At 63.8% G+C, this 45067-nt stretch carries 40 protein-coding genes; 16 read left to right on the top strand and 24 right to left on the bottom strand.

The window, feature by feature from the left end:
- Window positions 1–676, bottom strand: a 676-nt coding sequence (locus tag DY926_RS12870; RefSeq protein WP_408886065.1) for a nucleoside-diphosphate sugar epimerase/dehydratase, incomplete at its 3' end; no start/stop codon positions are given.
- A gap of 67 nt (window positions 677–743) precedes the next feature.
- Here DY926_RS12870 and DY926_RS12875 point away from each other — a divergent pair.
- Window positions 744–1781 (top strand): glycosyltransferase family 4 protein, encoded by a 1038-nt coding sequence (locus DY926_RS12875; RefSeq protein ID WP_116703734.1) that lies wholly within the window; start codon window positions 744–746, stop codon window positions 1779–1781.
- 72 nt (window positions 1782–1853) lie between these two features.
- Here the strand turns inward: DY926_RS12875 and DY926_RS12880 are convergent, their stop codons facing one another.
- The 3 genes from DY926_RS12880 to DY926_RS12890 all read right to left on the bottom strand — a co-directional run bounded on the left by DY926_RS12880 (window position 1854) and on the right by DY926_RS12890 (window position 4387).
- Window positions 1854–2309, bottom strand: a complete 456-nt coding sequence (locus DY926_RS12880; RefSeq protein ID WP_116703735.1) for a hypothetical protein — start codon at window positions 2307–2309, stop codon at window positions 1854–1856.
- A gap of 58 nt (window positions 2310–2367) precedes the next feature.
- Window positions 2368–2784, bottom strand: coding sequence for a MarR family winged helix-turn-helix transcriptional regulator (locus DY926_RS12885; protein ID WP_116703764.1), 417 nt, complete (start codon window positions 2782–2784; stop codon window positions 2368–2370).
- A 160-nt stretch (window positions 2785–2944) separates the two neighbouring features.
- Window positions 2945–4387: a leucyl aminopeptidase family protein gene (locus tag DY926_RS12890; protein ID WP_116703736.1), complete on the bottom strand. Its 1443-nt coding sequence runs from the start codon at window positions 4385–4387 to the stop codon at window positions 2945–2947.
- 114 nt (window positions 4388–4501) lie between these two features.
- Between DY926_RS12890 and DY926_RS12895 the strand changes: the two genes are divergently transcribed.
- From DY926_RS12895 to fdxA, 3 genes are all read left to right on the top strand, one after another.
- Entirely contained in the window at window positions 4502–7123 is a 2622-nt protein-coding gene (locus tag DY926_RS12895; protein ID WP_116703765.1) for a helicase-related protein, read from the top strand.
- Between the two features lie 5 nt (window positions 7124–7128).
- Window positions 7129–7428 (top strand): RNA-binding S4 domain-containing protein, encoded by a 300-nt coding sequence (locus DY926_RS12900; RefSeq protein ID WP_116703766.1) that lies wholly within the window; start codon window positions 7129–7131, stop codon window positions 7426–7428.
- Between the two features lie 191 nt (window positions 7429–7619).
- Window positions 7620–7952 carry a ferredoxin FdxA gene (fdxA, locus tag DY926_RS12905; protein WP_116703737.1) on the top strand — a complete coding sequence of 111 codons (333 nt, stop codon included), beginning with the start codon at window positions 7620–7622 and terminating at the stop codon, window positions 7950–7952.
- Window positions 7953–8069: 117 nt separating this feature from the next.
- Here fdxA and cyoD read toward each other — a convergent pair whose 3' ends face one another.
- From cyoD to DY926_RS12930, 5 genes are all read right to left on the bottom strand, one after another.
- Complete coding sequence (gene cyoD, locus DY926_RS12910) at window positions 8070–8399, bottom strand: cytochrome o ubiquinol oxidase subunit IV (protein WP_116703738.1); 330 nt, start codon at window positions 8397–8399, stop codon at window positions 8070–8072.
- On the bottom strand, window positions 8399–9004 hold the full coding sequence (cyoC, locus tag DY926_RS12915) for a cytochrome o ubiquinol oxidase subunit III (RefSeq protein ID WP_116703739.1): 606 nt from the start codon (window positions 9002–9004) through the stop codon (window positions 8399–8401). Before cyoC ends, cyoD begins: the two co-directional genes overlap by 1 nt.
- Complete coding sequence (cyoB, locus tag DY926_RS12920) at window positions 9004–10998, bottom strand: cytochrome o ubiquinol oxidase subunit I (RefSeq protein WP_116703740.1); 1995 nt, start codon at window positions 10996–10998, stop codon at window positions 9004–9006. Before cyoB ends, cyoC begins: the two co-directional genes overlap by 1 nt.
- 5 nt (window positions 10999–11003) lie before the next feature.
- Window positions 11004–11930 carry a ubiquinol oxidase subunit II gene (cyoA, locus tag DY926_RS12925; RefSeq protein ID WP_116703741.1) on the bottom strand — a complete coding sequence of 309 codons (927 nt, stop codon included), beginning with the start codon at window positions 11928–11930 and terminating at the stop codon, window positions 11004–11006.
- Window positions 11931–12581: 651 nt separating this feature from the next.
- Window positions 12582–13361, bottom strand: a complete 780-nt coding sequence (locus tag DY926_RS12930; protein ID WP_186336172.1) for a Bax inhibitor-1/YccA family protein — start codon at window positions 13359–13361, stop codon at window positions 12582–12584.
- Window positions 13362–13559: 198 nt separating this feature from the next.
- Between DY926_RS12930 and thpR the strand changes: the two genes are divergently transcribed.
- The 5 genes from thpR to DY926_RS12955 all read left to right on the top strand — a co-directional run bounded on the left by thpR (window position 13560) and on the right by DY926_RS12955 (window position 19805).
- Complete coding sequence (gene thpR, locus DY926_RS12935) at window positions 13560–14108, top strand: RNA 2',3'-cyclic phosphodiesterase (RefSeq protein WP_116703742.1); 549 nt, start codon at window positions 13560–13562, stop codon at window positions 14106–14108.
- Window positions 14109–14554: 446 nt separating this feature from the next.
- On the top strand, window positions 14555–16774 hold the full coding sequence (locus DY926_RS12940) for a PQQ-dependent dehydrogenase, methanol/ethanol family (protein ID WP_116703743.1): 2220 nt from the start codon (window positions 14555–14557) through the stop codon (window positions 16772–16774).
- Window positions 16775–16825: 51 nt separating this feature from the next.
- A complete protein-coding gene (locus DY926_RS12945) occupies window positions 16826–18232 on the top strand; it encodes a c-type cytochrome (protein WP_408886066.1) in 1407 nt (468 codons plus the stop codon).
- 238 nt (window positions 18233–18470) lie between these two features.
- Window positions 18471–19175, top strand: coding sequence for an NAD-dependent deacylase (locus DY926_RS12950; RefSeq protein WP_116703745.1), 705 nt, complete (start codon window positions 18471–18473; stop codon window positions 19173–19175).
- A 12-nt stretch (window positions 19176–19187) separates the two neighbouring features.
- Window positions 19188–19805 (top strand): uracil-DNA glycosylase family protein, encoded by a 618-nt coding sequence (locus DY926_RS12955; protein WP_116703746.1) that lies wholly within the window; start codon window positions 19188–19190, stop codon window positions 19803–19805.
- A gap of 22 nt (window positions 19806–19827) precedes the next feature.
- On the opposite strand, the gene DY926_RS12960 is transcribed toward DY926_RS12955, so the two are convergent.
- Genes DY926_RS12960 through DY926_RS12970 form a run of 3 tightly spaced genes read right to left on the bottom strand, consistent with a single transcriptional unit; the run spans window position 19828 to window position 24322 of the window.
- Window positions 19828–20571, bottom strand: coding sequence for a MarC family protein (locus tag DY926_RS12960; RefSeq protein WP_116703747.1), 744 nt, complete (start codon window positions 20569–20571; stop codon window positions 19828–19830).
- 40 nt (window positions 20572–20611) lie between these two features.
- Window positions 20612–22705: a lysylphosphatidylglycerol synthase domain-containing protein gene (locus DY926_RS12965; protein ID WP_116703748.1), complete on the bottom strand. Its 2094-nt coding sequence runs from the start codon at window positions 22703–22705 to the stop codon at window positions 20612–20614.
- A gap of 9 nt (window positions 22706–22714) precedes the next feature.
- Entirely contained in the window at window positions 22715–24322 is a 1608-nt protein-coding gene (locus DY926_RS12970) for a lysine--tRNA ligase (protein WP_116703749.1), read from the bottom strand.
- Window positions 24323–24453: 131 nt separating this feature from the next.
- On the opposite strand from DY926_RS12970, the gene DY926_RS12975 reads away from it, so the two are divergent.
- Complete coding sequence (locus DY926_RS12975) at window positions 24454–27387, top strand: ATP-dependent DNA helicase (protein WP_116703750.1); 2934 nt, start codon at window positions 24454–24456, stop codon at window positions 27385–27387.
- A gap of 38 nt (window positions 27388–27425) precedes the next feature.
- Here DY926_RS12975 and DY926_RS12980 read toward each other — a convergent pair whose 3' ends face one another.
- The 3 genes from DY926_RS12980 to DY926_RS12990 all read right to left on the bottom strand — a co-directional run bounded on the left by DY926_RS12980 (window position 27426) and on the right by DY926_RS12990 (window position 29907).
- On the bottom strand, window positions 27426–27629 hold the full coding sequence (locus tag DY926_RS12980; protein ID WP_010507660.1) for a cold-shock protein: 204 nt from the start codon (window positions 27627–27629) through the stop codon (window positions 27426–27428).
- Window positions 27630–27904: 275 nt separating this feature from the next.
- Window positions 27905–29554, bottom strand: coding sequence for a chaperonin GroEL (groL, locus tag DY926_RS12985; protein WP_116703751.1), 1650 nt, complete (start codon window positions 29552–29554; stop codon window positions 27905–27907).
- Between the two features lie 62 nt (window positions 29555–29616).
- Window positions 29617–29907, bottom strand: coding sequence for a co-chaperone GroES (locus DY926_RS12990; protein WP_110096383.1), 291 nt, complete (start codon window positions 29905–29907; stop codon window positions 29617–29619).
- Window positions 29908–30343: 436 nt separating this feature from the next.
- On the opposite strand from DY926_RS12990, the gene DY926_RS12995 reads away from it, so the two are divergent.
- Window positions 30344–31006, top strand: a complete 663-nt coding sequence (locus tag DY926_RS12995; RefSeq protein WP_116703752.1) for a dienelactone hydrolase family protein — start codon at window positions 30344–30346, stop codon at window positions 31004–31006.
- Window positions 31007–31057: 51 nt separating this feature from the next.
- On the opposite strand, the gene DY926_RS13000 is transcribed toward DY926_RS12995, so the two are convergent.
- Both DY926_RS13000 and DY926_RS13005 read right to left on the bottom strand, forming a co-directional pair.
- On the bottom strand, window positions 31058–31960 hold the full coding sequence (locus DY926_RS13000; protein ID WP_116703753.1) for an S-methyl-5'-thioadenosine phosphorylase: 903 nt from the start codon (window positions 31958–31960) through the stop codon (window positions 31058–31060).
- The gene (locus tag DY926_RS13005) at window positions 31950–32765 is read right to left on the bottom strand and encodes a cytochrome c1 (RefSeq protein ID WP_116703754.1); all 816 of its coding nucleotides are present in this window, start codon (window positions 32763–32765) and stop codon (window positions 31950–31952) included. The genes DY926_RS13000 and DY926_RS13005 overlap by 11 nt, the downstream gene beginning before the upstream one ends.
- Window positions 32766–32942: 177 nt before the next feature.
- Between DY926_RS13005 and hemF the strand changes: the two genes are divergently transcribed.
- The gene (gene hemF / locus DY926_RS13010) at window positions 32943–33851 is read left to right on the top strand and encodes an oxygen-dependent coproporphyrinogen oxidase (protein WP_116703768.1); all 909 of its coding nucleotides are present in this window, start codon (window positions 32943–32945) and stop codon (window positions 33849–33851) included.
- Window positions 33852–33966: 115 nt separating this feature from the next.
- Entirely contained in the window at window positions 33967–35049 is a 1083-nt protein-coding gene (locus DY926_RS13015) for a hypothetical protein (protein ID WP_116703755.1), read from the top strand.
- On the opposite strand, the gene DY926_RS13020 is transcribed toward DY926_RS13015, so the two are convergent.
- From DY926_RS13020 to DY926_RS13040, 5 genes are all read right to left on the bottom strand, one after another.
- Window positions 35046–35657, bottom strand: a complete 612-nt coding sequence (locus DY926_RS13020; RefSeq protein WP_116703769.1) for a Smr/MutS family protein — start codon at window positions 35655–35657, stop codon at window positions 35046–35048. The genes DY926_RS13015 and DY926_RS13020 overlap by 4 nt on opposite strands.
- 150 nt (window positions 35658–35807) lie before the next feature.
- On the bottom strand, window positions 35808–37220 hold the full coding sequence (locus DY926_RS13025) for a cytochrome-c peroxidase (protein ID WP_116703756.1): 1413 nt from the start codon (window positions 37218–37220) through the stop codon (window positions 35808–35810).
- Window positions 37221–37303: 83 nt separating this feature from the next.
- Entirely contained in the window at window positions 37304–38194 is an 891-nt protein-coding gene (locus DY926_RS13030) for a DNA-methyltransferase (protein WP_116703757.1), read from the bottom strand.
- A gap of 13 nt (window positions 38195–38207) precedes the next feature.
- A complete protein-coding gene (mltA, locus tag DY926_RS13035; RefSeq protein ID WP_116703758.1) occupies window positions 38208–39416 on the bottom strand; it encodes a murein transglycosylase A in 1209 nt (402 codons plus the stop codon).
- Between the two features lie 47 nt (window positions 39417–39463).
- Window positions 39464–40141 (bottom strand): Tim44/TimA family putative adaptor protein, encoded by a 678-nt coding sequence (locus DY926_RS13040; RefSeq protein WP_148707789.1) that lies wholly within the window; start codon window positions 40139–40141, stop codon window positions 39464–39466.
- A 203-nt stretch (window positions 40142–40344) separates the two neighbouring features.
- Between DY926_RS13040 and secB the strand changes: the two genes are divergently transcribed.
- Window positions 40345–40866: a protein-export chaperone SecB gene (gene secB, locus DY926_RS13045; RefSeq protein ID WP_116703760.1), complete on the top strand. Its 522-nt coding sequence runs from the start codon at window positions 40345–40347 to the stop codon at window positions 40864–40866.
- Window positions 40867–40935: 69 nt separating this feature from the next.
- Here the strand turns inward: secB and DY926_RS13050 are convergent, their stop codons facing one another.
- Window positions 40936–41637, bottom strand: coding sequence for a uroporphyrinogen-III synthase (locus tag DY926_RS13050; protein WP_241503209.1), 702 nt, complete (start codon window positions 41635–41637; stop codon window positions 40936–40938).
- Window positions 41638–41665: 28 nt separating this feature from the next.
- Complete coding sequence (hemC, locus tag DY926_RS13055; protein ID WP_116703761.1) at window positions 41666–42742, bottom strand: hydroxymethylbilane synthase; 1077 nt, start codon at window positions 42740–42742, stop codon at window positions 41666–41668.
- 71 nt (window positions 42743–42813) lie between these two features.
- Here hemC and tsaD point away from each other — a divergent pair, with 71 nt between their 5' ends.
- Both tsaD and DY926_RS13065 read left to right on the top strand, forming a co-directional pair.
- The gene (gene tsaD / locus DY926_RS13060; protein WP_116703762.1) at window positions 42814–43908 is read left to right on the top strand and encodes a tRNA (adenosine(37)-N6)-threonylcarbamoyltransferase complex transferase subunit TsaD; all 1095 of its coding nucleotides are present in this window, start codon (window positions 42814–42816) and stop codon (window positions 43906–43908) included.
- A 143-nt stretch (window positions 43909–44051) separates the two neighbouring features.
- On the top strand, window positions 44052–45023 hold the full coding sequence (locus DY926_RS13065) for an NAD(P)H-dependent glycerol-3-phosphate dehydrogenase (protein ID WP_116703763.1): 972 nt from the start codon (window positions 44052–44054) through the stop codon (window positions 45021–45023).
- Window positions 45024–45067 lie beyond the last annotated feature (44 nt).

Below are 45067 nucleotides of genomic sequence, written 5' to 3' on the forward strand. Positions count from 1 at the left end.
AATCCGGGTCGGCCACCACCAGCAGCCTGTCTTCACCGCCCCCCATGCCGGACAGGATACCTGCAAGGTCCCCCACCTCCCCCAGCACCGGCACGCCACGCAACTGCCGGCCCGGACGGCGCAGGGGGCCTTCGGTCACCATGCCCACCACACGGCCACCCAGATCAGGCATGAGCCGGAGGAAGCGGCCTGCATCCCTTACGCCCCCCAGCAGGATGATCCGCGTGCCCGATGGCATGACGCGCCCGCCACGGTACTGCCGCCAGCCCTGATAGGCCGCACGCGCGCCCGCCATGAGCATGAACACCGCCATGGCGTAAACCGCGCCGAAAGACGCCACATGCCTGCCGTGCCCCAGCCCCGCCACCATGGCGCAGGCCAGCAGGCCAGCCAGCACGGCCGCCCCGCCCAGACGGCAGAAATCGGACTGCCCGGCAAAACGCCAGTGCTGGCGGAAGATACGGAACGGCCAGCCCGCCACCGCAATGGCCACCATGCCGATGACAGGCAGCATCCATGCCGCCCCCACGCTCGGCACGTAGCCGCTCATGGCCCGCGCGGCACAGGCGGCCACGCCGCCCATAAGCGTATCAAGGGCGCAGTTTACCGCTATGGTCCGTGTCATGCGCGCCCATTCGGCCAGGGCCGGGCGACGGCTGGAGGATTGCCTAACCATTCTGCGCCACCTATAGCCGAGCGGACGGAGGGCAAGAAGGAAAGATCATGCGCCAGTCCCGGCTTTCATGACCAGTGTGCATTCCAGTCATGGCGCCGTGGCCCTTTTTGGCCTTCTGCTCCTGACCGGCGGCACGGCGGCGGCACTCCTTTCACGCCGGGTGATCGGCCTGCATGTCATGGACTATCCCACCGGGCGCAGCGCCCATGCCCGGCCGGTGCCCAAGGGCGGTGGGCTGGCAATCCTGGCGGTATTCCTTGTGGGCCTACCACTGGCGGAAATGATCTTTCACCATGCGGCGGGCCGGGCGGACATTACGCTGCTGGTGGCCACGGTCTGGCTTGGCCTTTTCTCATGGTATGATGACATGCACCCCATGCCCCCAGCATGGAAGCTTGCCGCACAGATTGCTGCCGCCGGACTGGTGGCGTGGGGCAGCATGCCGTCCCTGCCCCATATCCCGGCATGGTCTGGCCTGCTGTTACGGATGGTTTTGCTGGTCGGCCTGTGCAACGCCCTCAATTTTGTCGATGGGCTGGACGGACTGGCGGGCGGTTGCACCGTGCTGGCCTGTCTGGCCACGGCGGGGCTGTGCCTTGCAGCTCATGGTAGTGTGGACATCTGGGCTACGGCACTGGTGCTGGCCGTGGCCGTGGGCGGCTTCCTGCCCTTCAACTTCCCACATGCGCGGCTGTTCATGGGGGATGTGGGCAGCCAGTGCTGCGGGCTGGTGCTGGGCACGCTGGGGCTGCGCATGGCGGACATGCCGCATCTGCCGCATGGCGAAATCCTGATGCCCCTGATCCTGTCGGGCATGCTGGCTGACGTAGCGGTTACCCTGCTGCGGCGTGCCATGACGGGCCGCCCGCTCATGCGCGCGCACCGGGAGCACCTGTACCAGATGGCCCATCGCAGCGGCATGGCCGCATGGCGCATTACGCTGCTGGCATGGGGGGCGACGCTGTACGGCAGCCTTGTGGCGGTAGCCGTTGCGGGAACGTGGATGACGCCGCCTGTCGCGCTGGGGCTGGCTGGCGTGGTCCAGCTTGGCTGGGCCGTGATCGTGTGGCGGCAGGTGCGCCGGACACCGGAACTGGACTGGTAACAAAAAGGGGGCGGGCAGCCTGCATGGCCACCCGCCCCCGGATCAGAACCCGCCCGTAATGGCGTGAAGTCCTTATTTACGCAGCGTGATCTTCATGCCCTGCGCCGCAGCCGCCAGACGGCCGCCGGTGCTGGACGTATCAAGCTGGATCCGCACGCCTGCCGAGTTGTTCAGCAGCACGGCTCCGATGCCGGTCCCCGCCGTGACTTCCCCGTTGACGGAGGCGTAGCTACCCTCGAAATCCTTGATGTTCGTCAGGTTATAGACGGTGCCCTGCGCTTCGACATTGGAGAAGCCCACGGCCGCGACCGAACCGCCCTCGATCTTGAAGCGGTAGGTATGGTTCTTGAACACGAGCCTGCCCGTGCCCCATGTGTGGCCGACACCGATATCAAGTGACTTGAACTTCATCGTCACGTGACCGGACGGCGTTCCGAGCGAGGAGTCGGCCGCCTGGGCCAGGGCGGGCATGCCCGCCAGCGGTGCCAGCGCAATGGCGGCGGCAACCAGACGTCTTGATATACGCATGGATCAGATCCTTCAGTCCCTGAAATATACGAAAACAACCGCGGGCATGGGCAAAAGTTCAGCCGACGCGGCGCAGTCCCTCGGCCCGACGGGGACGGACAGGCTTGCGGGCCGGGGTGGCGGCCTTTTCCTGCGTGGCGGTCTCGGTCACGATGGTGCAGAGGTCGCGCAGGTAGGCATTGCCCTTGAGCGTGCGCTTGATCAGCACGGAACGGCGATCCATCGGGTCGGGCGTGCGGCGGGCCAGGTCAAGATCCTTCAGCCGGTCCAGCGCGCGGGTGATCGCGGGCTTGGACACGTTCAGCTCGGCCGCGAGGCCACGCACGGTGTGCGCGTCGTCACTCAGGTAGCAGGTCAGGAACACGGCCAGCTGGCGGGCTGACAGGTCGGGACCGTCACGGCGGACCATTGCCACAATGGTGTCGCGCAGGGAATTGATCATCTGATCCGTATGAGCCTGTGATGACTTGGCCATCAGTGGAAATCCTTTGTCGAATGTCAGTCCCGCCAACCGGCGCACAGATGCGGAATCGGACCGGGGCTGGATGATGTCTTTCAGCATTGCCTATATAATTGGCATCTAGAGCATATATAAGTCGCAGGGCGAGAATTAGTTCGCTTACGGGATTGTTTCTTTAGCGATGCATTCTGTCCCCGACATTAAATATTCGTAATATCCCTTCGTAAGCCGCTCTTGAACCAAGACTTTCTCCGCCTTCCGGGCGGCCAGGACGTGACGTATCGTTCCATCCATAGGTATCGATATGAACCCAGCGCACATCTGTACTGACAAAATTTTCTAGAAAAAGGGCCGCCGTAATCGCCCCTGCCATGGGTTTGGATGAAATATTGTTCAGATCCGCCACCGGGCTGCTCAGCCATTTGCGGTAGCCCGGCCATAGCGGCAGCCGCCACAGCGGGTCGCCACAGGCATGCCCCGCCGTAACGAAGGCCGCCCCCACATCATCATCATTGGCAAACAGGGCGGGCACGTCCGGCCCCAGCGCCACGCGGGCCGCGCCGGTCAGTGTGGCCGCGTCAACCAGCAGGTCGGGCTGGTGTTCGCACGCGGCATGCAGCAGGTCGCACAGCACAAGCCGCCCCTCGGCATCGGTATTGCCGATCTCGACCGTCAGCCCCGAGCGGGTCACCACCACATCGCTCGGGCGCATCGCCCGGCCCGACACGCTGTTTTCCACGCAGCCAAGCCGCAGTTCCAGCCGCACCGGCAGGTCACGCAGCACGATCAGCCGCGCAAGGGCGAGCATGATGGCCGCACCCCCCATGTCCTTTTTCATCCGCAGCATGGAAGATGCGGGCTTGATGTCATAACCGCCGGTATCAAAACACACACCCTTGCCAGCAAGGGAGATGAGCGGCGCCTCATCAGTGGCGGTGCTGCCGCGCCAGCGGGCTTCCACCACGCAGGGCGCGCGTTCGGAGCCGTTGCCGACATGGAACAGGGTGGGAAATTCCTTTTCCAGCCGTGTCCCGCGGATGACCTGCACCTGCACATCCAGCGGCCCCAGCGCCGCCGCCGCTGCGGTGGCCAGATCGTCCGGCCCCATCAGGTTGGGGGGCGTATTGATAAGTGAGCGGGCAAGGTTCATGCACTGCGCCATCTCACCCGCCGCCAGCCCAGCCGTATCCACGACCAGCCGTGCCCCTGCCGTGGCGGGCGGCTCCACATCCCGCCCGAAGGCAGGCATGCGGTACGCGCCCAGACAGAAGCCGAGGGCAATGTCCGCCGCATCCACATCGGCAGGCGCGCTGACACGCCACAGGCCGGGCGGCAGCGAATCGGGCAGCACGCCAAACACGAACGGATCGGCGCCATCCTTTTCCTCACCCACGCCCAGCAGCACGGTGGCGACGTGGCCATCCGCGCCGGGCAGGAGCTGCACCTGCCCGTAACGGGCGGCAAATCCGGACAGACTGGCAAAACGGGCTCCGGCCTCGCCCACAAGATCGGCCAGATGATCGAGCGCCGCAGGGCGGATGGCATGCACCACGCCCACAGCCTGCCCCGCCACATCTTCCGCCAGAACCAGACAGTCCTGACTCTCCAGCATGTTCATTAAATGCCCTCCCTACCACGTTTTATTCCCGCCAGCGTGCGTCCGGTCACCCCACAACGCAAGCCGCATGTGGTTTTGCTTGCATTTGCCGCCGCCTGGACAGAGCATGCAGGCATGACGGGTGTACCCTCGGGCCCTGGTGGCCCCTATCGCACTGTGGCCGGGCATGGTTCCGGCCCCTATTCCGATACGAAGATCCGGGCCGTGCTCGGCCCGACCAATACCGGAAAAACCCATCTGGCCATTGAACGCCTGCTGGCGCATTCCAGCGGGATCATCGGTTTCCCGCTCCGGCTGCTGGCGCGGGAGAACTATGATCGCATGGTCGCGCGCAAGGGTGCGCACGCCGTCGCCCTGATAACGGGGGAAGAAAAAATCATACCGCCCCGGGCGCGCTGGTTTTCCTGCACGGTCGAGGCCATGCCGCTCGACCGGCGGGTGGAATTCGTGGCGGTGGATGAAATCCAGCTCTGCGCCGATCCGGACCGGGGGCATATCTTTACCGACCGCCTGCTGCATGCCCGTGGCACGGCCGAAACCATGTTTCTGGGCGCCGACACCATCCGCAACCTGATCTGCCGGCTGGTGCCGGGGGTCGAGGTCGAACACCGCCCGCGCCTGTCCCAGCTTACCCATGCGGGGGCATGCAAACTCACCCGCCTGCCACCGCGTTCGGCCATTGTCGCGTTTTCCGCAGCCGAGGTTTACGCCATAGCCGAACTGCTGCGCCGCAGGCGGGGGGGGTGTGCCATTGTGATGGGCCAGCTTTCACCGCGCACCCGCAATGCGCAGGTGGCGCTGTATCAGGAAAAGGAGGTCGACTACCTCGTCGCGACCGATGCGATCGGCATGGGGCTGAACATGGATGTCAACCATGTCGCCTTTGCCAGCCTGTCCAAATTCGACGGCACGCGCGTCCGCCCCCTCAATGCCGGTGAGATCGCGCAGGTTGCGGGCCGGGCCGGGCGCGGGCTGCGTGACGGCACCTTCGGCACCACCGGCACCTGCCCACCCCTGCATGAGGAACTGGCCGAAGCGGTGGAGCAGCACAGGTTCGATCCGCTTACACGCCTGTCCTGGCGCAACAGCGCGCTTGATTTTTCATCACCCGATGCCCTGCTGTCCAGCCTCAACCAGCCCTCTCCCCGCCCGGAACTGACCGCGGGCCATGAAGCCAGTGATATGCTGGCCCTGGCCGCCCTGGCGGCAAACACCGAGATCCGCCCGCTGGTGCGCTCCCGCGCCGCCACCCGCCTGCTGTGGGAAAGCTGCCAGATCCCGGATTTCCGCAAACTGGGCGATGACAGCCATATCCGCCTGTGCGGGCGCATTTTCACCCATATCATTCACGACGGGCGTATTCCCGCCGCGTGGATGGAAAAGCAGATCGGCTATTTCTTCCATACCGAGGGGACCATCGACTCTCTCATGCAGCGGCTGGCGGGCATCCGGGTATGCAGCTACATCGCCTCGCGCACCGGCTGGGTCGCTAATGCCGAGCACTGGCAGGCCCGCACCCGGGAAGCCGAGGACCGCCTGTCCGACATCCTGCATGAACAGTTGACCGCCCGCTTTGTGGACCGCCGTGCGACCAGCCTGATCCGTCGGCTGGACGAAGGTGGCCATGACGCGCTGCTTTCCGCCGTGACCGCACAGGGCAATGTGGTGGTGGAAGGCCATGAGGTCGGGCGCATTGCCGGTCTGGACCTGATTGCGGGCGAGCATACCGATGCCGATGACGCGCGCCTGCTCATGCGCGCCGCGCGCCGTGCGGTCCGCAGCGAGATCCCGCGCCGCGTCGCGCTGCTGGTGCAGGATGAGGACCGGCATTTCACCTTTTCCCCCGATGGCCTGCACGTCCTGTGGCAGGGCATGCCAATTGCGCGGCTCCAGCCGGGGGCCGACATCCTTACGCCCCGCCCGCAGGTGCTCGACAACCCGCTGCTGGACAATGCGCAGCGCGAACGCATCCGCAACCGGCTTCAGGAATGGCTGGGGCGGACCGTACGTGAGCATCTGGCCCCGCTTTTTGCCGTCCGCGCCGCCGTGGCCAGCACGCCCAGCCTGCGCGGCATCGTCCACCGCCTGCACGAGGGCGCGGGCGTCGCCCCCCTGCACCGGGGCGAACGCTATGGGGCGGAAATGGTCCGCAGGTTACGGGGGCTGGGCATACGGATCGGGCACTACAGCCTGTTCATGCCCGCGATCCTGAAGGAACGGCCCATGCAGTTGCGCGGCTGGCTGGTCGCCATCAGCCTGAACATGCCGTGCCCCCCACTGCCCGCCATGAGCCGCATCTCCCTGCCGCCCGACGCCCTGCCCACACCGCTCATGGACCGCATGGGCTGGCTGGATGCGGGGCCGGTGCGGATCAGGCTGGATATTGCGGAAAAATTCATTCTCGAACTCGCCCGCATGACCCGGCGCGCGCCCATACCGCTGCCGCCGCTTCTGGCCTCGCGGCTGGGGGTGCGGCGCGAGGCCCTGCCCGCCGTCATGAAGGGGCTGAACATGCGCGTCTATCATCCCCGCCCCATGCCAGCGGACCATTACGGCCCGCCGCCCCCGGTCATGGTACGATTCCTGCCTGAACCCATGGCCGAGAAAAAAGGAAAACCGCCCCGGGCGGAAAAACGTAAGGCTACCGGACAGCCTACGCCGAAAGGTGGTGGGCGACCCGCCCGCCGCTCTGACAGTCCATTCGCGGCCCTCGCCGCCCTGCTCAACCGCCCATGACCAGCATGAAACAGCCCTCCCTTCCCGCTGCCCCTACTGCCCAACGCCTGGACCTGTGGCTGCTTCATGCCCGCTTCGGGCGCAGCCGGAGCGTGTGCGCGCAGATGGCCACAGGCGGGCAGGTCCGCATCAACCGCCAGCGCGTGACCAAGGCGCATGCGCAGGTCCATGTGGGCGACATCCTGACGCTGCCCGCCCCGGACAGAAAAACGGTGATAGTCATTCGCATTATTAGTTGTGCCGAACGGCGGCAATCCGCCCCTCTTGCACAGCTTCTGTATGAAGTTATTCCGGAATCTGCGTGAATATTGTGGCTGCAATGCAGATGCTGGTCATGATTATGCTTTAGCTGCCGTCTTGGGCTTGCCACGGCAGGAAAACACTCTCATATCTTCCGCCATTCCTGATGAGGTCATGCCCTATGTGGCGCCTCGTCCCTTTTCCAATGGCCGGGCCTATTGCCGCTGGCCGAACAAATAATGATCGGAGATAGGCGATGACCTATGTGGTCACCGAAAACTGCATTCGCTGCAAATTCACGGATTGTGTCGAAGTCTGCCCGGTTGACTGCTTCTACGCGGGTGAGAACTTTCTCGTAATCAATCCGGACGAATGCATCGACTGCGGCGTGTGCGAACCGGAATGCCCGGCTGAGGCCATCTTCCCCGATAGTGACGACCGCGCCACTCCCTGGGCTGAACTGAACGCCAAATACGCTGCGGTATGGCCCAACATCACGCGCAAGATTGACGCTCCGGCCGACGCCCAGGAATGGAAAGACAAGCCCAACAAGAAAGAGCTGCTTTCCCCCGAACCCCAGAAAGGCTGATCCCGGCCTTTCCCACCGGGTTGCCCATAAAAAAAGACCGGCACGATTTCTCGTGCCGGTCTTTTTTTATGCCGTCAGGCCCGGGAGGTAATCCCCCCGGACCCCGCATGATGCCGCTTAGCGCGACATCATGTTGATGGACGTGTCATGCATGATGAAGATCGTGCCCGCCACAAGGACGATCACCGACAGCACCGTGAAGACAAAGGCCATGACGTTCCAGCGCTGAGCGGACGAGCCGTTCATGTGCAGGAAGTAAACCAGATGAACAACGATCTGAATGACCGCCAGCAGGGCAATCGCCCCGACCGTGCCGGAAGGTGACATCGCATGCGACATCACGATCCCGAACGCCGCGACCGTCAGGATAACGGCAAGTACGAACCCGGTAAGGTAAGACCCTACACTCCCGTGGCTCTCTCCCGAGGAAGATACATGGTCTGCCATCAGATCACACTCATCAGATAGACAAAGGTGAAGACACAGATCCAGACGATGTCCAGAAAGTGCCAGAACAGGCTGAGGCAGGTCAGCTTACCGATCATGCGCTCGTTCAGCTCGGTCTTTCCCGCTGTCTGGAACAGCAGGACCGCCATCCACAGCAGGCCGCAGGTCACGTGCAGACCGTGTGTACCCACAAGCGTGAAGAAGGAGGACAGGAACGCACTGCGATCCGGGCCGTTACCTTCGGCAATCATGTGAGAGAACTCACGGATTTCCATGAAAAGGAAGCCCAGCCCCAGCAGGAAGGTCACCCCGAGCCAGGTCCGCATGGTGCTGACCTTGTTGTCGTGGGCGGCGATCATGCCGAAACCATAGGTAATGGAGCTCAGCAGCAGAATGGCGGTTTCAATGCCAACACCGGAAAGCTCGAATACTTCGTGGCCGGTCGGACCACCGGCGAACTGGTTGCGCATCACCGCGAACACTGCGAACAGCGAACCGAAGATGATGCAGTCGGTCATCAGATACACCCAGAACCCGAACACCACAGGAGATTCGTGATGTTCGTCGTGTCCGTGGGCTGCATCAGCAGTAATGTTTTGCGCCATTATTCCGCTGCCTGTGCTGCCATAAGGTTACGGGAGTGCTCCTGTTCGATACGAACAATTTCGGAGACCGGCACATAGTAGTCGACGTCGTTATCGGCAGAGCGGGCAATCACCGTAGCGATGATACCGATCAGACCAACAGCGGCCAGCCACCAGATATACCAGATCGCACCGAAGCCAAGCACGAAGCTGAAGGCACCAATCAAGAAGCCGCATGCCGTGTTCTTGGGCATATGGATCGGCTTGTAGTCGCCACCAACCTTGCGGGTGTCGATGCCAGCTTCCTTGTCATGAGCAAAGGCATCCAGCTCATGCACGGTCGGCACGATAGCAAAGTTGTAGAACGGCGGCGGCGAAGAGGTGGACCATTCCAGAGTGCGAGCATTCCAGGGATCGCCCGTCAGGTCACGGTTTTCAGCCAGGTTACGGTCACGGATGGAGACATAGATCTGCGTGAGCTGGCAGACAACACCAAGCGCGATAAGCGCGGCACCGAATGCGGAGATCAGCAGCCAGGGATGCCATTCCGGATTGTCGTAGTGGTTCATGCGGCGGGTCATGCCTTCGAAACCGACAACGTAGATCGGCATAAAGGCAAAGTAGAAACCAACCAGCCAGAACCAGAACGCCCGCTTGCCCCAGGCTTCATTCATCTTGAAGCCGAACGCCTTCGGGAACCAGAAGTTCATGGCAGCAACGTAGCCGAAATACACACCACCGATAATCACGTTATGGAAGTGGGCAATAACGAACAGGCTGTTGTGCAGAACGAAGTCAGCAGCCGGGATCGCCAGCATCACACCGGTCATACCACCGATGGAGAAGGTGATCATGAAGCCGATCACCCAGTACATGGTCGCGTGGAATTCGACACGCCCTTTGTACATCGTGAACAGCCAGTTGAAGATTTTCACCCCGGTCGGAACCGCGATGACCATCGTCATGATACCGAAGAACGTGTTCACGTTCGGGCCGGCACCCATGGTGAAGAAGTGGTGAGCCCACACGAGCAGCGACAGAACCATGATGGAAGCGGTCGCGTAGACCATGGTCTTGTAGCCGAACAGCGGCTTGCGGGAGAAGGTCTGCGTGATTTCGGAGAAGGCACCGAAGGCAGGCAGGACAAGAATGTACACTTCGGGATGGCCCCAGCCCCAGATCAGGCTCAGGTAGAGCATCTGGTTGCCGCCACCGTCATTGGTGAAGAAGTGCATGCCAAGGTAACGATCAAGACCCAGCAGGGCGATCGCAACGGTCAGGATCGGGAAGGCCACCATGATCAGCACGGTCGTGCAGAAGATGGTCCAGGTGAACACAGGCATGCGCATGTAGGTCATGCCCGGCGCACGCATCTTCACGATGGTGGTGAAGAAGTTCACACCGGTCAGCAGCGTGCCCACACCAGACAGCTGGACTGCCCAGATGTAGTAGTCAACACCGACACCGGGGCTGAACTGCTGCTCGGACAGGGGCGGATATGCCAGCCAGCCGCACTGCGAGAACTCACCGATGAACAGGGAGACGTTGACCAGCAGGAAGCTGATAGTCGTCATCCAGAAGCTCAGCGTGTTCACGAAGGGGAAGGCCACGTCGCGCGCACCGATCTGCAGCGGCACCACGATGTTCATCAGACCCTGCATGAACGCCATGGCCATGAAGAAGATCATGATCGTGCCGTGGGCGGAGAAGATCTGGTCATAGTGGTGCGGCGGCAGGTAGCCGGGGTTACCGGCATAGGCCAGCGCAAGCTGGGAACGCATCATGATCGCGTCCGCAAAACCGCGGAACAGCGCCACGAGCGCGACAACGATATACATGACACCAATGCGCTTGTGGTCGACCGAGGTCAGCCATTCACGCCACAGGTAGCCCCATTTACCGTAATAGGTGATGAGACCGACAACGGCCAGGCCAGCAATGGCAGCACCGATGAAAGTCCCAACAAGGATCGGCACATCATAAGGAATGGCCGACAAAGTTAATTTGCCTAACATCTGTCCTATTCCTTCATGTTCATGTCGGACATCGCGGACTGCTGCACATGCAGCATCTTGCCGGTGCTCTTATCCATGATCATGCCGTCGTTGTACTTGGCAACGATCTCGTCAAAGAGACCCGCATCGACATGCGAGAAGTATTCAACCGGGTTGGCCTCGCTCGGCGCGGCCAGCTTGGGATAGCTTGCGCTGTCCAGCTGTTCGGAAGAAGCCTTAACCTTCTCGATCCACGCGCTGTACTGGTCCGCAGGCATGGCCAGCGCACGGAAACGCATGTCGGAGAAGCCACGACCGCTGAAGTTGGACGATTCACCCTGGAAATCACCCGCTTCGTTGGCGATGAGGTGCAGCTGTGTCTGCATCCCGGCCATGGCGTAGATCATCGTACCGAGCTGCGGGATGAAGAAGGAGTTCATCACGGAGTCAGAGGTGATCCGGAAATCAACCGGCGTATTCACCGGCAGTGCGAGCTGGTTGACGGTTGCGATCCCTTCGTCCGGATAGACAAAGAGCCACTTCCAGTCCAGCGCCACAACATCGACATGAATTGGCTTGACGTTAGCTTCCGCTTCGAGAGGCTTGTACGGATCAAGCGAATGACACGTCTGATAGGTCAGCACCGCCAGGAACAGAATGATCAGGCTGGGGATGGCCCAGATAACCACTTCGATCTTGTTGGAATGCGACCATTTCGGCAGGTATTCGGCCGATGTGTTGGACTGACGGTACTGCCATGCGAACAGCAGTGTCAGGATACATACCGGCACAACGACCAGCAGCATCGCGAACAGCGCCGTCATGATCAGGTTCTTTTCCTGAAGACCGACTATGCCCTTGGGGTCGAGCGTATCCCACGTGCAGCCTGCTAACAGCACTGCCGAAGATAAGCTCACTAACTTCGTTAATCTTGGCAAGATTTTTTTCTTCATCTCACGCCTCGTTGGTTTCGACATCACCCTGTTTTGCTCACATCCTCGCTTCATCCACGGGCTTAGACAACAACGGCTACGCTATACGCCCAACAGGGAAAATGCACCTGGCATCTCCCCGCATCCAGCGACATCGCGCCACGTCGACTCCCGAAAATGACAGGCGCCACTTTCGGTTTGCATCCGTCATGAGTTAGTTGCCGACCGGCTGACCATGATTTTGATCAATACGGCCCGCCAGACCTTACGTAATCATTACTGTCAGGGCAGATCGGACCATAAATCGCGATGCCGTCCTGTGTTCTGAAGCGCATGCTCTGTGCCGCTTACCCTTTCATATAGTTTTTCTATTCAAGGGTTATCCGACCTGAATGGCCTTATAGGCAAGCCTTCACATAATATTTCACAAAATTACAATGCTGCTGATTTATCTTCAAAAAACGGGGTTTTACAAGGCATTGCTTAACTGTCATGAACCTCACACTCCCGTCATCACATAATTTCATTGTGTGAATAAGTCTTATCTATTCCACCAGATCATCCACAAAATCAGCCTTTTCATGCAAAAAGGGCCGCCGCTTTCGCGACGACCCTTCCTATTGCCAAAACAGTACCTTTCAGGTCTGCAATTTACAGGACTCCTGTCATCCCTCAGTCATTGCTGCTGTTACGCACGCCCATGAACTGGAGCAGGAACTGAAACAGGTTGATGAAGTTGAGGTAGAGATTCAGCGCATCATAAACCGACCGCTTGGCCGCCTGGTCCGGCCCTTCGTAATAGGCGAACTGCTGGTAGGTGGCCTTGATCCGCTGGGTGTCGAACATGGTCAGGCCCACGAACAGCAGCACACCAACGGCGCTATAGACAAAATACAGCCCCGGGCTGGCCAGGAACATGTTCACCACGCCAGCGATGATGAGACCGAACAGACCCATCATCAGAAAGGAACCGAAGCGGCTGAGGTCGGTACGAGTCGTGTAACCCCATATCGACATGGTGCAGAACGTCGCCGCCGTGATGAAGAACACCCGCGTGACGGAAACGCCGGTGAACACCATGAAGATGTTGGACATGCTTGCCCCCATCACGCCACAGAACAGCCAGAACAGTGTCTGGACCGTCTGTGTGGACAGCCGGTTCACGCCAAACGACATCACCATAACAAAGCCCAGCGGCGCGATCATGGCGAGCATGGCCAGACCCGTGGGCCGGATCGCCACCATGCCCGAAGCGGTGGGGACATGCTGGAAGAACAGCGCCTGCAGGCTGGTATTGGCGATCAGGTACGCAACCAGCCCGGTCAGCACCAGTCCCGATGCCATCCAGTTATAGACTCGCAACATATAGGCGCGCAGGCCCATATCGACGGAGCCTGCGGCACTCTCAACGGTGGGGCGGACGAAGCTCCGCGAATCAGGGCCAAAAGCCATTGTTTTTCCTTCCTGCACATCTTTGACTGACATGCTTTTCCCTGAATGTGGGAACATACTAGAACACGTTCAAGAACCTCAGCGTGTCCAACACATTACAATACGGCAACATGCACAACGCGCATGAGGCCGAGTATATATACTGTACGCGCCGTATCATGACACATGCCGACGGCCCCCTTATTTCACAGGAACATCATGCGTCTTTTTGTTGGTCTGGAATTACCGACTTCCCTGCGGCACGCCGTTGGTGAACTCCGGGGAAGCCTGCCTGATGTGGTGTGGTATCCCCCGGAATCCTACCACCTCACCCTGCATTTTATTGGTGAGATCACCCAGCGCCCCATGCTGGAGGACATTCATCATGCCCTGGCAGCGGTTCGCCCTGCCCTGCCCACCGTATCCCTGACCACGCCCGGCCTGTTCGAGTCCGAAACGCGGAACGGTCCGGATACCCTATGGGCTGGCGTTGCGGCCGATCCCGCGCTGGTGCAGTTGCAGCAGAAGATCCGCTCGGCCCTGAACCGGCTCCTGCCATCTTCCGCCAGACGTGGCCGCCGCTTCGTGCCGCACGTGACCCTTGGCCAGTCCCTGCGCACCGATCCTGACCAGCGGCAGCGCTGGTTGGCCACCCCCCTGCCCGCAACCGCCGGGGAGCAGGTCACGCACTTCACCCTGTTCCAGTCCCTGCGGAATACCGATGCGCCGCTTTACGAACCGCTGGAGCATTATCCGCTGACATTCTGATTCCCTGCATCGCGATACCGTTACGCAGGCGAGGATACCGGGCGCGTCGGAGCTGCTTATTTATATATTTTCTGAATAATAAAAATATATTTCCTGCCATTCATTGTGAACTGCTTGAAAAGCACATTTTGTCCGAATTCAGAAATTATCGTTTAATATCGGTGCCGTTTTTTCGGTTATCCGATTCATTGCTAATCTGACAACAACTTCACGTTCTTGTGATCTCGAACACTAAAATGTCAGGAGACGGGCGTACCAGCCTCGGTATGTTCGCATGAAACGGACTACCTGCTTTTTCCTCTGTTTACGGTCGGTTTCCTGTCTGGGTGGAAAACAGGCGCGACACGCGCTCCTTTCCCACCACAAACAGAAACCCGGCCCGGACAGAAAGTTGCGGCGGCGGCGTCCTGAATTCGAAACCGTTAGTTTTTCTGAGGACATCACATATGATTTCTGCCGTTTTCGGAAAAAGACGTTCTCTGAGCAGAACGCTTACAGCCGGAACGATATGTGCGGCTCTCATCTCGGGCTATGCCACCATGGCATCTGCAGATGATGGGCAGGGCGCCACGGGGGAAGCGATCATCCATGCTGATGATCATCCCGGTGACTGGCTGACCTATGGCCGCACCTATTCTGAACAGCGCTACAGCCCGCTGGACCAGATCAATCGTTCCAATGTCGGAAACCTGAAGCTGGCCTGGTATCTGGATCTCGATACCAACCGTGGCCAGGAAGGCACGCCCCTGGTTGTTGATGGCGTCATGTACGCCACCACCAACTGGAGCATGATGAAGGCCGTCGATGCCGCCACCGGCAAGCTGCTGTGGTCCTATGACCCGCGCGTGCCCGGCAACATCGCGGACAAGGGCTGCTGTGACACGGTCAACCGTGGCGCGGCCTACTGGAATGGCAAGGTCTTCTTCGGCACGTTCGACGGCCGCCTGATCGCGCTGGACGCCAAGACCGGCAAGCTGGTCTGGAGCGTCAACACCATTCCGCCCGAAGCCGAGCTGGGCAAGCAGCGTTCCTACACGGTCGATGGCGCACCGCGCGTGGCCAAGGGCCGCGTGATCATTGGTAACGGTGGCTCCGAATTCGGCGCGCGCGGCTTCGTCTCCGCGTTCGATGCCGAGACCGGCAAGCTGGACTGGCGCTTCTTCACGGTTCCGAACCCCAAGAACGAGCCTGACCACGCCGCGTCCGACAGCGTGCTGATGAACAAGGCCTACCAGACCTGGAGCCCGACCGGCGCCTGGACCCGCCAGGGTGGCGGCGGCACGGTGTGGGATTCCATCGTGTATGACCCCGTGAGCGACCTGGTCTATCTGGGTGTCGGCAACGGTTCGCCGTGGAACTACAAGTACCGTTCCGAAGGCAAGGGTGATAACCTGTTCCTGGGCAGCATCGTCGCGCTGAAGCCGGAAACCGGCGAGTACGTCTGGCATTTCCAGGAAACGCCGATGGACCAGTGGGACTTCACCTCTGTCCAGCAGATCATGACGCTTGACCTGCCGATCAATGGTGAGACCCGCCACGTCATCGTTCATGCACCGAAGAACGGCTTCTTCTACATCATCGATGCGAAGACCGGCGAGTTCATCTCGGGCAAGAACTACGTCTATGTGAACTGGGCCAGCGGCCTCGATCCCAAGACCGGCCGTCCGATCTATAACCCCGATGCGCTCTACACGCTTACGGGCAAGGACTGGTACGGCATTCCGGGTGACCTTGGCGGCCATAACTTCGCGGCCATGGCGTTCAGCCCCAAGACGGGCCTCGTCTACATTCCCGCGCAGCAGGTTCCGTTCCTGTACACCAACCAGAAGGGTGGGTTCCTGCCGCATCCTGACAGCTGGAACCTTGGTCTGGACATGAACAAGGTCGGTATCCCCGACTCTCCGGAAGCCAAGCAGGCCTTCGTGAAGGACCTGAAGGGCTACCTCCTGGCCTGGGACCCACAGAAGCAGCAGGAAGCCTGGCGCGTGGACCACAAGGGCCCGTGGAACGGCGGTATCCTGGCAACTGGCGGCGACCTGCTGTTCCAGGGCCTGGCGAACGGCGAATTCCATGCCTATGACGCGACGAACGGTTCCGACCTGTTCCACTTCGCGGCTGACAGCGGCATCATCGCTCCGCCCGTGACCTACCTTGCCAACGGCAAGCAGTATGTTGCGGTTGAAGTGGGCTGGGGCGGCATCTATCCGTTCTTCCTTGGTGGCCTTGCCCGCACCAGCGGCTGGACCGTCAACCACTCGCGCATCATTGCCTTCTCGCTTGATGGCAAGGCTGGCGAACTGCCCAAGCAGAACAACGAGGGCTTCCTCCCCGTCAAGCCGCCGGCACAGTTTGATGCCGCCCGCACGGATAACGGCTACTTCCAGTTCCAGACGTATTGCGCCGCCTGCCATGGTGACAATGCCGAAGGTGGTGGTGTGCTGCCCGATCTGCGCTGGTCCGGCTCCATCCGCCACCAGGATGCGTTCTACAATGTTGTTGGCCGCGGTGCGCTGACCGCCTATGGCATGGACCGCTTCGACAGCAACATGAACCCGAACGAGATTGAGGATATCCGTCAGTTCCTGATCAAGCGTGCGAACGAGACCTATCAGAGGGAAGTTGATGCCCGGAAGAACGCCGCCGGTATTCCCGAGCAGCTGCCGTAATCCCGGTTTTGACAATTTTTCGCATCAACGCGACGCATGATGGTGAACATAATGATCAACAGGCTTAAGGTGACATTCAGCGCGGCAGCGTTTAGTCTGCTGGCAGGGACGGCATTGGCTCAGACGCCAAATGCCGACTCCGCGCTAGTCGAAAAAGGGGCATATGTCGCACGGCTGAGTGACTGCGTGGCGTGTCATACCGCGCTGCACGGTCAGGCCTATGCGGGCGGGCTCGAAATCAAGAGCCCGATCGGCACGATTTACTCCACGAACATCTCGCCGGACCCGACCTACGGTATCGGGCGCTACACCTTCGAAGAATTCGACGAAGCCGTGCGCCATGGTATCCGCAAGGATGGCGCCACGCTGTATCCGGCAATGCCCTACCCCGCCTTCTCGCGCATGACGAAGGAGGACATGCAGGCCCTGTATGCCTACTTCATGCATGGCGTGAAGCCGGTGGCGCAGCCCAACAAGCAGCCGGAAATTTCCTGGCCGATGTCCATGCGCTGGCCGCTGGGCATCTGGCGTGCGCTGTTCTCGCCCGCACCCAAGGACTTTACCCCCGCCCCCGGCACCGACCCGCAGGTCGCACGTGGCGAATATCTGGTGACTGGCCCGGGCCATTGCGGCGCGTGTCATACACCGCGTGGCTTCGCCATGCAGGAAAAGGCCCTGGATGCATCCGGTGGACCTGACTTCCTGGCCGGTGGCGCACCGATCGACAACTGGGTTGCGCCGAGCCTGCGCAATGACCCGGTCGTGGGTCTGGGCCGCTGGAGCGAGGACGACATCTACCTGTTCCTGAAGTCGGGCCGTATCGACCACTCCGCCGTGTTCGGTGGCATGGGCGATGTGGTGGCATGGAGCACCCAGTACTTCACCGATGACGATCTGCACGCCATGGCGAAGTACCTGAAGAGCCTGCCGCCGGTTCCGCCGTCACAGGGCAACTACACCTACGATCCGTCCACCGCGACCATGCTGGATTCGGGTAACACCGCCAGTGTTCCGGGTGCCGATACGTATGTGAAGGAATGCGCCATCTGTCACCGTAACGACGGTGGTGGTGTGGCCCGCATGTTCCCGCCGCTGGCTGGCAACCCGGTTGTCGTGACCGAGAACCCGACCTCGCTGGTGAACGTGGTTGCACATGGTGGCATCCTGCCGCCGAGCAACTGGGCGCCGTCCGCAGTCGCCATGCCGGGTTACAGCAAGTCGCTGTCCGCGCAGCAGATTGCCGATGTGGTCAACTTCATCCGCACAAGCTGGGGCAACAAGGCGCCGGGCACCGTCACCGCCGCCGACGTGACCAAGCTGCGCGACACGGGTGCGCCGGTTTCCAGCGCTGGCTGGAACAGCATCAGCAGTGGCTGGTCGGTATTCCTCCCGCAGCCTTACGGCGCGGGCTGGACCTTCGCACCGCAGACACACACGGGTCAGGACGCCGCGCAGTAAGGCGCGGGGGTGGCTTCCTGGAGCCACCCATCCTGATTTCAGTTACGGAAAGCCGCCATGGAGAAATCCATGGCGGTTTTCTTATGGGCAGGGATCATGCATCCGCCTATGGTCCGGAAGGTTTCCAGAACCCGGCCTCCCTCCAAACCGGAGTACTTATGGTCCGGGTTCACATGCCCCCGCGCGACCGTGGGGCAGCGTTTGGGACAGACTTTGCTCCACAGGAGGGAATGACAGTATGCAGCGCATCGTGGTCCTGACCGGGGCTGGCATCAGTCAGGAATCCGGCCTCCAGACCTTTCGCGGTCCGGACGGACTATGGAACAATGAACATATCGAGGATATCTGCACCCCAGAGGGCTTCCGGCGCGACCCGCTGCGCGTGGACCGTTTCTATAACAACCTGCGTGCCGGATTGACTGCCGTGCAGCCCAATGCCGCCCATCTGGCGCTGGCGGGGCTGGAACAGGCCGCCCGTGATGGCCGGTGGCAGGGGCACCTGACCATCATCACCCAGAATATAGACGACCTGCATGAGCGCGCGGGCAGTCACGATGTCATCCACATGCATGGGGAACTGCTGCGGCTGCGCTGCACCGGCTGCGGCGCAACACCCGCATGGCATGGAGACTGTTTTCCCGATACGCCATGCCCCGCCTGCCATGGCCCCACGCTACGGCCTGATATCGTATGGTTTGGGGAGATGCCCTACCATATGGACACCATCACGCAGCGGCTGGCGGCGTGTGACCTGTTCGTGGCCATCGGCACCTCCGGCGTTGTCTATCCGGCGGCTGGATTTGTGGACAGCGTGGCCGACCATGCGGATACGATGCTGTTCAATCTGGAGGCGCGCTCTGGTCCCTCCCCCTTTGACCAGACCATCCTTGGCCCTGCCACACATACGGTCCCTGCATGGACACAGGCGCTGCTGGCGCAGTAACAGGAATACGGAATGGCCGAGACACTCGAACACCTGCTGGACGCCATCCGCAACTGCCAGACCTGTGCGGCGCATCTGCCGCTGGGGCCGCGCCCGGTGCTGCATGTCTCACGCACCGCACGGCTGCTGATTGCAAGCCAGGCCCCCGGCACCAAGGTGCATGAGACGGGCCAGTCCTTCAACGATGCCTCCGGCGACAGGCTGCGGGCATGGATGGGCATAGACCGGACCACTTTTTACGATTCCAGCCGCATCGCCCTGGTCCCCATGGGGCTGTGCTACCCCGGCCGACTGCCACAGGGCGGAGACTGCCCGCCCCGCCCGGAATGTGCGCCCCAGTGGCGGGCACGTATCATGGCGCAGATGCCCGATATAGAACTGACGCTGGTGGTCGGGTCCTATGCCCAGAGACATATTCTGGGCGCACGACAGGTGACGCGGTGCTGCCTTGATTTCCGGCATTACCTGCCACGTTATTTCCCCCTGCCGCACCCGTCATGGCGTACCGGGGCGTGGGAACGGCGCACGCCGCAGTTTGGCCATGACGTGCTGCCCGCCCTGCGCGCCTGTGTGCAGGCAGTGCTAGCCGGGAAGCCTGTGCCGGAAATACTGCCGCCTGACCCGGCCTGAAGGCCCCGGTGACGTAAATCCGCTATTCGCCCGCCATAAGCAGGACGGAATGGGCCGTGGACAGGATAACCCCCTGCACGCCGGTTATCAGGATCTGCACCCCGATGGAGAGCAGGATCAGCGCCGCCAGCCGTGAGACTATGCGCGTGCCTGTCCGCCCCAGCAGGCCCAGTAGCTGGTCCGCATAGGCATAGGCCGCCCAGACCGTCCCCGCCACCAGCAGGGCCGCGAGCGACAGCACACCATAAAAGACGACATGCAGCCCACCGGGCGGCCCCTCCGACCCCAGCGCGATTGCCACGGCAATCGTGCCCGGCCCCACGGTAAAGGGCATGGTCAGGGGAAAGAACGCCTGCCCCATGATGGTGCTGTTATTATCCGGTGCGCGGTTGGTCTGCGTGGCCTGCGCCTGCTTGCGGGCTTCTTCCGTCTCGGGCGCCTGAAGCAGCGCCCATGCCCGCACAGCCACAACCAGCCCGCCCGCAATGCGCAGCGCGTCTATGGTGATGCCGAAAAAGGCGAGCACCATCCCGCCCGTCCAGATCGAGGCAAGCATGAGCACGGCGGAATAGAGCGCAACCTGACGCGCCAGTGCCATGCAGGTCTTGCGGTCCTGTCCCGCCGTGACCTGCGCGAAGATAAGTGCCGCCGCCAGTGGATTGACGATCGAGAACAGCGCGGGAAACGCCATGAGGAACGCGCCCGACAGGCTGGGCAGTCCCACCACGGTGGAAAAATGGGTCAGCAGACCGCTATGGACCGTCATGACCGCGCCACCTGACGGACCGTGAATTCATATGCCCGCATCAGCAACCCGCCTGCTCCATCAGAGGAAAGGCATCCCGCATAAGCGGCCTGAGGCGGGCAAGGTCATTGGCCGCAGCACACAGGAAGCATGACGGTGCGCCTGTTTCCTCCGCCGCCAGCGGCCATGATGTCAGCCCGAGTTCGTTATAGACCGGCATAAGTGTCTGGCCCACGTGCCAGAATACCGGGCGACGCCCCTCCTGCACCGCCAGATCGCGCAGCCACCATATGGCGGATATGCAGTCATCCGCATCCCCCGCCGGGTCGCCCAGTCCCACAAGATAGGACCCGATCCGCACGAATGGCAGCAACGCCTGCTCTCGTGCGCCCTGTATCATCCCCGATGGCACCGGCGTGGTCTGGCCCACGCCCTCAAGCGCATGGTCAAGGGCGCGATACGCGGCCTGTGTCGTGTCATCCCACGGCAGGACAAGGATACGCCCCGGCCGGACAAGGCGCACGATCATGGTCAGGCCCAGCATGACCGCAAGCCCCAGCGTCCATTGCGTGATACCGGGGCGGGAGGCGAACAGCATGATCTCCCACCAGCTCCCGCCCACCGAATCATGCGGGCCAGCCAGCATCAGGATCACGATGGAGCCGACCAGCAGCACGATCGACACGATGGTCTGGAAGGACAGCGGTTCACTCAATATCCGGGCATGCCGGTAATAGGAACCACGGAACGGCGCGATGAGAATACAGACCAGCATGAGCAGGCCCGGCACCACCAGCGGCGAACCACGCAGCAGCGTCAGGCCACAGGCCACGGACAGCAGGCCGATCGTTGCCTTCCACGCCAGTGTCACCCGTTGCGACAGGCCGATGCCAAGCCCGATCAGCGCCACCCCGATCAGGGACAGCAGGTAATCCCCCATCATCACGAACACAGGCTGCAGCCTGCCTGCGTTCAGCCACCCTTCGGGGTCCAGCAGGGTCAGGGCCAGCAGGAGCGCACCGCACAGCGAGACGGCCCCCGTCGCCACGGCCACGGAAAAATCGGCCTCGCTTTCCCGAATGACCTGGCTGGGCCGTCCCGTGCGTGGCCCGCGCAGGGGGCGGCGCGCGCCCACCTTGCGCGTAAGTGCCGCATCCCCACGCAGGAACAGTTCGTGCGAGGCGAACATGATGCCCGCCACGAACAGCGGCACGATGTAGTAGAACAGGCGGAAGACCAGAATGGCGGTGATGATGCGCGTGGCGGGCAGGTAAGCGCCCAGCGCCAGCATCATCGTCCCGTCAAAGACCCCGAGGCCACCGGGCACGCTGGCCACCAGCCCCGCCGTGTAGGAGGCGATGTAGATGGCCAGGAACGTGCCATAATCCAGCCCCGGCGCGGATGGCAGGAAGGTGTAGGCAATGGCCGCCGTGGCTGCGACCTCCGCCGCCGCGACCGTTGTCTGCATCACCGCCATGGCGGAGGACGGGAAGGTTATGTGCCACCGCCACAGCCTGATCTCGTTGACATAACGGCCCATGACGACATAGGCGATCACCCCGCCCCACATCACCACACCCACCAGCCGCATGAGCATGATGGGCAGTTTCTGCCCGATAAAGGGCACCGTATCCGGCTCCAGCACCAGCACGCTGCCGATCAGGACCGCCGCCCCCAGCAGGTAGGTGGCCGAACAGAAGGCAATGATCTGGGCCACCTGAAATGGCCGTAGCCCCCAGTTCCCGTACAGCCTGAACCGCACCGCCGCCCCGGAAATGGCCGAAAACCCGAGATTGTGGGACAGGACATAGGAACAGAAGGCCGCAAACGCCGTGCGCCGGAACGAAAGCGGGCACCCCACCTGCCGCACGGCCAGCCAGTCATAAAACGACAGGACGAGATAGGACAGCAGGGTAAAGCCCGCCCCGGCCCACAGTGTCGCCGCCGGAATGGCGGCCAGCGCCTGGCTTATGTCATGCCAGTGCAGGTGGCGCACCTCACGCTGGACCACCACGATGGCGGCCACCAGCAGCAGCAGGCCCAGTATGTGCGGCAGGTGGCGCAGCAGCCCCCGCCGGCCTGCGGGGGGCGCCCCATCGGGCTTCCCCTCCATATCGGGCGGGGTCATGGGGTCGTGCGGCGGGCGTTCGGCCATGGCTGGCCCCTAGCCTGCCGCCCTTTCGTCGCGGGTCAAGGCCGCCTCGATCAGGGCCACGGTTTCCGCAATCCCGTACAATGCGACAAAAATCCCGAAACGCGGACCTTCCTTCTGCCCCAGCAGCACCTCGTACAGGCAGCCAAACCATGCGCGCAGCGGCTCGAAACCATGGGTCTTGCCGATCTCGAACACAAGGTTCTGGCATGCATCGGGGGAAGCATCTTCCCCCTCCATCCCGCGCAGGGCTTCGGCCAGGTCAGCCAGCGCCTTGCGCTCATGCGCATCAGGTGCGCGGTAATGCTTCGTCGGGCGGACGAAATCGGCATAATAGACGATGGCATGGTCCACCAGACGCGCCAGCATGGGGCAGCTTTCCGGTGTGGCGCTGGCATCGTAGCGCTGGATGAACTTCCACAGCACATCCGGCGTCTCGGCATTGGCGACGCTGGCCAGGTTGAGCAGCATACCAAACGTGACGGGGCTGCCCGCGCTGGCCGGGATCTCACCGCCATGGATGAACCATGCCGGGTTGGTCATCAGGGCCGGGTCATCCGCGGCAAGCGTCTTCGCCTTGGTCACATGGGCCAGATATTCGTCCGTGGCCTTGGGAATGACATCAAAGAACAGCCGCTTGGCGCGCTGCGGGGCGTTGAACATATACTGGCCAAGGCTTTCCGCCGGGGCATAGCGCAGCCATTCCTCGACCGAGATGCCATTGCCCTTGGACTTGGATATTTTCTGCCCGTTCTGGTCCAGGAACAGCTCATAGGTCAGGCCCGCCGGGGGCTGACCACCAAGGATGCGGCAGATCTTGCCCGACAGGCGCACGCTGTCGATCAGGTCCTTGCCCGACATTTCATAATCCACGCCCAGCGCATACCAGCGCATGGCCCAGTCGGCCTTCCACTGCATCTTGGCATGGCCACCGGTAACGAGGGTCTCGAACGTCTCGCCTTCCTCATCCGTCCAGCGCACGGTGCCCGCAACCGGGTCGATCGCATCCATGCGCACCTGCATGACCTGACCGGTACGGGGGTGGATGGGCAGCACGGGGGAATAGGTGGCACGCCGCTCCGCGCCCAGCGTGGGGGCGATCACGGCCACGATTTCGTCATGCACTTCCAGCACGCGCTTCAGGGCGGCGTCAAAGCGGCCATCTTCATAATAGCGGGTAGAAGACGCGAATTCATATTCAAAGCCAAAGCCGTCCAGAAAGGCGCGGAGGCGGGCATTGTTATGCGCGGCAAAGGATTCGTGCGTGCCAAACGGGTCCGGCACGCGCGAAAGCGGCTTGCCGATGAACTGGCGCAGCATCTCCTGGTTGGGCACGTTCTCGGGCACCTTGCGCAGGGCGTCCATATCATCCGAAAACGCCAGCAGCCGCGTGGGCAGGCCGGTCAGGCGCGTAAAGGCCTGCCGCACCCATGATGTCCGCGCCACCTCGCCAAACGTGCCGATATGGGGCAGCCCCGACGGGCCATATCCCGTTTCCAGCAGCACGGGCCGGTCCGCCGTTACCGCGCGCGCGCCAACATGCGCGGACAGTTTGGCGGCTTCCTCGAACGGCCAGGATTTGGGGAGGGGAGAGATAAGGGAACGATGCTGTTCTGACATGGACCGGCAAGCTATGGACAGGGATGACGCGGGTCAATCCATCCTATGCCACAGCACGGGGATGCGGCAACGGGAATGACATGACACGCGGCGGGCGACAGACGCCCGCGTACCCTATATCATGTCCTGACATGCCAGACACCCCGCCCCTGCCGGACAGCGCACCGGCGATCATTCCCCGCCACGGCGCATGGTCGGTCCTGACCCCGGAGGGGGAGATCGTATCCATGTCAGCGGCCGACATACGGCGTGAACTGCCGCACTGGCCCGCGCTCATGGTCATTCACGCGCCCGCCACCGCACGCAGGCTTGATCTGCCGCCCCCGCCGCGCCCCTGCCCGTGGCTGGACCTGCTGGAACTGTTTGCCTTCGCCCATCCCGCGCAGGGCACGCCACCCACGGCGCGTGGCCTGGGCATGACGCTGGGCATTGCCGAACACCGGCTGGACCGGCCGGAGGCCGACCTGCTGCCCGATCTGGCGTTCGGGATGCTGCGCCACATCGCCCGCCAGCGCAACACGCCCGAGGGCGGCATAAAGGCCGCGCTGGCATGGCGCATGCGGCAGGCGGGATGGGCATGGGGGCCTTCGGTCTGCGCGGCGCTGGGGCTGGATGGCGCTGACCGCCTGCCTGCCGGCATGATCCAGCCCAACGAGGCCCTGAAGGTCTGGACCCGCCTGCCCAAATGGGAAGACACAGCCCCCCGCCCCGCCCCCGGCGCCCAGCCGGTAACGGGGGAGGAAGCGCGCGCCCACCTGCGCACCATACTGGGCGAAGGGGCCGAACACCGCCCCGCGCAGGAGGCGTTCAGCCATGTCGCCGCCCAGGCCTTCGCCCCGCGCACCGCACAGGGTGATCCGCACATGGTACTGGCGGAGGCAGGCACCGGCACCGGCAAGACGCTGGGCTACGTCGCACCCGCCTCCATCTGGTCGCACCGTAACGGCGGAGCCGTATGGATCAGCACCTATACCCGCCACCTGCAGCGCCAGATCGAAACCGAGCTGGCCCGGCTGTTTCCCGACCCAGCCATCCGCCGCAGCCATGTGGTCGTGCGCAAGGGGCGGGAGAATTACCTGTGCCTGCTCAACATGGAAGAGAGCGTGAACATCGCGCTGTCACGCGGGCAGGCGGCGGATGGCAGCCTGATCGGGCTGGCGCTCATTGCGCTATGGGCGGCCCATACGCTTGATGGCGACCTGTCGGGCGGCGACCTGCCGGGCTGGTTTGCCGACCTGTTCGGCCGTGGGCTGCTGACCGGCATTGCCGACCGGCGGGGCGAGTGCATCCACGGGGCCTGCCCGCATTACCAGCAATGCCTGGTGGAACATTCCATCCGCCGCGCCCGGACGGCGGATCTGGTCATCGCCAACCATGCGCTGGTCATGTCACAGGCGGCATGGCACGCGCTGGACGGCTCGGACACCAATAACGAAGACCATACGCCCACCCGCTACATCATGGACGAAGGCCACCATATCGCACAGGCCGCCGACAGCGCCTTCGCACTGGAACTATCGGGGCTGGAGGCGGCGGAGCTGCGCCGCTGGCTGCTTGGTGCGGAGGGGGCGCGCTCACGCGCACGGGGCCTGCGCAGGCGGCTGGAGGACCTGCTGGTCCATATTCCCCGCCTCGAAACCCCGCTTGATACCGCGCTCATGGCCGCCCGCGCGCTGCCCGCCCCCGGCTGGTCGGCCCGCCTTGCCGCACATGACCCCACCCATGGCCCGAGGGAAGACACCCCCGCCGCGACGGATGAGCCGGTACTGTCCAACCCCTCCGAACTGCTGCTGCATGAACTGCGCCAGCAGGTGCTGGCGCGCACCCATGGCAGCCCGGAGGGCGGGCAGCGCCGTGGCGATAGCGAATGTGACCTCCACCCCATGCCCGAACCCCTGCACAGGGCGGCACAGGGGCTGGAGCGTGCCCTGCGCCGCCTGGCCGAACCGCTGCGCACGCTGGTGGCACGACTGGACGAGGCGCTGGATACCGAGGCCGAATGGCTGGACACCCCCATGCGCGAACGGATTGCCGCCGCCATACGCTCCATCCGCCGCCGCGCGCTGGCGCGGGTGGATGGCTGGTGTGCCATGCTGGGCAACATGCAGCTGGAAGACACGCCCGCCGAGGGCACGACCCCGCAATATATTGATTATATCCGCATGGACCGCCGCGAGGGCCAGAACCCGGGAGAGCGTGATGTCGGGCTGTACCGCCACTGGCTGGACCCCACCATTCCGTTCGCCAGCGTGCTGGCCGCCCCGGCGCATGGCGTGCTGATTACCTCAGCCACCCTGCGCGATGAAACGGGCGAGGATAATACCCACGACACCGCCGAACGCGCATGGGACGCGGCGGAGGCCCGGTCAGGTGCGATCCACCTGCCCTCACCCGCCATCCGCGCATCCTTTCCCAGCCCGTTCGACTATGCGCAACAGAGCCGGGCCTACATCATCAACGATGTGGCGCATGATGACCCGGCGGCGCTGGCCGGGGCCTACCGCACGCTGTTCATGGCGTCTGGCGGCGGCGCGCTGGGGCTGTTTACGGCCATATCGCGGCTGAAGGATGTTTACAGGCGCATCGTCGCCCCGCTGGAAGCCGCGGACCTGCCGCTTTTCGCCCAGCATGTGGACCCGATGGATAACGCGACGCTGGTGGACATCCTGCGCAGCGAGCGCAATGCCTGCCTGCTGGGAACCGATGCGATGCGTGATGGGGTGGATGTGCCCGGTGACGCCTTGCGTCTTGTCGCCTTCGAGCGCGTGCCATGGCCGCGGCCCGATATCCTGCACCGGGAGCGGCGCATTCACCTGTCCGGTGGGGCACCCGGGCGGTATGATGACATGATTGCCCGCCTGCGCCTGCGGCAGGCGTTTGGCCGCCTGATCCGCAGCCGACAGGACAGGGGCGTATTCGTCCTGCTGGACCGGCGCACCCCGTCACGCCTGCTGTCGGCTTTCCCCGAGGGGGTAATGGTCCGCCGCCTGGGCCTGAACACGGCGGCGCGGGAGATCACGGATTTCCTGCATGTGCAGGACACCGCCACAAGCCAGCCTGGCTGACCGCTCCCTGTAACCCTACCCCCTGAACGGGAAAGACCTCAGAGCGCCTTGAGGTTGGTCGCGGCAGCCTTGCCACGCTCCATGGCGATGTCATAGCTGACAGCCTGGTCCTCGTTCAGACCACGCAGGCCTGCGGCCTGCACGGCGGTAATGTGCACAAACACGTCCTTGCCGCCATCATCAGGCATGATGAAGCCAAAACCCTTGGTTGCGTTGAACCATTTTACTTTTCCGGTAGCCATAGCCAGTCTCTTCTCCAGCGCCATCCTTCCCGGTCCTAATACCGGGAATCCGGGCGCGTGCCTTACGGCCATGAAAAAAACGGGGCATCCGGAAAACACCCTGCAGCTTTCACGTCGTTCGTGCTCCATAGGGGCAGCATGAAATGGGCGTCCGTGTCAAATAATCCTGACATCCGCCCGCTCACATCCACTCCATCTGCCATGGGGCAGACATAAAAAAAGGGGAAGGACCCATGGCCCTTCCCCCCTTTTTCCGTGGCGTATGCCGGGATGGATCAGAAATCCATGCCGCCCATGCCGCCCATTCCACCCATGCCGCCTTCAGGCATGGCCGGGGCCTTCTTTTCCGGGCGCTCGGCCACCATCGCTTCGGTGGTGATCAGCAGGCCGGCAACGGAAGCCGCATCCTGCAGCGCCGTGCGGACAACCTTCATCGGGTCGATGATGCCGGCTTCGACCAGATCCTTGTAGTCACCGATCTGGGCGTCGAAACCGAAGGTGTAGGTCTCGTTTTCCAGAACCTTGCCGGCGATGACCGCACCGTCTTCACCCGCGTTGTGGGCGATCTGGCGCAGCGGAGCCTGCAGGGCCTTGCGGATGATGTCCGCACCGACGCGCTGGTCGTCGTTATGGAAGTGCAAGCCACCCAGCTTGGTCGATGCGCGGGCAAGAGCCGTGCCGCCACCGGGGACGATGCCTTCCTCAACCGCCGCACGGGTCGCGTGCAGGGCGTCGTCAACGCGGTCCTTGCGTTCCTTCACCTCGATCTCGGTGGAACCACCAACGCGGATCACGGCAACACCACCGGCCAGCTTCGCCAGGCGTTCCTGCATCTTCTCGCGATCGTAGTCGGAAGTGGTTTCCTCGATCTGCGCACGGATCTGGCTGCAACGGGCCTTGATGCCTGCGCTGTCGCCCGAACCTTCGACGATGGTGGTGTTTTCCTTGGTGATGTGCACCTTCTTCGCGGTGCCCAGCATGTCCAGCGTGACGCTTTCGAGCTTGATGCCCAGGTCTTCGCTGATGACCTGGCCACCGGTCAGGATCGCGATGTCTTCCAGCATGGCCTTGCGACGGTCACCGAAGCCCGGCGCCTTGACGGCGGCGATCTTCAGGCCACCACGCAGCTTGTTGACAACCAGGGTCGCCAGCGCTTCGCCATCAACGTCTTCCGCAATGATCAGCAGCGGACGGCCGGACTGCACCACTGCTTCGAGCAGCGGCAGGATCGGCTGCAGCGAGGACAGCTTCTTTTCGTGGATCAGGATGTAGGGGCTGTCCAGATCGACGGTCATCTTTTCCGCATTCGTCACGAAATACGGGGAGATGTAGCCACGGTCGAACTGCATGCCCTCGACCACGTCCAGCTCGGTGTGCAGGCCCTTGGCCTCTTCCACCGTGATGACGCCCTCGGAGCCGACCTTCTGCATGGCCTGCGAGATCATCTCGCCGATTTCCTTTTCGCCATTGGCGGAAATCGTGCCGACCTGCGCCGTTTCGGCCGGGGTCGTGATCTTCTTCGCGTTCTTCTTCAGCTCTTCAACGACAACGCCAACCGCCTTGTCGATGCCGCGCTTGAGGTCCATCGGGTTCATGCCGGCGGCAACGGCCTTGGCGCCTTCGCGCACGATGGCCTGGGCCAGCACGGTGGCGGTGGTGGTGCCGTCACCCGCGATGTCGTTGGTCTTGGATGCGACCTCACGGACCATCTGCGCGCCCATGTTCTCGAACTTGTCGGCCAGTTCGATTTCCTTGGCGACGGAGACACCGTCCTTCGTGATGCGGGGCGCGCCGAAGCTCTTGTCGAGCACGACATTGCGGCCCTTTGGGCCGAGGGTCACCTTGACCGCGTCCGCAAGGATATCAACGCCACGCAGCATGCGCTGGCGGGCTTCACCGCCGAACTTTACGTCCTTGGCTGCCATTGTTCTTTTCTCCGGTATGGAAGGTTTTCTTAAATGTCACTCGGTCGGGAAAGCGGGGTGGGTCAGGCGACCACGCCCATGATGTCGCTTTCCTTCATGATCAGCAGTTCTTCACCGTCGATCGTCACTTCCGTGCCCGACCACTTGCCGAACAGAACGCGGTCACCCGCCTTGACGTCGAGAGCCACGATCTGGCCCTGCTCGTTACGGGCACCCGGTCCGACCGAGATCACCTCGCCTTCCATCGGCTTTTCCTTGGCGGTCTCGGGAATGATGATACCACCTGCGGTTTTTTCCTCGCTCTTGAGGCGACGGACGACCACACGGTCATGCAGGGGACGAAATTTCGTCATGGATGGATCGCTCCATATCTGTAAAAAGGTAACGCCCTTGATTAAGCAACGCCACCGGTTTGGCGCGCGCGCCAGGCCGCATCGCGTTAGCACTCCCCTCGTGAGAGTGCTAACATCCAGATAGGAAGCCCCCTCTCAGGTGTCAAGAACACCCGGCGGGGGAAAGGCGCACAAAACGCCGCCTCCCCCGGCGGGGCCTGTCCCGTTCGTTTTTTATTATTTAATATCAATAAGTTACTTAAATACCGCGCCGTTGCACGAGGAAAGCTGTGCCCAGCCGCGCCATTACTGCATGGCATCGGGCCGCCCCGAATCAGCAGCGGGGACGACCGGCCGCCCGGCACCTCAAAATGCGCCGCCACGCGGTTTCATGTTGACGAAAAACCATCCGGCATCATTCTTTGCCGAACAACAGAAGAAAGACTGGAGTGAACGCATGGGCGCAGTCATAACCGTCACCGCGGCGGACGGGCACACATTTTCCGCTTACCGCGCAGGCCGTCCGGACGCCGCGCGCGCCGTTGTGGTGGTGCAGGAAATCTTCGGGATCACGCCCTATATCCGCGCCGTATGCGATTTTCTTGCCTCGCAGGGCTATCAGGCCATCGCCCCGGCCCTGTTCGACCGGGTGCGGCGCGACACCGTCCTGCCCTATGACAACGCGGGTGTTCAGGAAGGGCTGAAGCTGCGCGCCGAGGGGAGCGAGGAAAACGCACTGAAGGATATCGTGGCGGCTGCCGGATGCCTGACAACCGAGAAGACGGGCATCATCGGCTTCTGCTGGGGCGGCAAGCTGGCATGGGAAGCCGCCTGCCATACGAAAACCTTCGCCGCGGCGGTGGCATGGTATGGCGGCGGCATTGCCGAGACCCGCAACCAGATACCCAACTGCCCGGTGCAGCTACATTTTGGCGCGGATGACGCCCTTATTCCGGCTGATGATGTCGAGGCCATCCGCGCGGCGCACGCGGATATTGAAATCTTTACCTATGAGGGTGCGGACCACGGCTTCGGCTGCACCGACCGTGCCTCCTACAACGAGGCGGCGGCCACGCTGGCCATGCAGCGCAGCCTGAGCTTTTTCGAACACTGGCTCTGACCGTCCCGCCCGCCGCCATCACCTGCGTGATGGCGGCGGGGGAATGGCGGATCAGCCGCGCAGCACCCGCCCCGCAACGGCGTCAAGCCGGGCCAGCACCGCCGGGTCGCGTTTTGCGGGTGCGGTGATCAGCGCATGTTCCAGCGCCCTGTCACACCCGGCGTGACAGGGACCACGCGCCACGCCCAGCCGGGGAATGACCGAGCGGATGAGCGCACGCGCCCGGCTGGCGTTTTCCTGCATCACCTTGACCACGGCATCCACCGTCACGCTGTCATGGCTGTCGTGCCAGCAGTCGTAATCCGTGACCATGGCGACGGTGGCGTAACAGATCTCCGCCTCCCGCGCGAGCTTGGCTTCGGGCATGTTGGTCATGCCCACGACCGAGCAGCCCCATGAACGGTAGAGGTTGCTCTCCGCCCGGGTGGAGAACTGCGGCCCTTCCATGACCAGGTACGTGCCCCCGCGGGTCACATCCAGCCCCAGCTCCCGGCACTGGCTTTCCAGCACATCGCCAATACGCGGGCACAGCGGGTCGGCCATGCCGACATGGGCCACGCAGCCGGTATCGAAAAAGCTCTTCTCGCGCGCAAAGGAGCGGTCGATGAACTGGTCGATCACCACGAAATGTCCCGGCGGCAGTTCCTCCTTGAGTGACCCGACAGCCGAGAGCGACACGATATCCGTAACGCCCGAGCGCTTGAGCGCGTCGATATTGGCGCGGTAATTCAGGCGCGAAGGCGGCAGCGGATGCCCGCGCCCGTGGCGGGGCAGGAACACGCAGCGCACGCCATCCAGGCGTCCGAACAGGAGCTGGTCGGACGGGCTGCCCCATGGGGTCTCGACCGTGCGCCACTCCTTGTCCTCAAGGCCTTCGATATCATACAGGCCGGAACCGCCGATCAGGCCGATAACCGGCTCGATCCGCTCGTCAGTGGCAGGATTAGGGGACATTTGACCAGGTTCTCCGTTTAAGAATGATGGAAAGAAACAGCAGGAACACCAGGAACACGACCGCGCCCACCCCCACCCGGTGCCGTTCGGTCAGGTGGGGGGCCGCAACCCATGCCAGAAAGGTGGTGACATCGCGCGCCTGCTGCGCAACCGTGGCGGGCGTGCCATCGGGATAGGTGACGCCGCCCTCATGCAGCGGCGGCGGCATGGCGGTGCGCCCGCTGGCGGCATAGGGGTTATAGGTCAGCCCCTGCGGCACCGCCATGCCTGCGGGCGGGGTCTCGCCATAGCCGGTCAGGAAGGCATAGATCCGGTCCACCCCGCCGGGATGCACCGCCGCCAGCCGCGACTGGTCGGGCGGGGCCACCCCATGGTTCGCCGCCGCCGCCACACGTGCATCGGGATAGGGGGAAAGCAGGTGGTCATCGCGGTTGGCGGGGCGTGAGACCGGGTGCCCGCTGGCATCCGTTCCGGCGGGTACGTGGTGGGTGGCCGCGAGGGCGTTGACATCAGCCTCCTTCAGCCCCAGCCCCGCCAGGTCGCCATAGGTGACCGACTTCATCCCGTGGCAGGCGGAACAGACCTGCGCGTAAACGGTATAGCCACGCTGGACCGCGCCCAGGTCAAAATGACCAAACGGCCCCTGAAAGCTCCAGACCTGCCGTGGCGGTTCGCGGTAATCCCGCGCCCGCGCGCTACCCCCGGCCGCAAGGGCCAGCGCCACGACACAGGACGCCACCACGCCATGCCGCACTACCGGGCGCGTGCGTGGCGCACTGTCACGCGCATGACCTGGCCTATGCATGTCCACCTCGCTCCCGCCATAATTCCGTCCCTCTTTTCGCGTTACTACCGTGCGCTGGCAACCCTTCGTGTGGTGGAATGGGCCAATCCTGTCCCTGCCCGTACTTGCAATAGGTGGAACAAACGGGCACCCGTAATATCCATTGCGAATGACCTGAACGGGCAGAATGACAAGACCATGACAATTACCCGCACCGCCGTCGCCCATGACGCCATGAAGGACACGGCCCGAACCTGGTTTGAAACCCTGCGCGACCGCATATGCGCGGCCTTTGAACAGATCGAGGACGAAGCCGCTGCCGCCCATGCCCCGGCCCTGCCGGGCAAGGACGTGCCGGGCCGCTTCGAGCGCACGCCATGGAACCGCACGAACGAGGACGGGACACCCGGCGGCGGGGGTGTGATCAGCCTCATGCGCGGGCGGGTGTTTGAAAAGGTGGGGGTCAACGTCTCCACCGTAAGTGGTGAATTCAGCCCCGGTTTTCGCGATTCGATTCCCGGCGCGTCGGAAGACCCGCGCTTTTTCGCAACCGGCATAAGCCTTGTGGCCCATATGTGCAGCCCGCTGGTGCCTGCCGCGCATTTCAACACGCGCATGATCATCACCACGCAGGGCTGGTTTGGCGGTGGTGGCGACATTACCCCCATGTTCCCCGAAAGCGCCGAGGCGATCAGCGATGCCGAACGCTTTCACGACGGGTTCCGGCGCGCATGCGAAAAGCATGACCCCGGCTACTATCCCCGCTTCCGTGACTGGTGCGACAAGTATTTCTACCTGCCCCACCGCAATGAACCGCGCGGGCTGGGTGGCATTTTCTATGACCGGCTCGATACCGGCGACATTGACGCGGACTTCGCCTTCACCCGCGATGTGGGGCTGGGCTTCCTTGAGACCTATCCCGACATCGTACGTGGCCGGATGATGGAAAAATGGACACCCGAACAGCGCACCGCCCAGCTCATCCGGCGCGGACGTTATGTGGAGTTCAACCTGCTGCACGACCGGGGCACCATTTTTGGCCTGAAGACGGGCGGAAATACCGAAGCCATCCTCATGAGCCTTCCCCCGGAAGTGCAGTGGCCATAGAATAGCGCATGTTCGCCCCACGCACCCAGACCCGGCCCGTCCTGTTTCCTCGCGCCCACGCGGGGTGGGGCCACGGCCCATGCGGGTCTGCTGGTGAAACCCGGCGGGCACGGCCATGATCCCGCGCCGCAGCCTGCTGGCCCTGCTGGCCGCCGGGGCCGCCATGCCCCTGCGGGGGACGCACGCCTCGGAATTGCCGCAGGAGCGCCTGCCCATGCCATCAGGCGGCACGCCGGGGCTGCTGGTTGCCGGCAACCAGAGCGCCATGGCGGACCGCTGGGGGCCGGTCCTGCCCGGTGCACTGGCCCAGGGGCTGGGCCTGCCCGCCCCGCTGCCGGTGCGCAGCACGGTGGGGCAGGATGGGGTAACTGGCGCCAACCTGTTCGATACCCAGTTCGCGACCGATGGCATGATGGCGCTGGCGGCACCGGGTTCGGTGCTGGTTTCAGCCCTGTGCGGTGATCCGCGTATTCACTTTGATTCCAGCCGCTGGCTGCCGCTTATGCTGTGCATGACGGCGCCGGTCGTGATCGGGCGGGCACAGCTACACCGCAGCCTTGGCAACTTCATGCGCGACCGGCCGGTCCGTATTGCCGTCTCGACCCTGACCGGGCTTGAACTGCCTACCGTCGTGGCCATGACCCTGTTCGGGCTGCGTCCCATTCCCGTCACCGGGCTTGCAACGCCCGAGGCGGCGGCGGCGGCCCTACGTGACAACCAGGTTGATGTAATCCAGATCAACGATCCACTCGGCACGCCGGAGACCACTGCCCTGATCAGGACACTGGGGCAGGCGGGCTTTCCCGCCCTGTTCAGCCTGACAACGGGGAGCGGATCACTCAGGCTTGCGGATCAGGACATCATGAGTATGGAGGCCCGTCTGGCGCAGGATGCCCGTTCCGGCCTGACATCCCTGCTCTATGCGGCATGGAAACCGCTGGCGGGGGCCGCGGCGGTCGATCTGGCGCTGGTGCTGCCCATGCTGACCCAGCCCGCCACGCTGGCCCGCTGGCGGGCGGCAACGACACTGGCCCTACAGGACAATGCCATGCAGGCCCTGACCCATGGCACGGGGCGCACCATGCTGACCGGCGCGGAGGCCACGGCCGCGCTCCATACCATTTCGGGTGATACGTCCAGCATCATGACCCTGCGCCGCTGGCTGGCCAGCAAGCTGCCGGTATGGCGGCTGGACTAGCGGCCGCCACCCCCGCGCCCCGGTCGGCGCAGCAGCACACGCACCGCCCCCTGATTGGCCGCATGGGGGTGTACCACGGCCAGAATGAGCCGCCCGAGATCGCCACGCCCCAGCCAGAACGGCAGTTCACGCCGCAGGATGCCGCCATTATGGCCACTGCCCAGCCCGGTAATGATCTCGACACAGCGCACGTTGTCCGCATGGGCCTGCACTAAAAAACCATGCAGGCGGTGAAAGGCCGTCTGGGCCACCTGCCCGTGCAGGTCAAGCCTGCGCGCGGGGCGCAGCTTGCCGCTGACCAGCCCGCGCCAGCTCGTATCATCCAGCCCGGGCCTGCGTACGCCAATTTCAAACGCGCCGCCTTTGCCCTTCTGCACGGTCAGCCGGTGGGTGGCGGTTCCATGCACCGCATGCACCTGCCCCGCCAGCAGGCGCTGCTCGATTTCCGCACGGCTCATGCCCGCCCGGCCTTCCCCCCGCATCGGGGCGACCGGGGGGACAGCAGGCTCCTGCGGCGGAAGCGGCCGGGCAGTACGCAATGGGGCAATCCCCTGAGCGAAGGCCGCCCACAGGGCCTGTTCCTCCTCGTTCAGTCTGCGCTGCCTCACGGTCATTCCTTTCTCCGGGCGGCGGCCTCTGTCCGCGCATGGATTCAATAACACCGCATGGCCGGTCCATGCCTTCACACGCCCGTCACAACGCGACAGTCCCCGCCGCACAGGCGGCGGGGATGACGCCCCTTCCCTTGGGAAGAAGGTTTACGGCGCGGTATTGCGCAGGGTCTCGCCCTGATAACGCCCGGTCAGCGTGTTGAGGAACGCCACGATATCCGCCACGTCCTGATCGGAGATGTTATGGTCCGGCGTCTGGTAACGCGCCATGTCCCGCACCGCCTGATCCAGCGTCTTGACGCTGCCATCATGGAAATAGGGTGCCGTGAGCGCGATATTGCGCAGGTTGGGTACCTTGAAGCGTTCCATGTCCGCCGGGTTGTGGGTCACCTCGAAGCGGCCCTTGTCCGCAGCGGTCAGCGCACCACCACGGGCGGCGAAATAATTGCCTTCCAGCCCCATCGGCTCGAACGCCTGCCCACCCATGGACGGGCCGGTATGGCAACCCGAGCAGCCAATATCCTTGAACAGCGCGTAGCCATGCTTTTCCTGCGTGTTCAGGGCGGCGTCATCACCCTTGAGGTACTGGTCGAAGCGGCTGTCGGGCGTGATCAGCGTCTTTTCGTATTCAGCAATCGCCTCGGTAATCGTGGCCTCATTGATCGCGTCATTGCCGAAAGCCGACTGGAAATCCGCAACATAGGTCGGGTCCGCCTGAATATGCGCGGCGACCACCGCCCATTCATGCGACCCCATCTCCACCGGGTTCATGACCGGGCCAGCCGCCTGTTCGGCCAGCGTGGCCGCGCGGCCATTCCAGAACTGGCTCTTGTTGAAGGCGGCATTAAAGACGGTGGGCACATTGATCGGGCCCTTCTGCCCGTTAATGCCGGTTGCGGTAACCAGCCCGTCCACCCCGCCATGCTGCAGGCTGTGGCAGCTTGCGCAGCTCAGTTGCCCGTTGCCCGAGAGCTGACGGTCAAAGAACAGGCGCTGGCCCAGCGCGACCTTGCGGCTGTCCACCGGCAGGGATTCGGGCACCGGCTGCACCGGCTCCGCCGCGAAGCGATCGGCCACGCCCTGCGTCGCGTAATGCTGGCGGCGCACCTGCGCGATCCACGTCAGCATGCTCTCACGCTGTGCGGCGGACAGGTGGGCGTGCCAGTGCATGAGCAGGTACATGGTGGGGGGCATGCGGTTCTGGCGGATGACTTCCTCGATCCGGGCCAGCGGTTCCTCATCGGGAACCTGCCCGGTCTGGAGCGCGTTGATCACCGGCTCCACGCGGAAATGGCGCAGGCCCTGTTCACGGTCGCCGTTCATGAGGCTGTGGGCCACGGGAACGTTGAAATAGAACGGCAGGCTGACATTCGCCGCATGGCAGTAATCGCATCGCGCCTCGCGGATCACATCCAGCGCGGCGGATGACGTTGCATCCACCGATGCCGCCGCGGGTGCCGGCGCCGTTACGTGATCGAAATGCTCAAGATAGGCGACCGTCCCGCCATAAACCACGGCGCCAAGCGCCACTGCCGCCATTACCGCCTTGCTTACCGACATACAAAACCCTTTCCCTTGCCTGATGAGGGGTTCTGGCCGATTCAGGAATTACTTGTCAAAAACAATCATTACGACAGAAACGATCAGATCTCCTGATCCCCCGCGCCTGTCGCGCCATCCGCCTCTATCCGCATAGCTTCGCGTACCCGCTGGCGTGCGACATTGACATAGATGGTATCAAGGTCAATCCCGATGCCCTGCCCCCCTTCGCGCACGGCCGCCACCAGCGTGGTGCCCGTGCCCATGAAGGGGTCCAGCACCACCGGGGCGCGCTTGCCATGCAGGCGGATGCACATCTGCGGCAGCATGACGGGGAACGTGCCGGGATGATGGAATTTCTGCGCCCTGCCCTGCACGGTTTCATACGGGATGAACCACGTATCGCCCCGGCAGCGGCGGTCCTGCCGGTGGCCGCGACGGGCGATGTTGGACTTGTCCATATAGGGCACGCCAATATCGAGCCGGCTGAGCGTGACATCACCCGCCAGGGTCAGGTGAAACAGGTGTTCATGGTTGCGGTTGACATAGCGCGGACTGTTCACCGGCTTGAAATGCCCGTGCGTCTCCGCCCCGACCGAAATCGACTTGACCCATGAGATATGGTTCTGCAGCACGAACAGCTCACGCAGCCGCACCATAAGCTCGAACGGAATCCATGGCTGCGCGGAAGACCCCGCCACATTCAGGAAGAACGAGCCATCGGGCCGCATCACGCGCCGGACCTCACGCGCGACCTCGACCATCCAGTCCAGGTACCCGTTCTCATCCAGCCGGTCGCGGTAGGTGCGGTATTTCAGCCCGATATTGTAGGGCGGCGAGGTCACGACCACATCCACGCTGTCCGCCGCCATGCGCCGCAGCGCGCGTATGCAGTCCCCACGCACCAGCAGATGCGGCCCCTCGGTGTAACGGATGGTGCGCGGCGCGCGCGAAGGAGGTGCGGAAGCCTGCCCCGCGCGGGGTCGCCCTGTCATGGTGGTATGCTCTTCACTCCGCGCCGGACCGGGTCTTCTGCCCGCCCGGTGCGCTACGGGGCACCAGCACGATCATCTGCCCGCCCGCGCGCAGGTTGCCCGCCGTCTGCGCGGCTTCAGGCCCCCAGCCCATATACAGGTCGGCGCGGTCGGAACCCTTGATGTCGGTGCCCAGATCCTGTGCGAAGACAAGCCGGTTCCAGTTCGTCTCATGCCCGTCCACCGGCACCTGCGTCTGCACCCATACCGGGCTGCCCAGCGCGATGTAATGGCGGTCAACCGCCATGGAACGGCCCGGCGTAAGCGGCACGCCCAGCGCGCCCGGCGCGCCTGCCTGCGCATCACCCTGCCCCAGATCCCGGAAGAAGACGTAATTCGGGTTCTGCTCCATCATGGCCATGGCATCGGACGGATTTGCCTCAAGCCAGCCACGGATGGACGCCATGCTGACATCATCGGCCTGCAGCAGCCCCCGTGACACCATGACCCGGCCCAGCGGCACGTAAGGCTGGCCATTCAGCCCGTCAAAGCCCAGCCGGATCACCCGCTCATCAGGCAGGCGCACGCGCCCCGCCCCCTGAATCTGGAGGAAGAACAGGTCCACCGGGTCCGCCAGCCACAGCAGTTCGAGCTTTTTATGCGCCAGAACGCCCTGGTCAATCTGCGCGCGGGTCCAGTACGGCACGACCTGACCACCCTGCAGGCGGCCCGTTACCGTATTACCCTGCGCATCGCGCTGGCGCACCAGATCGGGCGGGCGACGATAGACCGGGGTCTGGTAAATCCCGCCACGGTGGAGGGAGCCGCGGATTTCAGGTTCGTAATACCCCGTAAACAGCATGCCATCAGCCCGCTTGCCCGGGGGCACGCGGTAGGGCACGAACCATGTCTCGAAAAAGGCGCGCGCGGCTGCGCGGTCACCCATGGGCACCGTGCGCGCGGCATTGCAGGCCGCCGCCCAGTCCCCCACCTGCCGGCCGGGACGGGACGTGCCATCATCCCCGCCCAGCTTGCTGTCGGCGGGCAGGCTCTGGACCTTGTGGCAGTCTTCCACAAAAACCGGCAGCGCCTGCTCCAGCGGGTCATCCTTCCAGCCGGGCAGGCTGTTGAACGAGACGGGCCCCGAAGAGGGCGCGTGCCCCCCCAGATCAGGGAAGTCCAGATTACACCCGGACACGGCGAGAACGGCGCACAGGGACGCCGCGTACCTGAATACTTTCATGAATACGATCAGATCACGGATTTATCGGCAGATTATGGCAGACATCTTTACGCGCTACGGCTCGCCCCAAGCCGCCAGACCGCGCCTGCCGTACCCGGAATGCATTCAAACGTCCACAGGTCGGAAAACTCGGTCACGGCATCAACGCCCGATACGGGCTGGCCATTGCTATCCACGGTCAGGCTGACCTGATCCGATACGATGCGGACCTCGATCCGGGCCTGCGGGTTCGGGCCGGTCTCATCCAGTTCCGCGCCGATGATGGCGATGTCGGTAATGTCGCGAATCTCGCTGCGCAGGACTTCACCGGCCTGCTGGCGGGACTGGATCGCGGCCTCGAACGCGGCATAGGTCGCCGCCGTCAGCCGTTCGCGCAGCACGGCAAGGTCACCGCTGGCATAGGCCCCCACGATCAGGCGGAACGAGCTTTCCACGCTTTTGGCGAACCCATCCGCCGTAAAGCCGGGCTGGAGCATGCCGATGCGGGCCAGCACGCCGCCCACGCGCGTATCCGGCCCCGGAATGTCGTATGTTATGGCGGGCGGGGGTGGCTCGGGCGCCTGTTCCACCACCGGCTGGCTGACCGGCTGGGGCGCCATGGGGCGCATGGCGGGTTCAGCGCCGACCCGGCGGCCAAGGATGCCACGCAGGCGCAGGACGAGGAAGACAGCCACCAGCCCCAGAATAACCAGATCCAGAGGAAAATGACCAAAAGAGAAATTCATGCCGCGCGTCCAAAACCGCAGGCGGCCAAGCCTGCCAGAAATTAGCCTGCACCCAACATAGGCAACGCCCGGAGACAGCACAATGCGCAACCCCCGTTAAAATTCCGGCGGCTGGTATGGCATCGCCTGCTGGCCCATGCTACGGCCAGAGAATACGATAAGCGTTTTCCCGTTCCATGTTACTGTGGAGACCATAGACAAGCATGTCCGATAAGACCCAGCCCCCCGCCACTGAAGACGGTCAGGGCGCGCCTCCGGCCCTGCCGCTCGCGATCAACCTGCAATACATCAAGGACCTCTCGTTCGAGGTGCCCGCTGGCGCGGAAATCTTCGCGACGCTGCGCACCAGCCCGCAGATCTCGGTCAACATCGACGTGCAGGCCAACCGCCTTGAGCAGGAACAGCCGGTGTTCGAGGTGCTCCTGACCGTCAAGGCCGAAGCCAGCGAACCCCCGCAGCAGGAAGGTGGCCCCGCGGGCCGTCCGGTCTTCATTGCCGAACTGACCTATGCCGCGATCGCGACGCTGAACAACCCGCCGGCCGAGCTGATCGAGCCGATCCTGCTGGTGGAAGTGCCGCGCCTGATCTTCCCGTACGTGCGCAACATCCTGAGCGAAGTCACGCGTGATGGCGGCTTCCCGCCGGTCGTGCTCCAGCCGATTGATTTCGTGTCGCTGTGGCAGGCCAAGCGCAACTCCTTTGACCAGACGCCGGGCCACGCCTGATCTGGCGGGTTTTCATCCTGAACGGATGACCGGGCCGGGGGCTTATGCTCCCGGCCTTTTTTAATACCTTCAGGGTCGGTCAGCCTGTTCCACACAGGCCAGCATCGCTGTCTGGTCGGGGCGTTCGGCCACGCTGACATCCCGCCAGCGCGGCCCCTCCGCCAGGACTGCCGCAACCCCATGTGACATGACAACGGCCCGCACGCTGGCCAGGCACGGCGCAAGCCGGGCATCCAGCGCGGCCAGAAAAGCCTCCGCCGTGCGGGCCGAATACAGCATGACAGCCCCAATGCGCCCGGCGCGCAGGGCCGCGCGCGCGGGTCCGGGCAGGCGCTGGCTGGCGCGGGCGGCATAGACGCACCGCCGCAGCACCCGCAGCCCATCGGCACGCAGGCTTGCCGCCATCTCCAGCCCGTATCCCCGCCCCACGGCCAGCAGCACCCGGCTCCCGGCTGGCACGTGGGCACGGATCAGGCCCAGCAGGTCATCCGCCGTGCCGGTGGCGGCAATGACATGGCTGAACCCGGCCGCGCGCGCCCGCGCACCGGTGGCATTGCCCACCACGTAACAGGGAAGGTGATGCCACTGGGGCCGGTTGATGGCGGGGATTGCCTGCGCGCTGGTCAGGACCAGCGCATCGGGCTGGAACGCGCCGGTGGACAGGGCGAAATGTTCGATACGCAGCATGGGGGCCGCGAGGGGCCGCAGCCCCATGGCCTCCACCGCCGCCATGGTGAGGGCAAGCCCGGGCGGGGGGCGTGTTATGATCACGCCATCAGGACTATGGGGCGGGTCCTGCCTATTCGGCAAAGATGTCGGCCGGGCTGTCCGCCCGCAGGCTGCGACCAAGGTCACGCCCGAGGCGTGCTGCGTCGGATGGCGCGCCGCTTATGGAACGCTTGAGCAGGAAGGAGCCGTCCTCACGCGCGACAAGCCCGGTCAGGTGCAGTTCCGGCGCGCCCCCGGCCACGACCGGGATCAGGCGCGCGTACCCGCCAATCGGTGTGCGGCACGAGCCGTCCAGCTCCGCCAGCAGCGCGCGTTCGGCCGTGGCGACGGCCCGCGCCTCGTAATCCTCGATCGCGGACAGGAGTTCACGCAGTTCCACATCGCTCTCACGCACCGTAACGCCCACGATGCCCTGCCCCGCCGCAGGCACCATGATGGTGGGGTCAAGGACCACATCCGCACGGTCTTCCATGCCCAGACGGCGCAGCCCCGCATAGGCCAGAAGCGTTGCATCGCACTGGCGCGCCGCCAGCTTGTCCAGCCGGGTCTGCACATTGCCACGCAGCAGGCCGAAGCGCAGGTCGGGGCGCACATGCAGCATCTGCGCCTGACGGCGTACGGAGGCACAGCCCACCAGCGCGCCCTCCGGCAGGCCCGCGTAGGGATCAGCCGGGTCCGGCTCTTCACAGTCGGGGCCGAGGATCAGCACATCGCGCGCATCCTCGCGCTTGAGCGTGCAGGCCAGCACCAGCCCCGGCGGCAGGGTGGTTTCCAGATCCTTCAGGCTATGGACGGCAAAGTCGATCCGGCCATCCAGCAGGGCTTCATGGATTTCCTTGGCGAACAGGCCCTTGCCGCCAATTTCCGCCAGCTTGCGGTTGAGCACCTGATCGCCCGTGGTGCTGATCTGGTGTTCCTGAAACGCGCCCATGTCGCGCAGGACGGGGCAGAAACGGGTCAGTACCGTCAGGAAGGCCCGTGTCTGCACCAGCGCGAGCGGAGACGCGCGCGTCCCGACCCTGAGCGGCAGCTTGCGCCGGTGGGGTTCGGCTTGCGTGGCTTCCTTTCGCTGGCGGGCAGCGGCCTCGGCCGCGACCTTTTGTAGCGCGGACGACGGAAACAGGGCTGATGGCTTTGCGGACTCCATTGCGCGTGTCTATTACCACACCACGATAAAGGAAAGATGACATTCGGCACGACCGGACTGTAAATTGCGCCATGCCCGACACCAGACAAGCCCCCCCCGAAATGCCAACTCCCGTTATGGCCATTGAATCTTCGTGCGATGACACCGCCTGCGCCATCGTTACGGGCGACGGTCGGATACTGGCTGATGCGACATTATCGCAATCCGGCCATGTGCCATTCGGCGGGGTCGTGCCCGAAATCGCGGCCCGCGCGCACCTGTCCGCGCTGCCCGCGCTGGTACGCGACACGCTGGAGGCCGCTGGCCTGCGCGCGCGTGACCTCGGGGCCATTGCAGCAAGTTGCGGGCCAGGTCTGATCGGCGGGCTGATCGTGGGGGCCGACATGGGCAAGGGCATGGCCCTGGCACTGGACAGGCCCTTCATTGCCGTAAATCATATCGAGGCCCACGCCCTGACCGCCCGCCTGCCCGGCATTGCCGCCAATGGCGCGCCTTTTCCCTACCTGCTGCTGCTGGTTTCCGGCGGGCACTGCCAGTGCATCGCGGTGGAAGGTGTCGGCCATTACCGCAGGCTGGGCGGCACGATTGACGATGCGGCGGGCGAGGCGTTCGACAAGGTCGCCAAGATGCTGGGGCTGGGCTGGCCCGGCGGCCCGGCGGTGGAAAGCCTGGCGCGTGAGGGTGACCCTGGCGCGGTCGCCTTGCCCCGCCCGCTGATGGGACGGCCCGGCTGCGATTTCTCCTTCTCCGGTCTGAAGACCGCCGTGGCGCAGAAGCTGCCCGCACAGGTCCGCACCGCCCTTACGCGCCAGCAGGCGGCCGATCTTGCCGCAAGCTTCCAGCAGGCGGTGAGTGATATCGTCATCGACCGCCTTGGCCACGCGCTGGACATGATGCCCCGGCCCACCACGCTGGTCGTGGCCGGTGGCGTCGCGGCCAACGGGATGCTGCGCGCACGGTTGCGGGACTTCGCCGCCATGCATGACCTCCCGTTTGCCGCCCCACCGCTGCGCCTGTGCACGGACAATGCCGTCATGGTGGCGTGGGCCGCGATCGAGACCATGCGCGCGCGTCTGGCACTTGGCCTGCCCATTCCCGATGATATCGCCATGCGCCCGCGCCCGCGCTGGCCGCTATCGGAAATGGCGCAGCGCATGACCGCGTAAAACATCCCGCGCGCCGGTCAACGGGGGCATCAACACAACGCCATCCGCCACCCCCTTGCATGGCAAACCCAACAGGCGCATTGCGGTTAACGCAACAACAGAATGCCGGACAGGGCACACCACCCAAAGGGGGAGCTAAGGGGATGACCCATATCGCGCGGATTGCCGTGATCGGCGCAGGCGCATGGGGGACGGCGCTGGCCATGCAGGCCGCCCGCGCGGGCGCGCATGTCAGCCTGTGGGCGCGTAATCCCGCCGCCATGTCCGCGGGCCGGGTGCTGCCGCGCCTGCCCGGCTTCGCCCTGCCCGACACCATTACCGTAAGTGGCGACATGCCGCGCCAGGCCGACCTGATCCTGCTGGCCTGCCCCATGCAGCACCTGCGCGCCACGGCACGCCACGTACCCCCCTGCGCGCCCATGATCGCGTGCTGCAAGGGCATGGAGCAGGCTACCGGCCTCATGCCGCTGCAGGTATTGGGCGAACTGTTCCCCCATAGCGTGCTGGGCGTCCTGTCCGGCCCCAATTTCGCCCATGAAATCGCGGCTGGCCTGCCCGCAGCCGCCGTGCTGGCCAGTACGGAGCGCGCGCAGGCCCGCAGGCTGGCCGACCTGCTGACCACGCCGTCCTTCCGCCTTTATGCAAGCGACGACCCGACCGGCGTGCAGCTTGGCGGGGCCGCCAAGAACGTGATCGCCATCGCGGCGGGCGCCACCATGGGCGCACGGCTGGGGGAAAATGCCCGCGCGGCACTGATCACCCGCAGCATTGCGGAACTGGCGCGCCTGTCCCTGGCGCTGGGCGGCAGGCCGGAAACCCTGTCCGGCCTTGCGGGAATCGGGGACCTGCTGCTGACCTGCACGGGCCTTGCCTCACGCAATTACCGGCTTGGGCTGGCCATCGGGCAGGGCACGCCCGCGCTACAGGCCGCAACCGCGCTGGAAGGCGTGGCCGAGGGCATGGCCACGGCCCCGGCGCTGCATGAACTGGCGCAGCGCCACGATGTGAGCACGCCGGTCATCGCCACGGTCAGCAGCCTGCTGGCGGGCACGATCGACATGGCCGAAGCGGGCCGGCGGCTGCTGGCGCGGCCCGTGGGGCATGAATTCACATGACCCCCACATGCCCCGCCCCACCCTGCGTCCGAACGGGTGGCTTG

Origin of the sequence: Komagataeibacter melaceti (genome assembly GCF_003403295.1) — a bacterium.
Taxonomy (GTDB): Bacteria; Pseudomonadota; Alphaproteobacteria; order Acetobacterales; family Acetobacteraceae; genus Komagataeibacter; species Komagataeibacter melaceti.

Excerpts from the sequence above, each read along its gene's own strand:
- DY926_RS12875 (WP_116703734.1), top strand. The coding sequence starts at position 744 with ATGACCAGTGTGCATTCCAGTCATGGCGCCGTGGCCCTTTTTGGCCTT.
- DY926_RS12880 (WP_116703735.1), bottom strand. The coding sequence starts at position 2,309 with ATGCGTATATCAAGACGTCTGGTTGCCGCCGCCATTGCGCTGGCACCG.
- DY926_RS12885 (WP_116703764.1), bottom strand. The coding sequence starts at position 2,784 with ATGGCCAAGTCATCACAGGCTCATACGGATCAGATGATCAATTCCCTG.
- DY926_RS12890 (WP_116703736.1), bottom strand. The coding sequence starts at position 4,387 with ATGAACATGCTGGAGAGTCAGGACTGTCTGGTTCTGGCGGAAGATGTG.
- DY926_RS12895 (WP_116703765.1), top strand. The coding sequence starts at position 4,502 with ATGACGGGTGTACCCTCGGGCCCTGGTGGCCCCTATCGCACTGTGGCC.
- DY926_RS12900 (WP_116703766.1), top strand. The coding sequence starts at position 7,129 with ATGAAACAGCCCTCCCTTCCCGCTGCCCCTACTGCCCAACGCCTGGAC.
- fdxA (WP_116703737.1), top strand. The coding sequence starts at position 7,620 with ATGACCTATGTGGTCACCGAAAACTGCATTCGCTGCAAATTCACGGAT.
- cyoD (WP_116703738.1), bottom strand. The coding sequence starts at position 8,399 with ATGGCAGACCATGTATCTTCCTCGGGAGAGAGCCACGGGAGTGTAGGG.
- cyoC (WP_116703739.1), bottom strand. The coding sequence starts at position 9,004 with ATGGCGCAAAACATTACTGCTGATGCAGCCCACGGACACGACGAACAT.
- cyoB (WP_116703740.1), bottom strand. The coding sequence starts at position 10,998 with ATGTTAGGCAAATTAACTTTGTCGGCCATTCCTTATGATGTGCCGATC.
- cyoA (WP_116703741.1), bottom strand. The coding sequence starts at position 11,930 with ATGAAGAAAAAAATCTTGCCAAGATTAACGAAGTTAGTGAGCTTATCT.
- DY926_RS12930 (WP_186336172.1), bottom strand. The coding sequence starts at position 13,361 with ATGGCTTTTGGCCCTGATTCGCGGAGCTTCGTCCGCCCCACCGTTGAG.
- thpR (WP_116703742.1), top strand. The coding sequence starts at position 13,560 with ATGCGTCTTTTTGTTGGTCTGGAATTACCGACTTCCCTGCGGCACGCC.
- DY926_RS12940 (WP_116703743.1), top strand. The coding sequence starts at position 14,555 with ATGATTTCTGCCGTTTTCGGAAAAAGACGTTCTCTGAGCAGAACGCTT.
- DY926_RS12945 (WP_408886066.1), top strand. The coding sequence starts at position 16,826 with ATGATCAACAGGCTTAAGGTGACATTCAGCGCGGCAGCGTTTAGTCTG.
- DY926_RS12950 (WP_116703745.1), top strand. The coding sequence starts at position 18,471 with ATGCAGCGCATCGTGGTCCTGACCGGGGCTGGCATCAGTCAGGAATCC.
- DY926_RS12955 (WP_116703746.1), top strand. The coding sequence starts at position 19,188 with ATGGCCGAGACACTCGAACACCTGCTGGACGCCATCCGCAACTGCCAG.
- DY926_RS12960 (WP_116703747.1), bottom strand. The coding sequence starts at position 20,571 with ATGACGGTCCATAGCGGTCTGCTGACCCATTTTTCCACCGTGGTGGGA.
- DY926_RS12965 (WP_116703748.1), bottom strand. The coding sequence starts at position 22,705 with ATGGCCGAACGCCCGCCGCACGACCCCATGACCCCGCCCGATATGGAG.
- DY926_RS12970 (WP_116703749.1), bottom strand. The coding sequence starts at position 24,322 with ATGTCAGAACAGCATCGTTCCCTTATCTCTCCCCTCCCCAAATCCTGG.
- DY926_RS12975 (WP_116703750.1), top strand. The coding sequence starts at position 24,454 with ATGCCAGACACCCCGCCCCTGCCGGACAGCGCACCGGCGATCATTCCC.
- DY926_RS12980 (WP_010507660.1), bottom strand. The coding sequence starts at position 27,629 with ATGGCTACCGGAAAAGTAAAATGGTTCAACGCAACCAAGGGTTTTGGC.
- groL (WP_116703751.1), bottom strand. The coding sequence starts at position 29,554 with ATGGCAGCCAAGGACGTAAAGTTCGGCGGTGAAGCCCGCCAGCGCATG.
- DY926_RS12990 (WP_110096383.1), bottom strand. The coding sequence starts at position 29,907 with ATGACGAAATTTCGTCCCCTGCATGACCGTGTGGTCGTCCGTCGCCTC.
- DY926_RS12995 (WP_116703752.1), top strand. The coding sequence starts at position 30,344 with ATGGGCGCAGTCATAACCGTCACCGCGGCGGACGGGCACACATTTTCC.
- DY926_RS13000 (WP_116703753.1), bottom strand. The coding sequence starts at position 31,960 with ATGTCCCCTAATCCTGCCACTGACGAGCGGATCGAGCCGGTTATCGGC.
- DY926_RS13005 (WP_116703754.1), bottom strand. The coding sequence starts at position 32,765 with ATGCATAGGCCAGGTCATGCGCGTGACAGTGCGCCACGCACGCGCCCG.
- hemF (WP_116703768.1), top strand. The coding sequence starts at position 32,943 with ATGACAATTACCCGCACCGCCGTCGCCCATGACGCCATGAAGGACACG.
- DY926_RS13015 (WP_116703755.1), top strand. The coding sequence starts at position 33,967 with ATGATCCCGCGCCGCAGCCTGCTGGCCCTGCTGGCCGCCGGGGCCGCC.
- DY926_RS13025 (WP_116703756.1), bottom strand. The coding sequence starts at position 37,220 with ATGTCGGTAAGCAAGGCGGTAATGGCGGCAGTGGCGCTTGGCGCCGTG.
- DY926_RS13030 (WP_116703757.1), bottom strand. The coding sequence starts at position 38,194 with ATGACAGGGCGACCCCGCGCGGGGCAGGCTTCCGCACCTCCTTCGCGC.
- mltA (WP_116703758.1), bottom strand. The coding sequence starts at position 39,416 with ATGAAAGTATTCAGGTACGCGGCGTCCCTGTGCGCCGTTCTCGCCGTG.
- DY926_RS13040 (WP_148707789.1), bottom strand. The coding sequence starts at position 40,141 with ATGAATTTCTCTTTTGGTCATTTTCCTCTGGATCTGGTTATTCTGGGG.
- secB (WP_116703760.1), top strand. The coding sequence starts at position 40,345 with ATGTCCGATAAGACCCAGCCCCCCGCCACTGAAGACGGTCAGGGCGCG.
- hemC (WP_116703761.1), bottom strand. The coding sequence starts at position 42,742 with ATGGAGTCCGCAAAGCCATCAGCCCTGTTTCCGTCGTCCGCGCTACAA.
- tsaD (WP_116703762.1), top strand. The coding sequence starts at position 42,814 with ATGCCCGACACCAGACAAGCCCCCCCCGAAATGCCAACTCCCGTTATG.
- DY926_RS13065 (WP_116703763.1), top strand. The coding sequence starts at position 44,052 with ATGACCCATATCGCGCGGATTGCCGTGATCGGCGCAGGCGCATGGGGG.